Raw genomic sequence first — 57,671 nt, forward strand, 5'->3', positions numbered from 1 at the left:
CATGCTCTACACGCCCATTCCGCTGAAGGCCCAGATCGAGGGCGGCGACGACTTGGAGGAGAACTCCTCGGACGCCGTGATGCCGACGGTCGCCGTTTCGGATTCGGACCGCAAGCGCGAGCGCACCAACTGGACCGCCAACGGCGGCTTCACATGGGAGATCGTCGACAACCTCAACCTGAAGGTCGAGGCCGGCATGGAGGAGTACCGGCAGGAGACCAACTCCTTCTACGGCGTCACGACCTACTATTCGAAGGTCGGCGGTTCGGGTTCGACCGTTCCGGGAACCCCCTCGACCAACTACAACGATGTGACGCGCCGCCGCGTGCGCAACACCAATACGCTGAGCTACGATTTCAAGAAACTGATTTCGAACGACAACCACCACCTCAACGTGCTGCTGGGACAGGAGTACATCATCACCGAGCAGCGGACGTTCAACACATGGGTCGACGGTCTGCCCGATTTCTATACCGCCGAGCAGGCGTGGGCTTTCATGGGCGCGGGCTCCAACGCCAGCTCCTCGAACATGAACTATGCGGCCGACGACATCCTGCTCTCCTATTTCGGACGTGTCAACTACGATTTCAAGGGCAAGTACATGGTTTCGGCCACGATGCGCGGCGACGGTTCGTCGAAGTTCTCCAAAGGTCAGAAATGGGGTTACTTCCCCTCGGCGGCCGCTTCGTGGCGTATCTCCGACGAGTGGGGGCTGAAAGACCTCCGGTGGCTGGACAACCTCAAGCTGCGTTACAGCTTCGGTACGGCGGGCAACAACAACATCCCGACCGGCATGGGCGGCCTGACACAGCTCTACGAGGTCGGCACGGGCGCCAGCTTCATCTACGGCGATCCGATCTACTGGACGCCCAACGGCAACGGCGTTCAGGAAAGCTACATGGCCAATGCCAACCTGACGTGGGAGACCACCTATTCGCATAACTTGGGCCTCGATTTCGGATTCTGGCGCAACCGCCTCTCGGGGTCGGTCGAGGTTTATCAGAACACTACCGAGGATATTCTGATGCGCTATCCGGTTTCGGGTTCGGGCTATGGCTTCCAGTACCGCAACGCCGGTACGATCCGCAACCGCGGTCTGGAGGTCTCGGTTTCGGCCGTGATTCTCGAGAAAGCCAAGTACGGGCTGAACTTCAACGCCAACATCGCCTTCAACCGCAGCCGTATCATGGATCTGGCCGGGTTGGAAACCTATTCGCAGAAGTCGGGTTGGAACAACAATGTAGTCGACTACTATGCCGTACTGGGCGGCGCTATCGGCGATGTCCGCGGTTACACGACGCTGGGACGTTACGAGGTCGAGGATTTCGATCTGGACTACTATGCCGAGACGGGCAAATGGAAGACGCTCGACGGTTCGAACTGCGCCGGCGTGGTCGGCGACATGCGTCCGGGTTCGCTCAAGCTGCTCTGTGACGCCGACGGCACTCCTGTTCAGGGCAAGATCGGCAACGTGCAGCCCCGGTTTACGGGCGGTTTCTCGCTCTCGGGTTATGCCTACGGGTTCGACATCGCCGCCAACTTCACCTATTCCTACGGTAACAAGGTCTTCAACGCCAACAACGTCGAGTTCACCTCCTCGCAGAAATACACGGGCAAGGGCGTGATCCGCAACCTGTCGGACGTGATGGCCCTCGGCAGGCGCTGGACCAACGTCGACTGGACGACGGGCGACGTGATTACCGATCCCGAAGCGCTGGCGGCCGCCAACCGGACGACGACCATGTGGTCGCCCTACATGCCGCAGACGGTCGTGCATAGCTGGCTGCTGGAGGACGCTTCGTTCCTGCGCCTCTCGTCGCTGACGATCGGCTACACGCTGCCCGCGAGCTGGACGCGCAAGATTCGCATCAGCAAGGTGCGTTTCTACGCCACCGGAACCAACCTCTTCTGCTGGACGCCGTACAGCGGCTTCGACCCCGAGGTCGACACGCGCCGCGCGACGCCCATGACCCCCAATGTCGACTATTCGGCCTATCCGAAGAGCCGCTCGTGGGTGTTCGGTGCGAACATCAGCTTCTAACCTCTAACCGACTGAAAAAAACTCAACGATGAAAAAGTTAATCTATATCCTTGCCTGCGCCGGCCTGATGGCCGTTTCGTGCGGCGAAGAGCTGCTGGACACCCGGTCGTCCTCGTCGTCCGATTCGGCGACCATGTTCTCGAACGAGACCTATGCCGAGGCGGCCGTCATGAACATCTACCGCCAGTTCGGTGTGGACAAGTCCTACCGCAACCGCTGGCTGGTCTACTACGGCGCCAACACCGATTCGGAGTGGTACGTTTCGGCGTCGCCCGACAAAGCCACCGATACCAAGACCTTGATTTATACCTACAACGCTACCTATGACGATGCCGGCAGCCAGCTCAACGAAGACGGCGGGCAGTATGCGCTGGCCTACACCGCCATCGAGAACTGCAACCTTGCCGTCGCCGGCCTGCGCAAGTACGGCAATGTCGAGGGCAACGCCGGGATGCGTTACCTGCTGGGCGAATCGCTCGTGCTGCGCGCGTTCTTCTATTTCGACCTGATCAAGGCTTGGGGCGACGTTCCCGCGCGCTTCCAGCCCATCGGCGAAACGGGCGATGTGAACAAGCCCAAGAGCGACCGCGACGAGATCTACAAGCAGATCATCGCCGACCTCGAGGAGGCTGTGAACTATGTCGACTGGCCCAACGAGGGTGCCCGGACGGGCACCGTGACCCGTGTCAACAAAGCCTTCGCCTACGGCCTGCTGGCCCGCGTGTGCCTTTCGGCCGCCGGTTATGCGCAGCGTCCCGACGAGGGGCGGATCGGCACGGGCAACGTGGGCTCGAACCGTCGCAGCAAGCTGGTCGAGGCGGGTCAGGAGTGGGGCGACAATGCCCTCTACACCAAGGCGCTCGATGCCTGCAAGGAGGTGATCGCCAAGGAGAACGCTTCGGTGAAACTGGAGGGCTCCTTCGACGAAATTTGGCGCGACATGATGAAGCGCGAGGTCACGGCCGGAGGCGAGACGCTTTTCGTGATTCCTTTCGCCGACAACCGCGGCCAGTGGATGAACAATTACGCCGTCAAGCACACCACGGCCGACAAATACTGCGGCAAGGCCAATGCCGGCGGCACCATCGGTCCGGTTCCCACGCTCTTCTACGAGTATGACAAGGCCGACCGCCGCCGCGACGTCACCTGCGTTCCCTACCGCTGGAACGGCGGCAAGCAGGAGTTGGAGAACATCCAGAAATGGTATTGCGGCAAGTACCGCTACGAGTGGATGAACGAGGTCGTCTCGGGCAACGACTGCGGCATCAAGCCTATCGTGATGCGCTATGCCGACGTGCTGCTGATGGCCGCCGAGGCCGCCAACGAACTCAACGACCTGCCCTATGCCAAGACGCAACTGCGCAAGGTCCGCTACCGCGCCTTCAAATCCAACGATGCGGTCGACACCTATCTTGACGGCATCGTTTCGAAGGACGATATGTTCTGGGCCATCTACAAGGAGCGCATGCTCGAGTTCAACTGCGAGCAGGTCCGCAAGCAGGACCTCATCCGCTGGGGACTGCTCAAGAAGTCGCTCGACGACGTGAAGGGCAAGATGAAGGCCATGCTCGACCACACGACCTACACCTCGGCCGTTACGGGCGACAGCTATGATTTCTCGACTATCGGTACGAAGGTCTACTACAAGTACGCCGACGACGGCGAGACGCTCCAGCTCCACGGCCTCGACTTCGGCGAGGCCGGCGAACCCGAAGGCACGGGCTGGACGCTCTACACCTCGAAGAAGACCGACGGATCTACCGAGGAGGAGTATATCAAGAGCGGCACGACCTCCACGGCGCGTATCGACATGATCTATCAGTACGATCCCGACGTGCATATGTTCTGGCCGCTTTTCAAGATGTCGCTGACTCCCAACAGCATGCTGGCCAACGATTACGGTTATCCGGTGCGATAGTGACCTGAAAAAGGAAAAAACAAGAAACGTATGAAAACGATTATCAATAAATTCCTGCTGTTCGTGACGCTTTTCGCCGGAGCGGTGTCGCTTCACGGCTGTTCGGACCCCGACGGGATCATCGAGGATATCGCCTACGACCGCGAATTCTCCCCGCTGAACTTTACCTATACGCTGACCAACAACGTGAACGTCGCCTTTTCATGGACGGTCATGACCGGCATCTCCGACTACACGCTGACGCTCTCCTATACCGACGGCGACGGCGGTGTTTACGACGAGGTGGACCTGATCGCCCCGCTCGGCAGCGACGGCACGACGGCCAAGACGATGGAATACGACTTCAAGGAGCTTCCCGGCAACCGCGCATGGAAGGCCGAACTGGTCGCCGTTTCGCAGCGCTCGGGCGTCGCCGATTCGAAACCCGCGGTCTGCATCTTCGCCACGGGCGTCGAGAACCTCTTCCTGAACGACGGCAAGGTCCCCGACGACGATATTACGGCCACTACCGCTCTCCTGCGCTGGGTTGCCGGATCGAACGTCACCGACCTCAGCGTGACGCCCGACGTCGGTAAGATCGGACTCACCGCCGCCCAGATCGCCGCCGGCGAATACGAGCTCACCGGACTGACCACCGGTACGGCCTATACCGTCGAGCTGCTGCGCGACGAGGCCGTGCGCGGAACCGTCACGTTCGTCGCTTCGGACAAGATCGACGTCGACGTGACCGACAAGACTGCGGCTTCGATCACCCTTTCGTGGGGCGCCGACCAGCGGGTTACGAGCCTTGCGCTGAAAGGCGGCGACGACGAGCGCGACATCACGCTGACCGACGCCGAGATCGCCGCGCATACCTATACTTTCGAGGGTCTGAAAGAGCGCACCGAATATTCGATCACGGTCTTCATCGACGGCGTCGAATCGGGCAGTCTGGTCGTCACGACCCTCGGACAGTCCAATTACTGGGATTTCACGACATGGGAAATTGCCTCTTACAGCAACGATGTGCCTGTGACGGTCGATGAACTGACCATCATGCCGCCGAAAGGCAAGGAGGCAGCCATTAAGCTGGATGCCGATTACGGGGTCAATTACCTCGACCGGGGCGGTAAGTCTACTCCGGCGGCTCCTTCGGCCGAGGCTCCGACCAACGGCTATCTGAAATTTTCGGTAGTTGGCGAAGGCGTTCTCGTGATCGACAGCTATGCCAACGGTGCAGGACGTAATTTCTATGCCTATGTCGATGCGCTGGGTAAGAGTTTCGGACCGGTCGAAGCCCCCACGGCAGACAACCGCGGCAAGGTTTACATCCCCTGTCCGGGTATTCCGTCCAATGCTTCCGTCTATGTATGGACCGACAACTCAATCAACCACATCTACAGCATCGGCTGGTACGAGGGTTCGGAGGCTCCGGGGCAGAACGCCACGCCGCTCGCCGCTCCCGTGGTAACGGCCGCTCCCGCCGAGGTGACCAAGGGCGACAATGCCCCCGTGACTTTCTCGTGGGACGCCGTTCCCAACGCCGCGACCTATACCTACCGCCTCGCCCTGACGACGCTCAATGGTGAGACCGAAGAGGTCGTTCGCTTCTCGGAGACCGTTTCCGCGACCCGGATGACCGTTCCGGCCGAGACCGTCGCCAAACTCAAACCGGGTACTTACACGATCTCGGTGACCGCTGCGGCTGCCTCCGACTACCTCTACAAACCGTCGTCCGCCGGCAGCGCCACGCTGACGGTCAACGACACCAAACTGGCGGCTCCCGTCGTGAAGTTCACGCCTGCGAAAGTCACCATCGGCGAACAGACGGAGGTTGTGGCATCGTGGGATGCCGTTGAAGGTGCTGCGTCGTATGATGTCTCTTTCAATAACGGCGCTGCCGAGAGAGTGACCGCGACTTCCTATACGATCGCTGCCGCGACGGTCGCCGCACTTGCCGTGGGTGACTACACGATCTCGGTCGTTGCCAATCCTGCCGATGCCTCGTCGCAGGTTTCCGATCCCGGTACGGCCAAACTGACCGTTGCCGAGGCTACGACGGGCCCCGGTACGGCTTTGTCATGGGGCGCGGATGAATTTGCAGCTATCTGGGCCGGATTCGGCAACAGTACGGGCGACATCAACGCCGCGGCGCTGGATACGATGGTAGCAACGGGCGATCTGACGAAGAATACCGACAGCTTTACCTACAAAGGTCTTTCGTTCCTGCTGGGCGGCGGCAAATTCAAATTCGGCTCGAACAACAACGCTGCCGGGGATAAGGCGCTTCGGTTCCAGTTCGGCGGTACGGGTAGCATGACCAAGGCGAACGTGTCGTTCGCAGTAGACGGACCCGGTACGTTGGTTGTCGAGGCTGTTTCGGGCGGAACGACGGCACGGGCGTTGGCCGTGAACGTTGACGGTACGGAACTGCCGACGCAGGAGGCGCCCGCGAGCGGAGACGGTGCTGTGAAACTGACATTCGATTGCTCGGCTGCTTCTGCGGGATCGAAGATCACGATTTACAGTACGAACAGCGGCATCAACGTTTTCTCGGTCGTCTGGACGCCGCAGGGCGGCTCGGGCGGCGGCGATACGGGGACGGCTTATGTATGGGGGCTGGACGATGTGACTGCTATGTGGGATGGATTCGCTCAAAGTACGGGCGACATCAACGCGGCGGCACTGCCCTCGATGACCGAAACGGCCGACCTGAAGAAAGATGCCGACGGTTTCACTTACAAGGGCCTTTCATTCCTGCTGGGCGGCGGTAAGTTTAAATTCGGCTCGAACAACAATGCCGATGGTGTGAAAACGCTCCGCTTCCAATTCGGCGGTACGGGGTCGGTAACGAAAGCGAATGTGTCGTTTACGGTCGACGCTCCGGGTACGCTGGTCGTGGAGGCCGTTGCGGGCGGTTCCGTTGCCGAAAAGGCCCGTCCGCTGGCTGTGGCTATCGACGGCGCGGAAGTTGCTACGCAGGATACGCCGGATAGCAGCGGGAATGCGCAGAAACTCTCGTTCGATTGCTCGTCGGCCTCCGCCGGATCGAAGATCACGATTTACAGCAAGAACAGCGGTATCAACGTCTTCTCGATTACTTGGACGCCTTTGAACTAAAAGGTGGGGTAATTCAAAAAAAAAGGCGCTCTTTATCGAGCGCCTCTTTTTTGCCGTTTGACCGTTTCGGAACCGGATTTGCAGGGGTGCATTGTGAAAAGTAAATGGATTTTTGTACCTTTGGTGCCGTAACGGCACTTTTAGGATTCGGGCTGTTCGGCTGAACCGGATGCGGTTCGGTCTTGCACTTGTCCGTTCTTATTCGTATCTTTACAAGATATTTCGCTCACAATGGCTGAAAACGAAAAAGACATACTGGAAAATATCGGGGAGCAGGAATACAAGTACGGCTTCACTTCCGACATCGAGACCGAAACCATCGGCAAAGGGCTTTCGGAGGATGTCGTGCGGCTGATCTCCGCCAAGAAGGGCGAGCCGGAGTGGATGACCGAGCGGCGCGTGGCGGCCTACCGCCACTGGCTGACGCTGGAGGCTCCGACATGGGCCCACCTGACGATCCCGCCGATCGACTTTCAGGAGATCATCTACTATGCGGCTCCGAAGCCCAAAAAGCAACTGGGTTCGATGGACGAGGTCGATCCCGAGCTGAAGCGCACGTTCGACAAGCTGGGCATTCCGCTCGAGGAACAGATGGCGCTGGCGGGCGTCGCGGTCGATGCCGTGATGGACTCCGTCTCGGTCAAGACCACCTTCAAGGAGGTGCTGGCCGAGAAAGGGATTATTTTCTGTTCGATCTCCGAGGCGCTGCGCGATTTCCCCGAACTGGTGAAAAAGTACCTCGGGAGCGTCGTGCCCTATACCGACAACTTCTATGCTGCGCTGAACGCCGCGGTCTTTTCCGACGGTTCGTTCTGCTACATTCCCAAAGGTGTGCGCTGCCCGATGGAGCTCTCGACCTATTTCCGCATCAACGCCGCCGGCACGGGGCAGTTCGAACGCACGCTGATCGTGGCCGACGAGGGGGCTTATGTGAGCTACCTCGAGGGGTGCACCGCACCCCAGCGCGACGAGAACCAGTTGCACGCCGCCGTCGTGGAGATCATCGTCGAGCGGGATGCGGAGGTCAAATACTCCACCGTCCAGAACTGGTATCCCGGCGACCGGCAGGGCCGGGGCGGCGTCTATAACTTCGTCACCAAACGCGGCATCTGCCGCGAGAATGCGCGCCTGTCGTGGACGCAGGTCGAGACGGGTTCGGCGATCACATGGAAATACCCGAGCTGCATTCTCGCGGGCGACAACTCCGTCGGGGAGTTCTACTCGGTGGCCATGACCAATAATTTCCAGCAGGCCGACACGGGTACGAAGATGATCCACATTGGCCGCAACACCCGCAGCCGCATCGTTTCGAAAGGCATCTCCGCGGGGCGGAGCGAGAACTCCTACCGGGGGTTGGTCCGCGTGGCGAAGGGGGCCGAGAACGCCCGCAACTACTCGCAGTGCGACTCGTTGCTGATCGGCGACCGGTGCGGGGCGCACACGTTCCCCGTGATCGACGTCCGCAACCGCACGGGCGTGGTGGAGCACGAGGCCACGACCTCGAAGATCTCCGACGACCAGTTGTTCTACTGCAACCAGCGCGGCCTTTCGACCGAGGATGCCGTGGGGCTGATCGTCAACGGCTATGCCCGCGAGGTGTTGTCGAAACTGCCGATGGAATTCGCCGTCGAGGCGCAAAAACTGCTGGCCTTGCAGTTGGAAGGATCGGTCGGATAGCGGAAAGATGAAGGTCGTCGTCATAAACGGAAGTCCCCGCCGCGACGGGTTGGTTTCGCAGATGCTCGGCCATGTGGCCGGCGCACTGCCCGAAGGGTGCGAAGTCGAGACGCTGTTCGTCCGCGACATGCAGGTCCGGCCCTGCACCGGGTGTATGAAATGCCGTTCGCTGGGCCGTTGCGTGCTGCCCGAAGACGATGCGCACCGCACGGCTGAGGCAATTCGCGGGGCCGACGCGCTGATTGTCGGGTCGCCCTGCTATTGGGGCAACATGAGCGGGGCGCTGAAGGTGCTGTTCGACCGGATGGTCTATGCGATGATGGGCGAGCGGGAGAACGGCATGCCGATCCCGCTGCACAAGGGCAAGCGGGCCGTGCTGGTCGCCGCGTGCAATACGGTCTATCCGTTCAGCGTATGGTTTCGCCAGACGACCGGCGTGTTCCGCGCATTGCGCGAGATATTGAAATGGAGCGGTTTCCGGGTCGCCGGGACTTTGGGCCGGAGCGGATGCCGCAAGCGCGGGGTGCTGACGCCCCGAGAGATTGAGAAATGTAAAAAACTGGCAAAAAAGATATGTTAAAGGTAAAAAATTTGCATGCGTCGGTCGACGGCAAGGAGATTCTCCGGGGCATCGACCTCGAGGTCAGGGCCGGCGAGGTGCATGCCATCATGGGCCCCAACGGCTCGGGCAAGTCGACGCTGGCCTCGGTGCTGGCGGGCAATGAGAAATTCACCGTCACCGAAGGTTCGGCCGAGTTTCTGGGCCGCGACCTGCTGTCGATGCCCATCGAGGACCGGGCCCGGCTAGGTCTGTTTCTGGGCTTCCAGTACCCGGTGGAGATTCCGGGCGTCACGATGGCCAACTTCATGAAACTGGCTGTCAACGAACAGCGCAAGTTCCGCGGCGAGGAGCCGCTGACGGCCGCCGAGTTCCTGCGTCTGATGCGCGAGAAGAGCGCCGTGGTGGAGCTCTCGTCGAAACTCACCTCGCGGGCCGTGAACGAAGGGTTCTCGGGCGGCGAGAAGAAGAAGAACGAGATTTTCCAGATGGCGATGCTCGACCCGAAGCTGGCGATCCTCGACGAGACCGATTCGGGTCTCGACATCGACGCCCTGCGGATCGTCGCCACGGGCGTTACGAAACTCCATCGGGCGGATAACGCCACGGTGGTCATCACACACTACCAGCGTCTGCTGGATTACATCGTGCCCGACGTGGTGCATGTGCTCTACAAGGGCCGCATCATCCATTCGGGCGACAAGTCGCTGGCTCTCAAGCTCGAAAAGGAGGGTTACGATTGGCTGATCAACGAATACGACAAGTGATGGAGCCGATTCTCGACATCATCCGCGGACTGCGTGCGGCGGACGGCGAGCTTCTCCGCATCGCCGGGGCCGAGGCCGAACCCTTTGCGGCGGTCGATCCCCGGAAACTCCGCATCGAGGCCGCCGCAGGCGCTTCGGCTCGGATTGTCGTGCTGCACACTGCACCCGACATGTCGGTGCTGGAAGTGGAGCTGGCCGAAGGGGCGCAGTTGGAGCTGACCGAGCTGTTCACGGCCGAGGCGTTCGCCGAGGTTTCGGTGAAGCAGGCCGCCCATAGCCGCTGCCGCCTGACGACGGTGCAGTTGACGAGCGCCAACGCCTCGTACCGCATCGACCTCGACGGCGCGGATGCTGAAAACGAACTGGGCGGGGTGTTCCTCACCACGGGCGGCGAGCACTGCGTGGTGAAACTCCGCACGGCGCACAACGTCGCCGACTGCCGCAGCGACTCCTATATCAAGGGCGTTGCCGGCGGGCAGGCCGTCGGGGAGTTCTCGGGACTGGTCTACGTCGCTCCCGACGCCCAGCGCACCGATGCCCGCCAGCAGAGCCGCAATATTTTGCTCAGCGAGACGGCACGCATCACGACCCAGCCGCAACTGGAAATCTATGCCGACGACGTGAAGTGTTCGCACGGCGCGACGGTGGGGCAGATGGATGCCGATGCGATTTTGTACATGCGTCAGCGGGGTCTGAGCGAAGCGCAGGCCCGGCGGTTGCAGATCGAGGGGTTCGTCGGCGATGTCGTCGGCCGCTGCGGCATCGAGCCGCTGTGCGGGGCGATCATGGAACGGGCCGCGGCGAAAATTGAAACTATGTAAGGATGTTCGACATCGAGAAAATACGGGAGGAGTTCCCGATCCTGCACCGCGAGGTCTATGGCAAATCGTTGGTTTACCTCGACAGCGGTGCTACGGCGCAAAAGCCTCGGCAGGTGATCGATACGGTCGATTACCTCTACCGGGACTTGAACTCCAACATCCACCGCGGCGTGCATTTCCTTTCGGAGCAGGCCACGGAGTTGTACGAGGAGGCCCGCGGGCGTATCGCCGCGTTCGTCGGGGCCGCCGAAAAGGAGGAGATCGTCTTCACGGCGGGCGCCACGGCGTCGCTCAATACGGTGGCTTATGCTTGGGGCGATGCATTCGTCGGGGTTGGGGACAACATCCTCGTCAGCGAGATGGAGCACCACTCCAACATCGTGCCGTGGCAACTATTGGCCGAACGCCGGGGGGCTGAAATCCGCGTGCTTCCGTTCGACGAGACGGGAGCGCTGCGCACGGACTTGCTGCCGGAACTGGTGGACGCGCGGACGCGCGTGGTGGCCGTGACGCAGGCGTCGAATACGCTCGGCACGCGGCCCGACCTGCGGCCCGTCGTCGAAGCGGCGCATGCCGTGGGGGCCGTCGTCGTTGTCGACGGCTGTCAGGGCGTGGTGCACGGCGGGGTCGATGTCCGCAAGATGGACTGCGATTTCTACGCCTTTTCGGGCCACAAGCTCTACGGTCCGACGGGTATCGGCGTGCTGTACGGCAAACGGGAGCTGTTGGAGAAGATGCCGCCGTTCCTCGGGGGCGGCGACATGGTCGACACGGTGACGTTCGCGAAGACCACCTATGCCCCCGTGCCGCTGAAATTCGAGGCCGGAACGGCCAATTTCGTGGGTGCCATCGGGCTGGGCGAGGCGGTGAAGTTCGTGCAGCAGTTCGACGCGGTGGAGATCGAGGCACACGAAGAGTCGCTGCTGCGCCGGGCCACGGAGCGGCTGACGGCCATCGACGGACTGCGGATTTACGGCATGGCGCCCGATAAGTGCGCCATCGTGTCGTTCAACGTCGAGGGGGTGCATCCCTACGACATGGGGATGATCCTCGACAAACTGGGCATCGCGGTCCGCACGGGCCAGCACTGCGCCGAACCCGTGATGGACCACTACGGCACCACGGGCATGTGCCGGGCCTCGTTCGCGCTGTACAATACGCTTGCGGAGGCCGACGCGCTGGCCGCCGGGGTCGAACGGGCCGTGAAGATGTTACGCTAAAATTTAAGATATAGCTACAAAACTACTACCTATGTTCATCGTACTCGAAGGATTGGACGGAGCGGGCAAATCGACCCAAATCCGTATGCTGCGACGACTGTTCTCCGAACGGGGCGTGGAGAGCGAGTATGTGCATTTCCCGCGCTTCGACGCTCCGGTCTACGGCGAGCTGATCGCCCGTTTCCTCCGGGGGGAGTTCGGTGGCGTGAACGAGGTCGATCCCTACCTCGTGGCCCTGCTTTTCGCGGGCGACCGCGCCGCGGCGGGTCCGCAGATCCGGGAGTGGATCGCCGCGGGCAAAGCCGTGATCCTCGACCGTTATGTCTATTCGAACGTAGGCTTCCAGTGTGCGAAACTTCCTGCCGGGGAGCCGCGCGACCGCCTTGCGCAATGGATTCTCGACCTCGAATTCGGTTATAACGACCTGCCGCGTCCCGATATGTCGCTGTTCCTCGACGTGCCTTTCACTTTCACCGAGAGCAAGCTCTCCGAAGTGCGCGAGGGCGACGACCGCACCTATCTGCAGGGCGGTCAGGACATCCACGAGGGCGCCCTCGACCTGCAGCGGCGTGTCCGCGAGGTCTATCTGGCCGCTGCCGCGAAGGATGCTTCGCTGCGCGTGGTCGACTGCAGCGATGCGAACGGGGCGATGGGTTCGCCCGAACATATTTTCGACAAAATCCGGACCGCACTGGCCCCGATACTCGATGAGCGATGAGAAGGTCCCGGGCATTCAAAATTCTGGCAAACGTCTGTCGGCTGATCCTCGCCTGCACGTTCATCCTTTCGGGCTTCTCGAAGGTGATCGACCCGTGGGGCACGGCACTGAAGGTCAACGAGTACCTCTCGATCTACGGTCTGGATTACCTGCAGCCCGCGGCGATGACCTTCTCGATCTGGCTGTGCGGCGCCGAGCTGATGATGGGGTGCATGCTGCTGTTCAAGGTCCGCATCCGCCTGATCTCGATCTTCGCGCTGGTCTCGATGATCTTCTTCACGCTGCTGACGCTGCTCAGCGCCACGCTGATCCCCGTCGAGGACTGCGGATGTTTCGGCGAGGCGCTGAAACTCACCCCTTGGGAGACTTTCGCCAAGAACGTCGCCCTGCTGCCGATGGCCTTCGTGGTGTGGTGGCGCTACCGTCCCGACAAGATATTCGCCTTTAAACCGTTGGAGATCGTGCTTACCTGCACGTTCTTCTTCCTCTCGATGTATCTGGGCTATTACTGCTATATCCACCTGCCGCTGATCGACTTCCTGCCCTATAAGGTCGGGGTCAACATCCACGAGGCGATGCAGGAGCCTGCCGTCGAGCCCGGCGAGTCGGAGACCGTGCTGGTCTACCGCAACCGGAAAACGGGCCGTGAACGCGAGTTTTCTTTGGACGACACCGAGTGGCAGGATGCCGAAAAGTGGGAGTGGGTCGACACCCGCACCACGAGCGAACTGCCTTCGGTGCGGCCGCTGGTGAGCGAATTCGCCCTGCGCGACGCCGAGGGCGATGCCACGGAGGAGGTGCTGACCATGCCGGGACGGGTCTATATGCTCTGCGTCACGGAGTTCGACCGTCTGTCGCGTCCCTGCGCCCGGCGTATGGCCTCTCTGGTGGAGCGTGCCCGGGAGGAGGGTGCGCATGTGGTCTGCCTGACGCCCGACCCGCTGTACGGCGTCACATGGCACGATTTCGGCTCGGGGGAGGTGCGCTGCTACAACATCGACGCCTCGACGATGAAAACCATGCTCCGGGCCTATAACGGTCTCGTGGTGCTGGACGACGGAACCATCACGGCTAAAAGGAATTGTCGCGATATTCGTCCGTAGGGGCGTCCGGCGGGATGTGGTATAAAAGTTGACACGGAGAAATCCGTGTCAACTTTTTTCGTATGCGTATTTTACCTCTTTTGACAATCGTCCTGCTTGCCGGGGCGTGCGGCCGCAGAACCCCGGCTCCCGAGGCGGTGCGTCCCGTGAAGGTCACGACGGCCGCGGGTGCAGGTCTCATCGACAAGGATTTTGCCGGCATGGCTACACCCGACGACGCCGTGAACCTCGCTTTCAAAGTCGCGGGGCAGGTCCTCGACGTTCCCGTCGCGCAGGGACAGAGCGTGAAGAAGGGGGCGCTGCTCGCCGAGCTGGACCCCCGGGACCTCGAATTGCAGGTATCGGCGACGCGCTCGGCTTTCGAGGAGGCCCGCTCGCAGCAGCAGCGCATGCGGCGGTTGCTGGAACACGAAGCCGTGTCGCGGCAGGAGGCCGAGGCCGCCTCGACGCGCTATGCGCAGGCCCGCTCGACCTATGAGAACACCCTCGACCTGCTGAAAGACACGCGCCTCAGGGCCCCGTTCGCCGGGGTCGTCGAGCGCAAATATGTCGACATTTTCGAACGGGTGCAGGCCGGGCAGTCGATCCTCCGGCTGGTCAATCCCGTCACCACCACCGTCCAATTTACACTGCCCGAGACCGGGCTGTCGCTGCTGCGGGACAGTTCGACGCATTTCACCGTCGAGTTCGACAATTATCGGGGCACGGCGATCCCGGCCCGCCTGAAAGAGTATGTCGAGACCTCGTCCGACGCCTCGGGATTCCCCGTGTCGCTGACCCTCGAAAATCCCGACCCGGCGCGTTACCGCATTTCGCCCGGCATGTCGTGCACGATCACCATGCAGAGCACCGACCCGGTTCCCGATGCCGTGTCGCTGCCCGTATCGGCCATCTATGCCCCGGCCGAGGGCGGTACCTATGTATGGATCGTCGGTGCGGGCGACCGCGTCACGCGCCGCGAAGTGAAACCCGGCGAGCTGTTCGGACGCGACCGCGTGGTCATTGACAGCGGCGTTGCCCCGGGCGAGAGGGTCGTTACGGCAGGTGTCTACCAGTTGCGCGAAGGGGAACAGGTTCGGATTTTAAAATGACGCTGCGATGAACCTGCCCGAATATTCCCTGCGAAGTGCCAAAGTAATCTGGTTCTTCCTCTTCGTCCTGCTGGCTGGCGGTGCGCTGGGTTTCTCCACGCTGGGCAAGAAGGAGGACTCGGTCTTCGTCATCAAGACGGCGTCGCTCGTCTGCTCCTATCCGGGAGCCACGCCCCGGGAGGTCGAGGAGCTCGTCACCGAGCCGATCGAACGCGAGGTTCAGTCGATGCGATTGGTCCACAAAATCACCTCCGAATCCTATTACGGGGTCTCGAAAATTCAGGTCGAACTGGACCCCGCCACGCCCGCTGCGGAGATTCCCCAGTTGTGGGACGAACTGCGCCGCAAGGTGCTCAACGTCCAGCCGAAACTCCCCTCCGGGGCGTCGCAGATCACCGTCGCCGACGATTTCGGCGACGTTTACGGCATCTATTACGGCCTCTCCGTCGATGGGGGATTCTCGTGGTCGGAGCTGCGCGACTGGGCCCAGCGGCTGAAAACGGCCCTCGTGACGGTCGACGGCGTGCAGAAGGTGACCCTCTACGGCGAACAGACGCCCGTGGTCAACGTCTATGTCAGCCTCGCGGCGCTGGCCAACTTCGCCATCCGCCCCGAGACCATCGTTTCGACCATCGGCCAGCAGAACTCCATCGTCAACAGCGGTGAGAAGCAGGCCGGAAAACTCCGCATACAGATTCTCGAGGACGGGACCTACAAGACCCTCGGCGACCTCTCGGACCAACTGCTGATCGCCTCCTCGGGCAAGCAGTACCGGCTGGGTGACATCGCCCGTGTCGAACGGGGCTATGCCGAGCCGCCGCAGACGATGATGCGCGTCGACGGCCGCCGTGCCGTAGGCATCGGCATCTCGACCGAGGAGGGCGTCGACGTGGTGAAGGCCGGGGCGAAGATCGACGGCGTGCTGGCCGCACTCACGCGCCAGATGCCCGTGGGCATGGAACTGACGGTGCTCTATCCCGAAAACCGCATCGCCCGCGAGGCCAACTCCACGTTCATCCTCAATCTGGCCGAGTCGGTCGCCATCGTCATCGGGATCATCATGCTCGTCATGGGCTTCCGCGCCGGGGTGCTGATCGGCAGTTCGCTGTTGTTTTCGATCGGCGGCACGCTGCTGCTGATGCAGTTTCTGGGCGAGGGGCTGAACCGCACCTCGCTGGCGGGATTCATCATCGCGATGGGCATGCTCGTCGACAACGCCATCGTCGTCACCGATAATGCACAACAGGCCATGCTGCGGGGCGTGTCGCGCCGAAAGGCCGTCGTCGACGGAGCCAACGCCCCGCGGTGGAGCCTGCTGGGCGCCACGCTGATCGCCATATGTTCGTTCCTGCCGTTGTATCTGGCCCCTTCGTCGGTGGCCGAGATCGTGAAACCGCTGTTCGTCGTGCTGGCCCTTTCGCTGTTGCTGAGCTGGGTGCTGGCCCTGACGCAGACGCCGCTGTTCGGGAACTTCATGCTGCGGGTGAAACCCGTCGGCCGCGATCCCTACGACACGAAATTCTACCACGCCTTCGACCGCTTTCTGGGCGCCTTACTGCACCGGCGGTGGGCGGTCGTGGCCGTCGTCGTCGGGCTGTTCGTCCTTTCGCTCGCGGTCATGGGACTGATGCCCCAGAATTTCTTCCCGTCGCTCGACAAACCCTATTTCCGCGCCGACGTGCTCCTGCCCGAGGGGTACGACATCCGCGACACGGAGCGCAACCTGCTCTCGATGGAGGAGTGGCTCCGCGGACAGCCCGAGGTGAAGACCGTCTCGATGACGCTGGGCTCCACGCCGCCGCGCTACTATCTGGCCAGCAGCAGCGTATCGATGCGTCCCAATTTCGGCAACATCCTCGTCGAGTTGCATGACCGGAAGCAGACCGGGCCTGTCGAGGCGCGGTTCAACGGCTGGGTCACGGCGAATTTCCCCGACGTGTGGCTGCGCTCGTCGCTCTTCAAGCTCTCGCCCGTGCCCGATGCGGCCATCGAGTTCGGGTTTATCGGCGAGAACGCCGACACGCTGCGCCGCCTGACGGCCGCCGCCGAAGAGATCATGTGGCGCACGCCCGGGGCGGTGAACATCCGCAACGGCTGGGGCAACCGCGTACCGATGTGGCAGCCGGTCTATTCGCAGATGAAGGGCCAGCGCATCGGCATCACCCGCAGCCAGATGGCCCGGGGCATCACCATCGCCACGCAGGGATATGCGCTGGGCGAATACCGCGAGGGCGACCAGTTCATGCCGATCCTGCTCAAAGACGAGAATATCGGGACCTACAACCTCACCAACCTGCAGGCACTCCCGATCTTCAACCCTTCGGGCAGGGTCTTCTCGATCGAGCAGGCCACCGACGGCTTCCGCTTCGATTTCCGTCCGGGCGTCATCAAGCGCTTCAACCGCCAGCGGGTGATGAAGGCGCAGTGCGATCCCGCCCGCGGGGTCAACACCATGCAACTGTTCGCCGCGCTGCGCGACTCGATCGACCGCGCCGTGGTACTCCCCGAGGGCTATTCGATGAAGGTCTTCGGCGAGCAGGAGAGCCAGCAGGAGTCCAACGAGGCGCTGGCCAAATACATGCCGCTGACGCTGGTGCTGATCCTGATCGTCCTGCTGCTGCTGTTCCGCAACTACCGCGAACCGGTGGTCATCCTGCTGATGATCCCGCTCATCTTCATCGGCGTGGTGCTCGGACTGGCCGTCACGGGCAAGGTCTTCAACTTCTTCTCGCTGCTGGGACTGCTGGGGCTGGTAGGCATGAACATCAAGAACGCCGTGGTGCTCGTCGAGCAGATCGGCGTGCTGCGGGCCGCCGGCAAGGACCCCTACGAGGCGCTGACGTCGGCCACGCGCAGCCGCATCGTTCCCGTGGCGATGGCTTCGGGAACCACTATCCTCGGTATGCTGCCGCTGCTGTTCGATTCGATGTTCGGGGCCATGGCCGCCACGATCATGGGCGGACTGCTGGTGGCTACGCTGCTGACGGTCTGCGTCCTGCCGGTGGTCTACGCCCTGTTCTATAACATTCGCAAACCATGAAAAACGCAGTTTCGATAATCCTTTTGTGGCTCTCCCTGCCGGCTTTCGGACAGACCTCGCTCGCCGGCTACCGGGAGGCGGTCGCCGATTACAGTTGGCAGTTGAAGATCGCCGCCTCGAAGAGCGATGCCGCGGCCGAAACGATGGGGCAGGCCCGCACGGGCTATCTTCCGCGGCTGGCGATGGACGGCAGTTTCACCAAGACTTTCCACCGTTACGAAGGCATCGAGCCGTGGACCTTCGGAGTCCTGCCGCAGGTGGTCCAGACCGTCTACGGCGGCGGTGCGGTGCGGGCTTCGGCCAAACAGGCCGAACTGGGCTACGACATCGCCCTGTGCGATGAGGAGTTTTCGCGCCTCGACGTGCGCTATGCCGCCGACTACGCCTACTGGAACCTCTCGGCCGTGGAACTCTACGCTGCTTCGATGCGCCAGTACGTTTCGATCATCCGTTCGCTGAAGGAGATCGTCGACCGCCGTTTCGCCGAGGGGTACATCGCCAAGGGCGACGTGCTGATGATCGAGACCCGGCTGAGCGAGGCCGAATATTCGCTCGTGAGCGCCGAACAGAGTTACGAAGTGGCCCTGCACAACTTCAACATCCTGCGGGGGACCGATGCCACGCTCGACGTGCAGTTGGAACAGGGCATCCGCGACTCGCTTCCGATGCCCGTGCGGGTCGTGGCCGCCGAAGCCCTGTCGCGCCGTCCCGACTATGCCGCCGCACGGCTGCGTGCGGAGCAGGCCGACTGGGGCATCCGCTCGGCCCGGGCGCCCTTCAATCCGCAGTTGAGCGTCGGTGTCGGGGGCTCGTGGCAGCCTTTCGTGCCCAACCGGACCGGTGCGACGACGGTCGACGGATCGGTCTTCGTGAAGCTCTCGGTGCCGATCTTCCACTGGGGCGAACGCCGCCGGGCTGTCGGGGCCGCCCGCGCCGCGCAGCAACAGCAGGAGTGGAGCGCCGCACTGCGCCACGACGACATCGTGCGCGAGGAGATGAACGGCTGGACGGCGCTGGTGCAGAGCCGTGCGCAGGTCGACGCCACGGAGGAGAGCCTCCGCATCGCCGGCGAGAACCTCTCGATCAGCACCTACTCTTATGGCGAGGGCCTTGCGACGATCCTCGACGTGTTGCAAGCCCAGCTAAGTTGGATTCAGCTCTACTCCAACGCCATCCGGGCGCATTATAATTACGCAGTGGCGGTTTCCGACTATCAGCGCATCACGGCGCAATAGCCCACTTAAAAAGTGAGTTTCAGGGGGGCTATGGCAAGCCTTTACGCGTCCGATCCGGTTCACGCCGCCGATGCCCGTTTTATGAACGAGGGTCGGGAGCACAGAACCGGATCGAATACGAAAAGACCGTCTATTGCCCCTAAAACAGGCGTTATACGCCTGTGCTCACTACGGCGACCTCGTGCGAGACGGGAGCGATCATGCGCAGCATCCGCACCATGCCGCAATACTTTTCGTGCGTGAGGTCGATGGCGCGGCTTACCTTCGCCTGATCGTCTTCGGAACCGCACTCGACGTTGTAAACGACATGAAACGAGCTATATATGCTCTCCGATTGAACCTCTTCGGCAGATAATTCTCCCGAGTAGCTGATTTCGAAGCGCTTGGGCGTGATACGCTCCTTCTGCATAATCATCAGCGCCGTCTGTGCGGAGCATTGCGCCGCGGCGTAGAGCAGCAGGGCTTTGGGGTTCAGCGATTCGCATCCGGCGCCGTTTTCGGTCCGGAATTTCCCGTCCCCGGCCAACTGTAAAGTTACTTTTTCGATCATAGATTTCGGAATTTTTGTTCAACAATAACCCGGGGGCAAATTCCGTTCCTTTGGTAGTGTGCGGATGGGCAAAAATTCGTATATTTGCCCGTATTTAGTGAAAATATGTGTATGCGAAAATTCCGGATATTGTTGCTGACCCTTGCTTTGGCGGCGTGCACCTTCGGTGCGCAGGCCGCAAAGCCCGAAATAGAGACGCTCATGGAGCGCGCCCGCGACCTGTTCGACTACGGCCGCTGGAGCGACGCCCGGCATGAATTCCTGCGTGCGAAGGCCGTCCTGACTCCTTCGGACCGTCTGCTGGCTCAGGAGACCGAGTTCTATCTGGCCGCCTGTGCCGTGGAACTGGGCAGTGCCGATGCCGAAGGAGCCCTGCGCGAATTCGGGGAACGCTATCCCGAATCGGTCTATGCCAACGACGTGCGCTTCGCCCTCGGGTCGTTCTACTGCTCGGCCGGGAACATGAAGAAGGCCCGCGAGGCGTTCGAACAGACCGATTACAAGGCCCTGAGCGCGCCGCGCCGCGAACAGTACGACATACGCATGGGGTATGTCGAATTCGGGGACGGCAATTACGCGAAAGCCTACACCTATTTCGACCGCATCGGCAGCCGCAGCGAATATGCCGACCATGCCCGTTACTACAAAGCCTACATCGACTATGCCGAGGGGCGTTACGGCCGGGCGAAGCAGGGCTTCGAGACCCTCGCGCGCAGCGACGCCTACCGCGACGTGGTGCCGTACTACCTGCTGCAGATCGAGTTCCGTGAGGGCAACTACCGCTATGTGGTCGAGAACGGCGAGGCGCTGGCCCGCCGGGCTGTTCCCGAGCGCCGTGCCGAACTGGAGCGCGTGATCGCCGAATCGTGGTTCCGGCTGGAGGATTTCAACAAGACGCTGGAGCACCTTGCGGCTTTCCGGAGCGCCGGCGGCGAGATGGACCGCGACGCCGCCTATCTCGAGGGTTTCTCGCTCTACCGCACGGCCCGCTATCCCGAGGCCGCGGAGTGGCTGCGCAAGGCGTGCGGCGCCGAAGACGCCCTGACGCAGAACGCCTCCTACCATCTGGCCGACTGCTATCTGCGCGCCGGGGATAAAGAATCTGCCATGCAGGCCTTTGCGATGGCTTCGGACGAGTCGCTGGATGCCGCGATCGCCGAAGACGCATTGTTCAACTATGCCAAACTGCAATACGAACTGGGCGGCGGAGCCTTCAACGGGGCGATCAACGTGCTGACGCGCTATGTCGGGCGTTATCCCTCGTCGCCGCGCGTGGGGGAGGCCCGGACGCTGCTGATCGCCGCCTACTACAACTCCCGCGACTACGATGCCGCCTACCGCGCCATCAAGGCGATGCCCTCGGGCGATGCCGACATCCGCGCGGCGTTGCAGAAGATCGCTTATTTCCGCGGATTGGAGGCTTACGCGTCCGGCGACCTGAAAGCCGCGCAGCGTTACCTCGCGGAATCCGCGGCGGTGAACGTCAGCCCGAAATATACCGCCCTGACCTCCTTCTGGCAGGGTGAGATCGCCTTTGCGCAGGGCGACTATGCCGTTGCCGCGGCCAAATACAATGCCTACCTGAAGCGTGCGCCCCGCACCGAGCGGGAGTATGCGCTGGCGTGGTACAACCTCGGTTACTGCGCTTTCGACCGCAACGATCTCCGGCAGGCGCAGGAGGCTTTCGGTAAATTCCTCGCCGCGTGGTCGCCGCGCGACAGCTACCGCGCCGACGCGCTGAACCGGCTGGGTGACGCGGCCTATTCCGACCGTCGGTTCGAAGCGGCCGTGGGGGAGTACGACAAGGCCATCGCGCTGGGAACGCCCGAAAAACAATATGCGCAGTACAAGCGGGCCGTTACGCTCGGCATTCTGGGCCATACGGACCGGAAACAGCAGGCCCTGCGGCAGATCGCCGCGGCGGGCGGAGACTATGCCGACGAAGCCTCCTACGAGCTCGGGCGCAGCTACATCGCACAGGAGAAATATGCCGAAGGCGCCGCGCAGCTCGAAAAGTTCGTCGCGGCCTATCCCGCGTCGCCGCGCTGCACGCAGGCCTATTCCGATCTGGGACTGGCCTACCTGAACCTCGGTGACAAGCAGAAGTCGCTGGCCTATTACGACCGCGTGGTCGGGGCGTCGCCCCAGTCGGCCGAGGCCAAGGGCGCGATGCAGTCGATCCGCGAGATTTATGTTTCGGAGGGGGATGTGGACGCCTATTTCGACTATGCCGCCAAAGCGGGCGTGGAGAGCGACCTGACGGCCCTGTCGCGCGACTCGCTGTCGTTCGCCGCGGCGCAGAAACTCTACCTCGGCGGGCAGCGGGATGCCGCCGCCAAGTCGCTGCGCAGCTATGTGGCGAGCTATCCGAAGGGCTATTACCTGACCGACGCGCTCTACTACCTGAGCGACTGCTACCTGCTTGCGGGGGACCGTGAGAACGCCATCGTGACGCTGACCGAGCTGGCCGGGCAGGGAACGAACCAATATACCGTGGCCGTGCTGGAGAAGCTCTCCGAACTGACATTCGCAGACAAGCGCTGGGACGAGGCCGCTTCGGCCTACCGGCGGCTTTACGACGTGACGCCTACCAAGACGGGCCGCGAGGATGCCATGGCGGGCTATGTGCGCGCCACCGTTGCCGGGGGCGACGGGGCGAAGATCGCCGCGATGGCCGCCGACGTCTGCGGACGCGACGATGCGGGCGCCGTGGCGCTGCGCGAGGCGAAATACGCTTGGGCCAAGGAGTTGCGCGCCGAGGGCCGCCGTGCCGAGGCGGTGAAACTCTACAAGGAGCTTTCGCAGGAGGTGCGCACGAAGGAGGGTTCCGAAGCCGCTTATTATGTGATCGAATCGACGTTCGAAAGCGGCGACATGGACAAGACCGAAGCCGCCGTATTCGCCTTCTCGGAGCGTGAGCCGCAGGCTTACTGGCTGGCGCGGGCTTTCCTCCTGCTGGGCGACGTCTATGTCCGCAAGGGGGACACGTTCCAAGCCCGGGCGACGTGGCAGAGCGTCGCCGACGGTTATTCGCCTGCCGACGACGGCATTGTGGAAGAAGCGAAGGCACGAATCGCAAAACTCAACTGACGATGAAGAGAGTCTTTATAGCCGCGCTGTTCGCAGCGGTTCTGCCGCAGTTGGCTGCGGCGCAGGTCGAGAAGCAGGTCGAGGTGACCAAGGCGTATGTTCCGAAGGTGGAGAGCGCCTCGAAACTGGCCGTACAACCCGATATGACCGACACGACGCGCATGCGTCCCGAGATCGACTACACCATCACGCCGCTGTCGCTGCGCACGACGCTTTCGACGCGCCCGATCCGTCCGGCGACGGTGACCTACTGGGAGTTCAACCGTCCGCTGCCGTTCTATGTGAAGGCCGGCGCGGGGTATCCGCTCAACTCGGTGCTGGATTTCTACGCTTCGTCGCAGAATCCTTCGACGGGCTATGTCGTGGGGTATGTCAACCACGAGGGGCAGTATGCCAAGATACGGAACGATTTCGGCGTGAAGAACCCCTCGACGCGGATGTTCAACCGCATCGGGGCCGCCGCGGGCAAATACTTCGGGAAGCATATTCTCGAGGGCGATCTTTATTACGACAACCGGATGTACCACCGTTATGGGGTCTATGCCCCCGCCGGATTCGACCGGGAGTTCGGGGCGGGCGACAGGAACGATTACGGCGATGCGCGTGTCGCCGTGCGTTTCGGGGACGATTTTCAGGACCTCGGCCGCACGAATTTCGAAATCGCGCTGAGCGGCGGGATGTTCTTCGACCACTCCGACTGGCCCGGCTATGATGAGAAAGCCCGCCAGACGTCGCTCGGGGCCCGGGCGAAGATCGCCCGCGGATTCGGCCGCAGCAGTTTTTCGCTCGAAGCGGGCTATCAGCGGCTGGCCGGGCAGAAATCCATTTCGGAAAACACCCAGCAGTTGATCCATGCCGGCCTGCGCTACGGTTTTCAGGGCGGGGTGGTGCGCCTCGATGTCGGGGCCGACTACTACCACGACAAGATCGACGGGGTGGACGCCGAGAATTACATCATTCCCCATGCCCGGCTCGATTTCAACCTCGGGACGCCGGGGCTGCGGCCCTTCTTCGAGGCCGACGGTGCCGTGAAACCGAACGATTTCCGGTCGCTGACGCTCGAGAACCCCTATGTCACGGCTTCGACATGGCTCGGCAAGAGTTCGGTCGATTACAATTTCCGCCTCGGGGTGGGCGGCAGCCTGTGGCGCAGCCGCTTCAACTACCGCCTCTATGCCGGCGTCTCGATCCATGACAACCGGCTTTTCTGGACGGCCCGCTGGAACGATGATCCCGAAAACGTCGGGTTCTTCGGCGCTTTCGTCCCCGTGACGGCGCGCCAGACCGTGACGTCGTTCAACGGCGAGATCGAATACCGGCCCGTGAGCGTGCTGAAATTCGATCTGGGTGTGCACGGCTGTCTCTACAACGACGAAACGGACCTGAAAAACGGCCTGCCCTCGATCGCCGGGAACGTCGGCGTCGCCTACGAGGGACGCAAGATCTCGTTCGGGGTGAAGGCGCTGATGCAGGGCGTCCGCCGCTGGTCGGCCTATGCCTATGATCCGGCCGACAGCCACGGTCTGTTCACGATGCTGCCCGTGGTGGAGAATCCGTTCAAGGCGCCCTTTGCCGTCGACCTGCGGGTGAATTTCGACTGGAAGGTCTCGGGCCGCGTGACGCTCTTCGCCGAGGGGCGCAATCTCATCAACCGTGATCTGTACGAATATCCGTGGTATCCCGAGCTGGGGGCCAACTTCACGGTGGGCATCAAGGCCAATTTTTAGGGGCGCTTTTGTCCGCAAACGCAGGATTTCGTTTTAATGATGATCATTTTCGGCTCGAAGTGATAACCTGACGGAAATTTTTGTTAAATTCGGACAAATTTGATTCATTAATACACACGACTATGAAACACACGATGCCTGAGCTTCCCTACGCATTGGAAGCGCTTGCTCCGAAGATGAGCAAAGAGACGCTCGATTACCATTACGGCAAGCACCTGCAAACCTATGTAGACAACCTGAACAAGCTGATTCCCGGCACGCCCTACGAGGAGATGCCGCTCGACGAAATCGTCCGCAAGGCCGACGGCGGCATTTTCAACAACGCCGCCCAGACTTGGAACCATACCTTCTTCTTCCAGATGCTGACCCCCGCGCAGAAACCCGTGCCCGCGAAGCTGGCCGCGAAGCTCACCGAGGCGTTCGGCTCGGTGGAGGCTTTCAAGGAGCAGTTCACCAAAGCCGCCGTGGGGCTCTTCGGTTCGGGATGGGCATGGCTGGTGATGGACAAGGCCGGCAAACTGTCGATCGTGGCCAAGTCGAACGCCGGCAACCCGATGACCGACGGACTGCGTCCGGTGATGACGGCCGACGTCTGGGAGCATGCCTACTACATCGACTACCGTAACCGCCGGGCCGAGTTCATGGCCGCTTTCTGGGAGCTGATCGACTGGCAGAAGGTTGCCGACCGCTGCATCCCGAAGCGTTACAAGTGTACGGCCTGCGACTATGTCTACGATCCCGCCAAGGGCGACCCCGAGACCGGAATTGCTCCCGGAACGCCGTTCGACGAGATTCCCGACGACTGGACCTGTCCGATCTGCGGACTCTACAAGTCGGAGTTCGAGGCGATCGAGGAGTAAACGAAAAAACCTCCGCAACTTCGGTTGCGGAGGTTTTTTTATGCCCGGCGGGAGCGGGTCAGAAGACGAATTTCTCGAGCTTCAGCTCGCCCAACTGCTGCATGCGCGGCACGAGGGTCGTGAAATGCGACGCCTGCTCGTGGGCGGCGAGGGCCTTGGCGTTGCTCCATGTCTCGCAGATCATCAGGACGTCGCTGCGTGTGGAGCTTTCGAACAGGTCGTATGCCACGCATCCTTCGTCCTTGAGCGAGGCGGCTACCAGCTCCTTGGCCGTGCGCACCAGCTCCTCGCGGTTGCTATCCGTCGTGCGGATAAATACATTGAGTCGTATCATTGCTTTCTTGTTTTTGGTTTTGGCTGTCCTACAAATATAGGAATTTTTTTCGTATCCTGTAACCCGTAACCGAAACTTCATGCACCGTCCGGGCCGTTTTTTTCAGGGAGGGTATTCCGCGGGCGGGAATAATTTCGTATCTTACACCTTCAAACGGATTCATATGGAACTGAACGACAAAAAATTCGCCGTGCTGATCGATGCCGACAACATTTCGCATCGCAAGATAAAGGATATTCTGGACGAGATCGCCAACTACGGCACGCCGACGATAAAACGTATTTACGGGGATTTCACCAATCCGAAATTCGCCGCGTGGAAAGAGGTGCTGCTGGAGAACTCCATTACGCCCATTCAGCAGTATGCCTATACCACGGGCAAGAATGCGACGGATTCGGCGCTGATTATCGACGCGATGGACATTCTGCACAAGGAGGGCGTGGACGGGTTCTGCATCGTGTCGAGCGACAGCGACTACACGCGCCTTGCCAGCCGCATCCGCGAATCGGGCAAGGAGGTGCTGGGATTCGGCGAGAAGAAGACGCCGAAGCCGTTCATCAAGTCGTGTGACAAGTTCATCTACGTCGAGATTCTCGGGCAGACGCCTCCGCCGGAGAAGGCGGTCCCTGCGAAGAAGAAAGCGGGCACGAAAAAGCCTGCCGAAGCCGAGCTTCCGATTGAGCCCGTTGCGGAACCCGCCGGGGAGAAGAAGCAGGTGCAGGACGGGGGACATGCCTCGACGATCATCCGGCCGTTCGACGACGAATTCCGCACGCTGCTGGAAAACACGATCGACGACGCGGCCGACGACAGCGGCTGGGCCTCTTTGGGCGACGTGGGCAGCGTGCTGTCGAAGAAGATGCCCGATTTCGACCCCCGTAACTACGGGTACAAGAAACTCTCGCTCCTGATTCGGGCGCTTTCCGATGCGGTGGACATGAAGACCGAGCAGCAGCGGATATTTGTCCGCAACCGGCTGGGGTAGGGCGTATTAAGGCCGTATCAGAGCGGTCGGAGAGCTTCGCGCGCGGCTTCGTACTCGGCGACGAGGCGGCGGAGGATGTCGCCGGCCGACGGCAGGTCGTCGATAAGCGCGGCGATCTGTCCGATTTCCAGTTCCCCTTCGCTGAGGTCTCCCTCGAAGATTCCCCGTTTGGGCCGTCCGCGGCCGATCAGCGCCGACAGTTCTTCGGCACCGGCGCCGCGGTTCTCAGCCTCTTCGACCGTGCGGCAGAAGTCGTTGCGGACGAGGCGTGTCGGGACGACTTTCTTGAGCGTCAGGATCGTGTCGCCTTCCTGCACTTCCACACACCGTTGTTTGAACGCTTCGCAGGCCGAGCTCTCCTGCGACAGGGCGAAGCGTGTCCCCAGTTGGCATCCCTCGGCGCCCAAGGCGAACGCGGCCAGCATCCCGGCTCCCGTGGCGATGCCTCCCGCGGCGATGAGCGGCAGGTCGACGGCCTGCCGCACCTGCGGGATGAGCGCCATCGTCGTCGTCTCCTCACGGCCGTTGTGTCCTCCGGCCTCGAATCCTTCGGCCACCACGGCATCCACCCCCGCATCGCGGCTCTTGCGTGCGAATTTCGAGCTCGACACCACATGCGCCACGCGGCAGCCCGCGTCGTGCAGGCGTCCGGTCCATGTCGCGGGACTGCCCGCCGAGGTGAAGACCGCCGGAACCCGTTCTTCGACGATGACATCCATCAACTCGGGCGTATAGCGATAGGCCAGCGGCACGTTGACGCCGAACGGCCGGGAGGTGGCCGCCCGGCATTTGCGGATGTGTTCGCGCAGCAGCTCGGGCGTCATCGAGCCGGAGCCGATCAGCCCCAGCCCGCCGGCTTCGCTGACGGCGGCGGCCAGCCGCCAGCCGCTGCACCACACCATCCCGCCCGCAATGACGGGATAGCGGATGCCGAAGAGGGTCGTGATTCTGTTTTCCATCGTTTTCAGGTTTTATCCCCGCTAAGGTACGATTATTTTCCGGGTTTTCATCCGGGCGCGCACCACTTCGACGACGGCGGGCAGGACCGAGACGACGATGATGGCGACGATGAGCAGTTCGAGGTTATGCTGTACGAACGGCAGGTCTCCGAAAAAGTAGCCCGCATAGCAGAATAGCGCCACCCAAGCGGCTCCGCCGACCAGGTTGAACAGCATGAAGCGGGCGTAATGCATCCGGCCCATTCCGGCGACGAACGGTGCGAAGGTACGGACGATGGGCACGAACCGCGCGAGAATGATGGTTTTGCCGCCGTATTTCTCGTAGAACGTTTGTGTCTTGTCTATGTAGCTTTGCTTGAAAATCCGGGAATTCGGATTGCTGAAGAGCCTGCGGCCGAAGAAGTGGCCGATCATGTAGTTGCTGGAGTCGCCGGCCACGGCGGCGGCGAAGAGGATCAGCACGAGGAGGTGTATTTCGAGCGGCACGCCGGGCAGGGCCGAAATGGCCCCTGCGACGAACAGCAGCGAGTCGCCGGGCAGGAACGGGGTGATGACCAGCCCGGTTTCGCAGAAGACGATGAGGAACAGGATGGCGTATGTCCACAGGTGGTAGTCTTGGACGATACGGATGAGGTATTGATCGATATGCAGAATGAAATCCAGCAGAAACTCCATAAGTTATTGTGTGTGTTGAAAGTGATGGAACGGATTAGCCTCCGCCCGGAACGGGGCGGTGGGGACGGACGCGTACGAATGGCCGCGCTAAATGCGCATGCGTTCCAGCATGTAGATATAATAACGGTAGGAATCCCTGAAACGGGTGGGTTTGCAGATGCGGGCCGTGGGGCAGTCCCCGGGAAAGGATCTGCCTGCGATGCCGCACATTCCGGCTGCCGTAAAGGCTGTCGCAGACCGGAAATTCGGGGCGAAGCGAGTCCGGAGCGAAAGGAGCGCGGCCGGGGTGTCGGTCCCGGCGTATTCCGGAAGGGTACGATCGGTCCGGTCTGCGGCGGCGGAGTCTTCCGCCCGGTCGATCACGGCGTCCGTGCAGCAGGCCGCGGAAACGGACGGACGTTCGCTGGCGGCGAATCCGGTCAGCAAAAAGAGTCCCAGCAGCAGGGGGAGCAATCGTGGTATCGTTCGGAATAACATAAACTGCGGGTAAAGATAGAATTTTTTCCGGGAAATCGGAAATCAGTGCGCCGCGATCGTTCCATCCGTGACGGCCGGATATATTCCGGGGCCGGAACAACGGCTTCCGGGGATGTGTCCGCCAAAAAAAGCGGTGCTTCGACCCGCCGGGTCAAAGCACCGTTATAGAAAAAGGGTGAGCTACTTACATCGCACCGCTACGACCACATACCCTTGCTCGATTCCTCGCCTGGGGGATTCTGTAGGAGCTGGTCGTATAAGACTCACCCGGGCACAAAAGTAGGAATTTTTTATATCTTTGCAAAAAAAATCGCGGAATGTCTAAAAAAACTTTGCTCTGGAGCCTTGCGGCTGTGTTCGTTGTCGTGATCGTGGCCGGTGTCGCCGTGCGGCAGCAGTTTTATGGAAATGCCGTGGCCGAAGAGTACGACCTTTATGTGAGCAGCCGTGCCGAATACGGTCAGGCGGTGGATTCGCTGCTGCCCCGTATCCGGCATCAGCGGGCTTTCGGGGCCTATGCCCGCCGGATAGATTTGGGTGCGACGTTCAAACCCGGTCACTATGTGCTGAAGCCCGGCATGAGTGTTATTGAGGTGGCGCGCATGCTCAAACTGGGAATGCAGACGCCCGTGCGGGTGACGATCAACAACGTGCGCATTCCCGCACAACTGGCGCAGAAACTCGCCCGGCAGATCGACGCCGATTCCGCGGCGATCATGCAGGCGCTGACCTCGAAGAAGCTGGCCGCGGAGGTCGGGTTCGACAGCGTGACGCTCTTTTCTATGTTCATTCCCGACAGCTATGAGTTTTACTGGACGGTGACGCCCGAAGAGTTCGTGAAGCGCATGAAGCGCGAATACGACCGGTTCTGGACTCCGGAGCGCGACGCCAAGCGCAAGCGCAGCGGGCTGAGCCGGATGGAGGTGATGACGCTGGCGTCGATCGTCTATGAGGAGACCCGCAAGACCGACGAGATGCCCCGCATCGCCGGGGTTTACGTCAACCGCCTGCGCAAGGGGATTCCCCTGCAGGCCGACCCCACGGTGAAGTATGCCATGCAGGATTTCGCGCTGCGGCGCATCCTCTACAAGCACCTGAAATATCAGTCGCCCTACAATACTTATATAAATAAGGGGCTTCCTCCCTCGCCCATCTGCATGCCCGGGAAGAACGCCATCGACGCCGTGCTCGATTTCGAGAAGCACGACTACATTTTCTTCTGCGCCCGGCCTACGTTCGACGGCTATCACAACTTTGCGCGGACCCTGAGCGAGCACAATGCCAACGCCCGGGCCTACAGCGCCGAGCTGAATCGGCGCAAGATCAAATAAATTTGACATTGCGCTCGCTTATTCGTATCTTTGTCGTCCTATGCTTGCCAAGATTTACGAACAGAACCCTTCGGAGAAGGAGCTGCGCCGGGTGGTGGACCTTTTGGAGCGGGATGAGATCATCATCTATCCCACCGACAGCGTCTATGCCTTCGGCTGTTCGCTGCGCTCGGCCAAGGCCATCGACAAACTGCGCCGCATCAAGGGCAAGGGGAACGGAGAGTTCGCCGTGGTCTTTGAGAACATCGCCCAGATCGCGGAATACTGCCGGGTGGACAACGCCGTGTTCCGGATTCTGAAACGCAATCTTCCCGGACCGTTCACCTTCGTGCTGGCGGCTTCGGCGCGCATTCCGGACAAGGCCCTCGAACGACGCCGCACGATCGGCGTCCGCATTCCGGCCAGCGCCGTGGCGCGTGCGGTGGTCGGGGCGCTGGGGTGTCCGATGATTACGACCTCGGTGAAGGACGACGACGAGGTGGTGGAGTATACGACCGACCCTGAACTGATTCACGAACGCTACGGCAGCGACGTGGCGCTGGTCATCGACGGCGGAATCGGCGACAACGTGCCCACGACGGTCGTGGACCTCACGGGCGATGAGCCCGAGATACTGCGCGAGGGCAAGGGAGAATTGGAATAGATTAAAACAACGATAGCATGGAGAAGAACAATTTCTGGAACGAGGCCGCGAAATGCGGAGCCGTGATCGGTCTGGTGCTCGCCGTGTCGAGCGTATTGGAGAACAGCATATTTTTCACGAGCGGTACGGGGTTCCTCTATCTGATGCTCCTCGAATTTTTCGCCGTCGCGGCGCTGCACTACTACCTGCTGCACCGCTACACGCGCCGTCGTTCGCAGCTCTATACCGCCGACGAGGGTTTCACCTTCGGACAGGGCTACGGGTTCCTGCTGGCCGTGTCGGGCTTTGCGGGCATCATCGTGGGCGTCGTGCAGGCGGTTTACCTGCATCTGATCGTGGGCTATTCGGCCTATATCGACCATTATGTTTCGTGGATGACCGGCCTCTTCGCACAGATGGGCGGCGCTTCCGGCTCGGTCGAGGGAATGTTGTCGCAGATCGTCAACGAATTGCAGAACTCCCCGGCGCCGTCGATCCTGAAGACGCTCTGGGGCGGCGTGTGGAGCAGCCTGCTCTTCGGCGGCATCTTCGGCCTCATCATTGCGGGGGTGATCTCCCGGGCTCCGAAACCGTTCGATACGGAGGTCAACGAGTAGTCGCACAACATGGATAAACTGGATATATCGGTCGTAGTTCCGCTCTACAACGAGGCGGAATCCCTGCCCGAACTGGCGGCGTGGATCGACCGCGTGGCCCGGGAGAACGGGCTTTCGTATGAGTTGATTCTGGTCGACGACGGGTCGTCCGACGGTTCGTGGGAGATTGTCGAGGGGCTCAAGGCGCAGTATCCGGCCATCCGGGGCATCGGCTTCGCCCGCAATTACGGCAAGTCCGCGGCCCTCTACTGCGGATTCGCGGCGGCGGAGGGCGAGGTGGTCATCACGATGGATGCCGACCTGCAGGATTCGCCCGACGAAATCCCCGAGCTGCGCCGCATGATCCTCGAGGAGGGTTACGATCTGGTGTCGGGCTGGAAGAAACGGCGCCACGATCCCGTGGGCAAGCGCTGGCCCAGCAAATTCTTCAACTGGACGGCCCGCAGCGTGTCGGGAATCCGGCTCCACGATTTCAACTGCGGGCTGAAAGCCTACCGCCGCAAGGTCGTGAAGGCCATCGAGGTCTACGGCGAGATGCACCGCTTCATCCCGATTCTGGCCAAGCAGGCCGGATTCCGCCGCATCGGTGAGAAGGTCGTCGACCATCACGCCCGCAAGTACGGGCATTCGAAATTCGGTATGGAACGGATGGTGAAAGGCTATCTCGACCTGATTTCGGTGCTGTTCATGTCGCATTTCGGACGTTCGCCGATGTATTTCTTCGGCAGCCTCGGGACGCTGATGTTCCTCGTGGGCGGCGGAACGACAGTCTGGATCATCGCCGAGAAGCTCTGGAAGCAGTTCCACGACCTGCCTTTGCGCGCCGTGACGGACCAACCGCTGTTTTATCTGGCTATTCTGGCCGTTATTCTCGGTGTCCAGCTCTTTTTGGCGGGGTTTTTGGGGGAACTTATCAACAGAGGCTCCTCCGAACGGAACAAATACCTGATCGACAAAACTTTGTAAATGATGATACAACGAATCCAAACGCTTTATCTGCTGATTATCACGGCTTTGATGGCCGTTACGCTCTTTGCGCCTCTGGCGTGGTTTGCGGGTGACGCCGGCGAGTTCGGGCTCTATGCCTTTGCGCTGAAGACCGCCCAAGGCGAGGCCGTACAGCCTGCGGCTTATATGGGAGCGGTACTGGCGCTGGCCTGTGCGCTGCCGCTGGTCACGATCTTCCTGTTCCGCCGCCGCCTGCTGCAAATCCGCCTCTGCGTGGTCGAAATCGTGCTGTTGCTGGGCTGCGTGGCCATGGAGGGCGTTTACTACTTCCTGAGTTGGCGGGTCTTTTCCGACTTGGCGTTTCATACGCAGGGGTTCCGTCCCGCCATTGCACTGCCGCTGGTCTGCCTGCTGTTCGCATACTTGGCGGCCCGGGCCATTTTCCGCGACGAGTTGCTGGTACGCGCGGCCGACAGAATCCGCTGATCTGTTCAAAATTACTGGACCCGGAGTGTGCCGATAAGCATGTTCCGGGTCTTTTGTCCCCGGTAAATACAGGGCGCTGAGTGGTAAAATCGGTGAAAAAACGGACTGATCTGATTATTAAAAGAATGTTACAAACCTTTGCCGGTACGGAAATAAATTATATCTTTGAGACATAATATTGCTATTATGTAATGAATTGAAATCTATATTGGCTACATACAATTATTTTTTTACTTAATGCTAAACTCTATGAAAGCAGTAAATTTATGGAAAACATTGTTCTGTGCGGCGTTGGCTCTCACGACCTTCAGCGCCTGCTCGGACGATGACAAGGACGACGATGGCGGGATGCCGTCGATCACCGTCAACGGTGAGGCATCGACGACCGTCGCCGTGAAACTCGACGGAGGGACTACCGACGCCATTGAGGTCGTTTCGACCGGCAGTTGGGTGTTGACTTTAGATGATGAAACGGCCACTTGGTGCCATCCCAGCAAGGAGACGGGCAGCAAGGGCAAGACGACGCTGACTTTCACCGTGGACAAGTGGGAGGGTGCCGCAAGCGATGCCGAGCGTTCGGTTACCGCCAAACTGCTTACGAACGGGTCTTTCGAGGGCATTCCTATTCCCAAGACGGCCACGGTTATCGTCAAGCAGAACGGTGATGGTTCGACGGAAGTTGCTACCAATGTAAAAGAAATCCGCGACAAATTGACTTTTCCTGATAAAGCGACCGAAATTACGGAATCAATGATTGTTACGGGTATTGTTGTTTCGGATGTGGCAGGCAATAATATCAATAACAAGTCGTTTATGATTGCCGACAACACAACCGAACCGGGGGCTGGTTTATTCATCCGTTTAAAAGGGGAGAATACCATTGCCAAGATGGGTAATATAATTCAGTTTGAACTCAAAGGCGGTTCGCAGCAATCCTATTTCGGAACGCTTCAGGTGAACTTTACGGATGCAACTGCCGATCCTAAGATTACAGTTCTGGACTCGAATAACAATACTCCTGAGCCTATCACCGTTGAGGATGTTTCCAAATTGGCGGAATATCAGTCGCAGTATGTGCAGGTCTATTCGCAGCCAGCCGCAGACATCATCGGTCAGAAATATTACAGCAATCCTGCCAGCTCCGGCTATGCGAACAAGACGTTTGTTACCCGTACCGGTGAGTCGTTCTCGCTGTCGTTCGGCTCTTTTACCAAAGATTGGGCTGGAGCAGCTGAAATTCCCGGAAAATCGGGCTACATCAAAGGCTGTGTTTCCATTAATTCCAACCTGGGCAATATCTCGCCCCGCAATGCCGACGATTTGAAAGGTATGACAGAGCCGCTCTTCGAAGTGGAGACCACCACTACGAAGATTAGCGAAATCACCGCTGAGGGCAGCTATACCATCGAAAAGGCTACGGTTGTAAGCATTAGTGCAAAGAGTTTTGTTATCGGTGACGGGACGGGTTATATTTGCGTTTACAAGACTACGGCCCAGACGGTTGCTGTCGGTGATTTGGTGACGGTGGCAGGAGCTGTCGCTCCCTATGCGAAAGGTATGGAGGGCAAGACCGCGCTCCAGTTCGACGCTGCTGCCGAGGTGACCAAAGTGACCGGAACCGGTACGATTACCGTTCCTGCGGCGCAGGTAGTCGCCGGTAGCGAAATCGATAACCTCAAACCGTTGAAATACATTACTGTAACCGGTAAACTGACTGAGTCGAAAGGCTTCTATAATATTGATTTCTCGGACTATACGGGTGAACAGACCGGTTCGCTTCTGGATGCTTCCGCATCGTTGGATGCAATTGTCTATAACGGGATGGACGTGAAGGTTACCGGATGGTATGTTTACACCAATACCTCCAAATATTTCAACATCATTGCCGATAAGATCGAGCTTGTATCGACCGATCCCGTTGTGAAGTTTACCTCTACTCCGTCGGCGTTTGCTGCTGAAAATCCCGTTGCTCAGACTGTGGAATATGTTGCCATGAATGTCACGGGCAATCCTACGTTCGAGATTTCCGAGGGCGCTGAATATTTCGAGGTCGGTACGATAACCGCCACTACCGTCGAGGTCAAGGCAAAAGGCAACAACACCACGAACGCCGCTTTCAATGGCAAGTTGGTTGCCAAAGTCGGAGGAGTTGAGAAGGCTTCGGCTGTTTTATCGCAATTTTCCGCAAATGTTACGAACTATATACCTCTTACCGAAGCTCCTGCAGATTGGTCGGGATCTTATGTGGTTGGTTATCCTAACGGTAAGGTTTGTTACATATTGAATGAAAAGTTTGCAGCGGATGCGGAAAAGACAACGTTTACCTATACGAAACTCGAAGCTCCTTTATTCGATGGGACAAATATTGTTTTCAATGCAGATTACCATAAGGTAACTCTTGCCAAGATTGAGGGTACGAATTATTATTCGATGAAGTATGGCGAGGAATATGTAGGCTGGGTTTCCGGTGACAAAAACAACTGTCATTTCACGAAGACACCCCCAACTGTTAGTACTCCTAATTACCAATGGACTCCTGAGTTTACTACTGACACCGACGGAGCAAAGTGGGTAGTATTGACTCTCACAACCAAAGATGGGGACAAATCTCGTGAATTTATGTTTAACTCGAATTCTGGGCAGGAGAGATTCTCGACCTATACTGGTACACAAAAATCTATCATGTTGTATAAACTTCAGTAGTCAAGGAAACTGACTTTTAAAACAAACCACTCTTGGCGGGGATAATACCCCGTCAAGAGTTTGGTTTCTAAACAGGTCTGCGGACCGCGACTTTTTTAGCTATTTTTGCATGCCGAAATTTATCAAACAAACAGGCTTGCCGGCCATTTTACTGTCGGCGATGCTTGTCCTTTTCACGGGATGCGGCGACGATGACGACGGGGGTGTGACCTCCCTTGCCCAGCTCGAAGCAAAGACCGTGAATTGTATAACCACAACGGACAAAATCCTTACCCAAGGTCCGAAGGGGCAGAGCTTTCAGGCCAAGATCGCGCTGGCAGCGGGTGAGGAGTGGTGTTCGTTCGATCCGGCGTCACAGCTCTCGACGGCGGCGGGCGGCAAGGTCGGAGAGGCGCTGTCTCTCTACCTGCAGGAGAACCGCACCGACGAGTACCGTTCGGCGGAGATCACCGTCGACTATTCCGGCGGTTATTCCGTGACCCTGCGGCTGTGGCAGATGCCCGACTCCGCAACTCCGGAGTACGACCGGGCGTGGGGCGAACTGCCCGAATACCGCGAGGACGCCAACTATATTTATAAGACCTACAACACGACGCTTGTCGGCAATAAATATTTCGCAGGAGGATATGTCCGCAACTTTACGGTTTGCTACGACAAAAAAACACGGGTGTCGCAGTGGGTGGCCTATCCGGTCTTTTACGCTCTTTACGAAGCGCCCCAGTTGTCGCGGGTCAATGCTTTCGGTTACGATCCGAACGACCAGTTGCCGGTAATTCCGACGGCCGATCAGCAGAACATCAGCTCGGGTTACGGACAGCGGGGGTACGACCGCGGACACATGCTGCCGCAGGCCACGCGCTACAATAACTATGCGACCAACCGGATGACCTACTACGCGACCAATATGATGCCGCAGAACAGTAATTTCAACCAAGGCGTCTGGGCGACGCTCGAAGGCCGGGTGCGCCAGTGGGGGCCCCTGCCGAGCGGAACGCGTTACGACACGCTTTATGTGGTGACGGGTGCCAGCTTCAAGAAATCGACGACGATCCCCAACGCCAACGGCCCGATCACCGTGCCGTCGCATTGCTGGAAGGTGCTGCTCAAGCAGAAGGGCAATCTGCGTAAGGAGCTCTGGGAACTTACGGTCGATGACGTGAAGACCATCGGCTTCATCTTTACGAACGATGCGGCCGGGGCCGCGACGAGTGCCGCCACGGCGGCCTGCACGGTGAAGGATGTCGAGGCGTTGTCGGGTTTCAGGTTCTTCCAGAACCTCGATCCCGAAGAAGCGGATGCGGTCAAGAACCAGAAAAACGTTTCCGACTGGCCGGGAATATATTGATAAGGACCTTAATTGCACATTGTTATGAAGAAAATCCTTTTGACAGGACTGTTTGCCTCACTCATTGTGGTGGCATGCTTTGCGCAGAAGCCCTATAAAGTGGTCTTCTACAACTTCGAGAACCTGTTCGACACCATCAACGATCCGGGTGTGCTGGACGAGGAGTTCACGCCCGAAGGACCCAAGAAATGGAACACCGCCAAGTACACCAAAAAGCTCGGGAACCTCGAGCGCGTGCTGTTCGACATCGCCGCCGAGGACAAGGATTTCCCCGTCGTGATCGGCGTTTCGGAGATCGAGAACCGCTCGGTGATGGAGGATGTGATCGCCCAGCCGAAACTCACGCACGGCAACTACCGGATCGTGCATTACGACTCGCCCGATGCCCGCGGCGTGGATGTCGGTTTCTACTACCGTCCCGACGTTTTCAAGCTGGAGGGCAGCGAGGCCATTCCGTTCAAGATGCCCGGGATGCCGAACTTCAAGACGCGTGATTTCGTCACGATGTGGGGAACGATCGAGAACGAGCCGTTCTTCTTCCTCGTGAGCCACTGGCCCTCGCGTCTGGGCGGCAAGGAGGCTTCGGACCCCAAGCGTGAGGCTGCGGCCCGGCAGGTGAAGCATATCGTCGACTCGGTGACGGCGGCCAATCCGGCCACGAAAGTGGTTGTGATGGGTGACCTGAACGACGACGCCACGGACGCCAGCGTCGTGGAAGGGCTGAGCGCCAAGGGCAAGATCAAGGACGTCAAGGAGGGCGACATGTTCAACCCGTTCATCGCCCTGCTGAAAGCCGGTTACGGCACGCTGGCATACCGCGATGCGTGGAACCTGTTCGACAACATCGTCGTTTCGGAGAATCTGGCGACGGGCTCCACGGGCGAACTGAAGATCCAGCCCGTCGGCAAGTCGAAGTTCTACGGAGGCATTTTCCGCCGTCCCTACATGATCCAGAAGGAGGGCCAGTACAAGGGATATCCGCTGCGCACGTTCGTCGGCAACGACTTTCAGGGCGGTTTCAGCGACCACTTTCCGGTCTATATCTACATTGCCAAATAAACATTCTAAAATAGTTGTATGAAACTTAAAGTTCTACTTATTCTGATGCTCGCCGCCGTGACCTTCACGTCCTATGCGCAGGACGGAGGCATCCGCGGCAAGGTGGTCTCGCGCAACGGCCGCGTGGCACTGAGCAACGTACAGGTGAAGATCGAAAACCTGGGACTGACGGTCATGACCGACAAGGACGGTAATTTCGTTATCGAAAACCTCCCCAAGGGTGACTATACGCTGTCGTTCGCAACTCCCGAGTTCGAACCGCTCAATCTGGTGGTTCGCGTGGACCAGCAGAACGTGAAAGACCTCAAATCGGTCATCATCGTTCCGACGGGCCCCGCCGGCGGTGTGCTGGACGACGCGATCTTCGCCGAGTTCGACAACGACTCCTCTTCGTCGGACACGCAGGCGCTGCCCTCGTCGCTCTCGTCGTCGAAGGACCTCTTCAACAACATCGCGTCGTACCGCTTCAGCGAGATGCGTTTCAACGTCCGCGGCTACGATTCGCAGTATTCGGACATCTACCTGAACGGCATCCGCTTCAACGATGCCATGACGGGCTACGGTCCTTGGTCGCTGTGGAGCGGTCTGAACGACGCTACGCGTAATCAGGAGAACTACACGGGCCTCGAGGCGTCGGATTTCGGCATCGGCGGTATCGGCGGCATCACCAACGTCAACGCCCGCGCCTCGCAGATGCGCAAGGGCTTCCGCGTGAGCGTGTCGAACGGCAACCAGATGTACCGTTTCCGCGCGATGGTCTCCTACGGTTCGGGACAGTTGGACAACGGTTGGTCGTATGCCTTCTCGGTGGGTACCCGTCAGGGCGGCAACGGCTATGTGGACGGCGTTTATTACAACTCCTATTCCTACTTCGCTTCGGCCGAGAAACTCTTCGGCGACAACCACCGTCTGGGGCTGACCCTGATGGCGTCGCCTTCGGAGCGCGGAGCCCAGCAGGCGTCGACCGACGAAGCTTATCGCCTGTTCGGTAACAACTACTACAACCCCAACGTGGGTTATCAGGCCGGCAAGCTCCGCAACTCGCGCGTGCGCAACACCCACGAGCCGATCGTGATGCTGAACTATTCGTGGGACATGTCGGAGAACACGCGCCTGAACGCTGCCACGGCGCTGCGTTTTGGTAAGAACGGCTATTCGGCCCTGACGTGGAACGGCGGTTCCGATCCCCGCGGCGACTACTACCGCTATATGCCGCTGTCGGACCAGACGCAGATCGTGCCGGGCATTACTACCGACCAGACGATCTATTTCTATTTGCAGGATGCCATCACGGCAGCCGGTGTGTGGGACGGTATGCTCGATTTCGATGATTTCTTCCACAAGAACCAATACATTGATACGGACCCCGTGCTGTCCAAACTGATGGGCAATCAATATCGTTCGAACTATATGATCGAGGAGCGCCACACCGACCAGTTGGACTACAATCTGGCAGTCAACGTGCAGCACAACATCCGCAACAACATGCGCATCGTCGGCGGCGCCAACCTGCGCATCAACCGGACGAATTACTATTCGGAGGTCAAGGATCTGCTGGGCGGCGACTACTGGTATGACATCGACAAGTTCGCCGAGCGCGACATGGCCAGCACGGAGGCTTACCAGAACGATCTGGATTATTACTGGGAGACGGGCCACGCCCGTGTTGCCCGTGTCGGCGACAAGTACGGCTACTACTACCGGGCGCACCTGCTCGAAACCAATGCATGGGCCAACTATACATGGGGCATCGGCGGTTTCTCGCTGGGTCTGGCCGGATCGGTCGGCTATTCGCAGATGTACCGCGAGGGTATGTGGCGCAAGGGCCTGTTCCCCAACAACTCGAAGGGCGACTCGAAGAAGCTCGACTACCTGACCTACGAAGGCAAACTCTCGCTGGGCTACAAATTCTCGGGCGCGCACTCGCTGGAGGCCAACGCAGTCATCCTGCAGCAGGCTCCCAAGTTCGCAACGGCATTCGTATCGCCGCGCACGCGCAATACGACCACTCCGGGGCTGAAGGCCGAGAAGGTATTCGGCGTGGACCTCACCTATAACCTCAACCTGCCTTACGTCAAGGCGCGTCTGTCGGGATACTATACGACGATCAAGGACCAGTCGAAGGTCATCTCGTTCTACGACGATACCCGCAGTTCGTTCACCAACTTCGCCATGAGCGGCATCGACAAGGAGCACTACGGCGTGGAATTGGGCCTTTCGGTTCCGGTATGGCAGGGCCTGTCGGTCGTCGGTGCGGTAAGCTGGGGCGAGTACACCTACACGTCGAACCCCAACTTCGTGCAGACGGTGGACAACATGGACCGGATCGTGCTGAAAGATAAGGTCAACTGGGACGGCTTCCATGTGGAGAGCTCGCCGCAACTGGCCCTCAACATCGGTCTCGACTACCGCGGACCGCGCAACTGGTTCGCAGGCGTGAACTTCAACTACTACGACAACCTCTACCTCTCGATGAACCCGCTGTACCGCACGGCCACGGCCACGGAGTACTACACCAACCAGATCGTCGCCGAGGTTTCAAAGCCCGAACCGGATGTCGAAGTGCTGGCGCAGGCCATTGCGTCGGTGAAGAAGATCCGCAATCAGGAGAAGTTCGGCGGCTATTACACCCTCAGCGCCAATGTGGGCAAGAACTGGTATATCCACCGCAACTACATGCTGGGCTTCAGCCTCGAGGTGAAGAACATCCTCAACGATCAGGACATCCGCACCGGCGGTTACGAGCAGATGCGTATGAGCAAGGTGCGCGGCGAGGGCGGCGACTATATCTACGGCCGCTTCCCCTCGAAGTATTTCTACCTGTTCGGTACGACCTATTACCTGAATGTCTATTTCCGTTTCTAACCGAGAAGAGAATCTATTATGAAAAGTCTTAAAATAGCATTTGCACTCCTTGTCGGCGTTCTGGCCGCAGGATGCTACAACGATTTCGATACCCCGGGCCCGCGGAAGCTCTACACCGACGAAGATATGTCGTTGATGGGGCTGGAGCAGGTCTCGATCAAGACGGTGAAGGGCTGGTTCACGGAGGCTTTCGGCGGCATCTCCGGCACGGGTACCAACAACAACGGCTGGGAGAACACCAAAACGCTGAAATTCGGCGAACTCACGCCCGACGAGATGCAGTTCATCAGCCTCAAGGGGCGCCCCGATGCCTCCAACAAGTATATCAGAGGCAAGGTCATCAGCAGCGACCGTCAGGGCAACATCTACAAGTCGCTCTACATTTACGACGGTACGGCCGCCATCGAGCTCAAGCTCTACAACGGTCTTTACCTCGATTACCTGCTCGACCTGAACACGATGGAGAGCCAGTGGGTCTATGTGCGCCTCGACGGCCTCTATCTGGGCAATTACCGCATGATGCTTTCGATCGGCGGGGCTCCCTCGGACGGCATCAATACGGCCGGCACGCACAAGTACTACGCCAACTCGAACCTCGACAACCCGAGGGTCGCCAAACTGAACGTTTTCCCCGGGGATTATGTGAAGCTGGAGGCTTCGGACATCTTTGAAGTGGACGCTTCGAACTACACTTCGCTGAGCGAGGACCAGTTGGGACGTCTGGTGCGTTTCAAGAACGTCAAGATCCGCTATGCCGGCATTCCGAATCAGGATGGCAATACGAATCCCCCGATGATGAACGGCACGTTCGAGAATCCCTATCCGACATGGATCGTCACCGACTGGGGATCGCCCCGTTACGGCGCATGGTATCGTTGGGCCTATAATGTGAACAACGTGCGCCTCTACGGTTCGGTGCTGATGTGTTACAACGAGAGCGAGACGAATACGGCGAATCCGGGGGTCTACGGGATTCGCACGAGCGGCTATTCGCAGTTCGCCATGAAACCTATTCCCAAGGACGGCGCTGTGGGTAACGTGCTCGGTATCTACGGTGTTTACGGTCAGAGGTGGGATCAGGCTCAGTTCCAGATTTCAGTCAACCGGATCGAGGACCTCGACTTCAAGGCGGAGGACCTGCTGACGGAGGCAGAGATCGAGCGGATGACGCCGGCATCCTCCTACGATCCTCCCGTGAAGAACGGCGGCGACGACTATACCGGCGAATAATTCCGTCGTGGACAGATAAAAACTGCGGCCCCTTTTTCGGGGGCCGCAGTTTTTTGTGCTGTGTCGGTCTGCGCCTCAGCGCTTGTTCCATTTGCAGGAGGTCTGGTAGTAGAAGACGGCCCGGTCGACCTGCGCCGTGTCGGTCTCTTCGGCGGGTTCGAGGTGGTGGGGATTCTCCTCGGTGGGAACCACGCGGTACTGCTCGCAGCGGCGCACGGGCGACAGGATGGTGAACGTGTCGCCCTCGAGGTAGCCCAGATCCTGATAGGTGGCGATGAAGGCCCGGTTGATGTAGCCGGGATCGAAGATGCTGCGGCCGTAGAAATGCGAGTCGTAGTCCATGTTGAGCAGTGACAGCAGGGTGGGCATCAGGTCGATCTGCGAAACGATGCCCCTGACCTCTTGCGGAGCCACGAATCCCGGGGCGAAGATCAGCGCCGGAATGTGGTATTTGTGCAACGGAATTTCGGTGCGGCCCGCGCTCGAGGCGCAGTGGTCGGCGGTGATGAGGAAGATCGTATTGTCGAACCACGGCTGTTTCGACGCTTCGGCCAGAAACTGTCCCAGCGCATAGTCGGTGTAGAGTACGCCGCCGGCCCGTGATTTCGAATCGTTGGGGATGCGTATCTTCCCTGCGGGGTAGGTGAAGGGACGGTGGTTGCTGACGGTCATGACGTGGGCGAAGAACGGCTTGCCGTCGTGCGACTGTTCGTCGAGGGTACGGATCACTTTGCGGTAGGCATCCTCGTCGCAGACACCCCAGATGTTGGCGAAAGTGATCTCGTCGGGCGAGTAGCTCTTCTGGTCGACGATATCGTAGCCGTTGCCCGAGAAGAAGGTCTCCATGTTGTCGAAATAGCTGTTGCCGCCGTAGAAATAGGTCACGTTGTAGCCTTTCTCACGCAGCAGGGCTCCCGTGGAGTGCATTCCGGCGTTGTTCGGGCGTTTGATGATGCTTTGCCCGGGGCAGGGCGGGAGCGACAGCGTCACGGCCTCCAGTCCGCGCACCGTGCGGTTGCCCGTGGCGTAGACGCGGTCGAAGGCCATGCCCAGCCGGTAGAGCGAGTCGAGGACCGGCGTGATCGACTCCGTGTTGCCGAAGCGCTCCATATAGGAGGCGCTCATGCTCTCGATGGTGATAAGTACGATGTTGCGATGAATCTCCGGCCCCTCCCCGGCTTGCACAGCGCGGAGGTTGTCGCCCGTACTGCCGTAAATCCCGTGTACGAAGGCTTCGGCCTCGGCTTCGGGGCGCGTGATGTAGAACTGGGGGTAGTCGAGGGTGTTCTTGACGAAGGCGTCGTAGAATTTGTAGAGCCCGTTGGCTTGCAGTTCGTTGACATAGACGTTCCCGCTGTCCTGAAAGCGGGTGTTGAAGTTCAGCAGGCCGACCGCCGCCAGCAGCGCCGCGATGTAGACCGGGCCGGCGATTGCTTTCCACTGCCATCCCTTGAGCTCCTCGGCACGGACGAGGTCATGGCGGAAGAGATACCATGTGATGAGCAGCGTGACGACGATGATGCCGAGTGTCATCGGAACGACGGGGTAGGACTCCATGATGTTGCCCACCACCTCGTTGGTGTAGACCAGATAATCGACGGCGATGAAGTTGTAGCGGACGCCGAATTCGTTCCAGAAGAAGTATTCGCTGAGGCCGTTGAAGACGATGGCGCCCACATAGATGACGATGAAGAGCGCGAACCACACGGTGGTCCAGAGGTTGCGGAATCCGGGCAGGAAGAGCCTGAGCGCAAAGGTCACGGCCCAGTAGCCCAGAACGTACATGGCGATCCGCGGCGCGACGCTTCCGTATTCGTCGAAGATCGTGTTGAAGAACGCGACATAGCAGAATGCCGCCGCGAGCAGCCCGAGGATGATCCATCCCCACGGCTTGGCGTACTTGGTGCGCGAGACGCTCAGCAGGAAGAGCCACAGGAAGACGAATCCCACGGTCGCGGCGCAGAAGTCGTTCACGGCGCCGAGCAGGAATATTTCACACCATTCGCCGAACGTAAAACTCAGGGAGGTCGTCTGGGCGTTGAAAAGGAGTACGATACGCAGCACGAGACCTACGGCCACCGTCAATAGAGCGAGTTTGAGGTAGAGGCCGGAGACCAGCCGGATGCTTTTTTGCATGATATGTCAGTTGATTGTTATTGCGGACAAAGTTAACTATTTTTGGTTGTTTCGAGTCGTGAAAAAGGCAGCCTTTTCGGGGCTGCCTTCTCGATTTGGTTTGAAAAATTGTTCTATTTTTCCTTTGTTTTCGCCGGGCGCATGACGACCTTCACGAGGTTGCCGTCGGCGAGGAGCTTTTTGGCGAGGGCCTGTACGTCGGCATTGGTCAGGTCGCGGACGGCCTGCTCGTATTCGCCGACATAGTTGAGCCCCGAGCCGTATTTGGCCAGAATGTAGTTCATCCAGCCCTGATTCATCTCGAGGCTGTTCTTCCAGTTCTTGAGCATGAACTCGCGGTTCTTCTCGATATCTTCGGTCTTGGGGCCGTTTTCGGCGATCTCCCGGATCTCCTTCAGCACGATTTCGCACAGCTCGTCGGCCATCTCCTCGTTGGTGTCGAACGAGATGGTCATGTCGTAGGTCTCGCGGGGAATGTACCCCGTCGAACCCTGAACCTGCACACCGTAGGTGCCGCCCTTCTCCTCGCGGATCGAGATCAGGTAGCGCGAATCGAGCGCCTGAGTCAGGAACGTCAGGGCCAGCTTGTCCTTGAGCGTGTAGGGCATCTTGCCCGAGTAGTAGTAGACTACCGACACCTTCGGCTGCTGCATCGGGGCGGTGAACTCCTCGGCGACCTCGCCTTTGACCGGAGCGACCTTGTCGTCGACGTAGTTCAGGGGTTTCTTGGCGACGGGAATCGAACCGATGTACTTCTCCACGAGGGGCTTCAGCGTCTCGGGATCGATGTTGCCCACGAACGTGAAGACGAATCCGTTGGCACCGGGGTAGAGTTTCGAATAGATGGCGGGCAGTTGCTCGAAGTCGAACTTGTCGACGATCTCGTTCGACATCATCTGCCGGCGGGGATTGTCGCCGTAGGTGACGTCGATCACCTTCTCCTGCATCAGGTAGTCGGGGTTCGTCCGGGCATTCTCCAACTGCGCGCGGAGCATCTTGATCAGGTTGTCGTAATCCGAGCGGTCGAAGCGCGGCTGCGTGAAGTTGAGGTAGAGCAGTTGCAACATCGTCTCGATGTCCTTGGGCGAGCAGACGCCGTTCATGGCGCTGTTGTAATTCTGCACCGAGGGCTGCACCGAGGCCGATTTGCCTGAAAGCTGTTTCTTGAGCTCCGTAGCCGGGAACTTGCCGACACCCGACATAGAGTTGATGGCGGGCATCATCTCGCCCATGTAGAACTCTGCGTCGGAGAGCACCGACAGACCTCCTTTGGCGACGACGCTCATGCGCACCTCGTCGGCCTTGAGATCGGTGTGTTTTACGACCACTTTCGTGCCGTTGGCCAGCGTCCATTCCGTCGTGCCGAGCAGTTTGTCCTCGGCCGTCGTCTTCACGGGCGAACCCTTGAGGACGGTGCCTTCGGGGATCAGCGGCTCCTTGATCACATTGTCCTCGTAAGCCGTAACCTCGCCTGCGGCCACCTTGTTGCGGATGGCGAGCAGCTCTTCGGCGGTCGGCGTCACGAGGCCCTCCTTCTCGGGGGCGTTGACGAGGATGACCTGATTGGTCGGGGTGATGGTCTGGGCGGCGAAAGCGTTGACGGCATCGACATTGAGCATCTTGATCAGCATGCTGTCGAGCTGCCATTCGGTCTCGGCGTCGGGCATCGGGGAGTTCTTCTGGTAATTGTCCAGATAAGTGTTTACGAACTCGCGGTTGCGGCGGTCGTTGCGGTTGGCGTAGGTGCGTTCGGCCTGACGCATCAGGTTCTCCTGTGCGCGTTCGAACTCACCCTGCGTAAAGCCGTAACGGCGGACCTTCTCCATCTCGGTGTAGAGCGTCTCGAAGCCGCGGGCCAGCTTGCCGTTCTGCGTCGCCGCAACGAATACCGTGGCGTTGAGCGTCGGGATGACCCCGATCACGTCGCCCGTGCCCATGCCGGCGCCGAGGAACGGCGCGTCGGGCTGCATGGCGATCTCCTGCAGGCGGGCGTTCTCCATGGTCGTCATATAGGCCTCGATCACGTTGTTGGCCTCGGCGACGATCGTGTTGCCCAGTTGCTCGGGGAGTGCCGGACGCTTGATGAAGAGCTGGACCTTCGTGCCCTGCATTTCGGGGTCGGTGAAGATGCTCACGATCGGCTCCTCGTTGTCGGGGACCACGATGGTCTCCTTTTGCGAAGCATCGGCGGCGGGTGCCGGGATGTCGGCCATCAGCGTCTTGATCTTGTTCTCCACGGCGTCCACGTCGATGTCGCCCACGACGACAACGGCCTGATAGTCGGGACGGTACCACTGGGCGTAGAAATCCTCCAGTTCCTTATGCTGGAAACTCTTCAGTCCGTCGAGGTAGCCGATCAGGTTGCGGTGCTCGTATTTGGTGCCTTTGCCCAGCGCCTGCAACATTTTCATCGTCGAGCGCCACGACGCGCCGTCGCGGGTGCGGAGCTCCTCCATGATCACGCCGCGCTCCGAATCGATCTCCTCGGGTTCCAAGGCGATGAAGTGCGACCAGTCGTGCAGGATCAGCAGCGCCGAGTCGATGATCCCCTCGCGTGAGGTCGGAACGTCCGAAATGTTGTAGACCGTGTGGTCCCAACTCGTGCCGGCATTGAGGTTGGCGCCGAATTTCACGCCTACGGTCTCCAGATACTCCGTGAGCTGCTTGCCCGGGAGGTTCTTGGTACCGTTGAAGGCCATGTGTTCGAGGAAGTGGGCGAGGCCCTGCTGCGAGTCGTTCTCCTGAATGGCTCCGACATCGTGCAGGATGTAGAAATCGGCCTGTCCCTTCGGCTTTTCGTTGTGACGGATGTAATAGGTCATCCCGTTTTCCAGCTTCCCGGTGCGGAGTTCGGGGTCCGTGGGGATCGGCTGGTTCATCTGTGCCATGGCGCCGGCGGCGGCAAATGCCGCAACGGCCAGCATCATCAGTTTTTTCATGGGTGTTATTTTAAAGGTTTTCATTCTTTGATCTCTTCCGGACGGTATTCGATGATATCCCCCGGCTGGCAGTCGAGTTCGCGGCAGATCGCCTCGAGCGTCGAAAAACGGATGGCCTTGGCCTTCCCGTTCTTGAGAATCGAGAGGTTGGCGGGCGTGATGTCGACCCGTTCGGCCAGTTCGCCGAGCGACATCTTACGTTTGGCCATCATTACGTCTATGTTGATGATTATCGCCATAAATTCCTCCCCCTCGTGTTGTGTGTTCGTATTTGCATGTCGTTCCCTTATATTAAATGGTGTATTTCTGCTCTTCGCTCAGGTTCTGGCCGATGGCGAAGACCTCGGCGGCGAAAAGGATCAGAATACCCATGATGATCATGGCGTAGGAGATGTGAAATCCCGTGTTCACGGTGTAACCGCTTCCTGCCAGCAACTCGGCGGCGCGGCTGTTCATGGCCCAGTTCACGGTGTCGCTGATGAGCTCGGCGAGGATGGTCAGCAGACCGATGGTGCGCAGATACCAGACATTCCGCTTGTCGAGCGTACGCTCCTCGCGGATCGAACGGCGCAGCGAGTGGATGATGACGAACATCAGCACGATGATGCCCAGATAGAGCAGCGGCACGAGCATCACCAGTGCATAGAGCCATGCGCTGCCGCCCACCGAGCGGAACGCCAGCCCCAGCACCGAACTGCCGGGGGCGTCCTGCTCGACGACCATGCCCAGCCGTTTGACGCTCGCGCTGATCTTCATGCCGGGGGCCGCCTCGACCTCGACGGTGTTTTCGGGCTGCCCGGTGATCTGGATGTCGCTCAGCATGTAGATCATGCGGGGAATCCCCGATTTCCACTTCTCGGCGATGTCGTTACCCATCTCGACGCCTTCGGCCGCACCCCGCGTGAAATTGGGCAGGATGCCGTGTGCGATGCTTGCCACGAGCACGATGAAGAACGTGATGTAGATGACCAGCAGGCGCTGCAGGAGCGATTTTTTATTTTGCATCTCTCTTTCGTTTGGTTTTTACAGATGCAAATATACCATTTATTTCCGAAAAACAAATAATATTTATCGTTTTTCGATAAAGTATTTCTTTGGACCTAAAAAAGGACGACACCGAGTGCCGTCCTTGCAGATATACCCGGGGACCGGGGAAATTACGCCACGTTGTCCTTCAGCTGCTTCCAGTACGAAGCGCTGATGGCCATGCCGATCGACATGACGATCACTACCAGCGCGAACATCACGACGAACGTGATGAAGCCGACGTTGATCATGCCGCAGATCGAGAAGAAAATCAGCATGACGATGGAGGCGGCGATGCCGAATACGAGCGCCACGGCGAACATCGTCCATTTGCTGCCGTAGGTGGCGTCGTTCGATGCGCGGAGCGCCTCGATGGGGTTCTTGCCCTTCTCGATCAGGAAGTAGTAGGCCAGCGACCATGCGAGCGAAAGCACGATGCCGGGAATGAACATGAAGAGGAAGGCGATGTAGGTCGGAATGACCATCAGGCCCATGGTGATGAGGAATTCACCCATGTAACGGCGGTACTTGCTGTCGAAGATGCCCAGCGGGTTGATCACCTCGCCTTTGGCCAGCTGCGTCGGCAGCAGGGTGATGGCGATAAAGGTTCCGATGTTGATGTAGGGAATCCAGATCGTGACCAAAAACAGGGCGACGGCTGCGATGACCGAAGGTGCGTTCTTCACGCCGATGGTGATGGCGTCTTTAAAGGTTTCCGCGAAATCAAGTTTTTTCATTTCCATTTAAACAAATTTTTAAGGATTAGCGTCGCCGGCAAAAGTAGGAAAAATTTTGTATATTTGCCTGCATAATCAATAAAATACAGGCGAATGGCAGAAAAAACACGCTATAATTACCGAGTCGAACCTCAGGATGTGGATTTCACGCTGCGGGCGACGATCCCCTCGCTGGGGGGTGCGATCCTCAATACCGCGGGTATCGACGCCCACGGCAAAGGCTTTGGCGTCGATGCGCTGAATGCCGACAACCACTCGTGGGTGATTTCGCGCATGGCCGTGGAGTTCGATTACCAGCCCGTGCAGTACACCGATTATGCGGTTGCGACGTGGATCAGCGACTACGGGCGTGTGCTTTCGACGCGTAATTTTACGCTGACCGACGTGGCTTCGGGACGCGAATTCGGCCGCGCCGTGACGCAGTGGGCGATGATCGACCTGCAAAGCCGTTCGGCGATAGATCTTTCGTGGGTGGGCGACGCCCATGCCGATGCCATCGTCGACGCCGCACCCCCGACGGACAAGCCGCGCAAGATCCGCGAGGTGAACCCCACGGAGCGCGTCGAACACCGCGTCGTGTACAGCGACATCGACTTCAACCGCCATGTCAACACCATGCGCTATATCGAGATGATGCTCGACATGCTTCCCGTCGAGACGCTGACCCGGGAGGCTCCCGTGCGGCTGGACATTCACTTTCTGAAGGAGTGCCGTTTCGGGCAGACGCTGACGGTGGGGTGTGAGCAGAGAGAACACTCGGCGCTGTTCGAGATTTCGGCCGACGGCGGACCGGCGGCCGTGCGTGCCTCTATCGAATGGAAATAGGTCCGGGCGGCGTGTTGCGCCGACGGCTTGTGGAACGGGTTTTGCAGTTATCGCGGCAAAACCTTTTTCATTATGGAAAGCGCGACTAAAACACAGACACAGAACAAGTATCAGGTGAGCATCGACCTGCTGAACGATGCCGTGGGCAAGGAGATCGCAACCTCGCTGCAATACATGTATTTCCACACCCATTTTGAGGACGACCGCTATCAGTACCTCTCGAAGATCATGCGCGAGATCTCGATCGCCGAGATGCGCCATATCGAGGAGTTCTCCGACCGCATTCTGTTCCTGCAGGGCGACGTGGACATGAACGCCTCGTTCCGGACCAAGCAGGTCACCGACGCCAAGGAGATGCTGCGCATGGCCATGCAACTGGAACAGAGTACGATCGACAGCTACAATGAGGCTTCGCGCGTCGCCGCCGAGCACAAGGACGCCGTGACGCACAAGATGTTTCAGGACATCATCGCCGAGGAGGAGCAGCACCTCGACACGTTCCGCACCGAGCTGCAGAACCTGATCGATTACGGTGAGGAGTATCTGGCCTTGCAGTCGGCCGCCGGCAGCAAGCACACATCGAAGAGTTTCGGGCACCCGGGCGGCGGCGAATAGGCGTTTGCGCGGCGAAAAGCCGTTCTGATGCAAAAAACGGAATCCTTTTGCCGGGGTCCCGTTTTTTTCGGTTATATTTGTACTTGAATCATTCGCAGGGACCTGCTGAAGCCCCGGTTTGCCGAAGGCATATAAGTCCCTCCCGAGGGAGGGATTTAGGGTGGGGGCAGATTTGCATATACGGCCGAAGGCCGTGGGTATCAGGTTGCCGGGGCGAATGAACGGTGTATAATAGCCGGAATATTCTGATAAGATGAAACTTACGATTTTAGGACCTGCGCACCCCTACCGGGGCGGCTTGGCGTCGATCATGGAGATCATGGCCCGCACGTTCCAGCGGCGGGGCAACGAGGTCGACATCAAAACCTTTACGCTGCAATATCCCTCGCTGCTGTTCCCCGGCGAGAGTCAGACGGTCGATACGCCGCCGCCTGCGGACCTGCGCATCTGCCGGTGCGTCAACACGATGAATCCCCTGAACTGGGTGCGCATCGGCCGCCGCATCCGGCGCGAACGTCCCGATTTCGTGCTGATGAAATACTGGACGCCTTTCATGGCGCCCTGCTTCGGCACCATCGCCCGGCTGGCCCGCGGCAACGGCCACACGAAGGTGCTGTGCCAGATCGACAACGTCGAACCCCACGAACACCACCTGACCGACAAACTCTTCAACCGCTATTACCTGCGTTCGGTGGACGGTTTCGTCTATATGTCCGAACAGGTCCGCAGCGAGCTTTGCGCCTATACCGATGCCCCGGCGTTGTTCTCGCCGCACCCGCTGTTCGAGAATTTCGGCGAGCGGGTCGCGCGTTCCGAGGCGTGCGTGCGGCTGGGACTGGACCCTGCGAACCGCTATGTGCTCTTTTTCGGGCTGATCCGCGACTACAAGGGGCTGGATTTGCTGCTCGATGCGTGGACGCGGCTCAAACGGGCCGGGCAGACCGAAGGCCGCCGGCTGATCGTGGCGGGGGAGTTCTACACGGCGAAGGAACCCTATCTGAAACAGATCGCCGACAACGGCCTGCAGGACGAGGTTTTGCTCCACGACCGCTTCATCCCCGACGACGAGGTGAAATATTACTTCTCGGCGGCCGATTTCGTCGTTCAGCCCTATAAAACGGCCACGCAGAGCGGCGTGACGCAGATCGCCTACCAGTTCTGCGTGCCGATGGTCGTCACGAAGGTCGGGGGACTGGCCGAGATCGTGCCCGACGGCCGGGTGGGGTATGTCTGCGAGCCCACGACGGCGGGGGTCGCCGATGCGATCGAACGGATGTATGAGGGCGACACGTTGCAGCGCTTTCGGGAAAACTGCGTCGAAGAGCGCCGCCGCTTCTCGTGGGAGGAGATGTGCAACCGCATCACGGAGCTCTACCGGGTGGTCACCCCGGAGCCGTAAAGAGGTGGGATCGGGCCGCAAAGAGTCGCTTTTTCACCGTTTTGTTGGTTATTCGGGCGAAATGGCCTATCTTTGCCGAACCTAACTCTTACTTTTTATATTGTGGCGTCACAATCGATCAATCTGAAAGCCAGATTGCTGAATCCCCGTGTGGTATTGGCTGTGTGGTTGCTCTGCACGGTTTGGATTTGCATTACGCAGTCGCTGGCCGGGCCTCAGAACTACAACAACTTTCTGGTTTTCCGCGGGGCTTTCGACCATCTGTTCGCCTCGCTTCCCCTTTACGAACCCTATCCGCTCGAGTACGGGGACATCTATCATTACGGCCCTGTCTTTGCCTTCATCATCGCACCGTTCGCCGTGCTGCCGCCGTGGCTGGGCATGTCGCTGTGGTGCATGAGCCTTTCGCTGTTGCTCTATTGGGCCGTCCGGCAACTGCCGATCCCCGTGGTGCTGGCGAGTCTCGTGCTGTGGCTGACGCTCAACGACTTTTACGGCGCCGCCTTCAAACAGCAGTTCAACATCGCCGTCGCGGCGCTGGTCGTCGGTGCATTGGCCATGATCGAGAAACGCCGCGAAGGATGGGCCGCGCTGTTCATCGTCATCGGCACGTTCGTCAAGATTTACGGCATCGTCGGGCTGGCCTTTTTCTTTTTCGTGCGGCGCAAGGGACGTTTCATCGGCTGCATGGCGCTGTGGACTGTTGTGGTCCTGCTGCTGCCGCTGTTGTTCGTCAGCCCCGAATATCTTTGGTCGCAGTATCAGGCGTGGGCCGTCGATATTGCGCAGAAGAACGGCGAGAATATGTTCTGCGCCTATACGAACATCTCGCTGGTGGGCTGTGTGCGCAAGATCAGCGGTTCGGCGTCCTATTCCGACCTGCTGATCATCGTGCCCGCCATGGTGCTGTTCCTCCTTTCCTACCTGCGTATCGGGCAGTACAAACACCTCAGCTACCGCCTGACGATGCTGGCTTCGCTCCTGCTGTTCATCGTGTTGTTCAGCAGCGGCAGCGAACACAGCGGCTATGTGATCGCTGCGCTCGGCATGGGTATCTGGTGGGTTAATTTCCCCCCCCCTCACGAGGATGGCTCGAATGGACACTGCTCCTACTGGCCCTTTTCGCCAGTTTCTCCTATAATTTACTCCCGACTAAATTCTACCGTGGCGTTTTCGTAGCCTACGCGCTGCGCTCGCTGCCGTATTTCGCCATCTGGCTCCATTGCATCCGGAGGCTGTGGTATGAGGATTTCGCCGTCACGGATGTCCTCCTCGGCTACAAGACCCTGCCCGGTGCGGAGGTGCCTGTGGAGGAGCCCCGGCCGGCCGAACCGGGCGACGGGCTCGACATCGTCTGCCCGTGCTACAATCCGGATTCGGAGTTCGTGCCCGCATTGGCCCGGTCATTCGCGGAGCTCTGCGCGCGCTATCCGGACAAACGGCTGCATCTGATCGTCGTCAACGACGGCTCGCCGCGCAATTTCGGGGACGAGGAGCGGGCGGCTCTCCGGCAGGCCGTTCCGGACGTCGAGATCGTCGACATTCCCCACGGCGGCAAAGGCGCGGCCATCCGTGCCGGCATCGCACGTTCCCGGGCGCCCTATACCGTCTATACGGACATCGACATGCCCTACACGGCGGAGTCGATGTGCGGGGTGATCGACCGTGTGTTCGCCGGAGCCGACGTGGTGATCGCCGTACGCAATGCGAGCTACCATTCGCAGCTTTCGCTTCTGCGCAAGGCGATGTCCTACGGGTCGAAACTGCTCAACCGCATCTTCCTCAACATTCGCCACACCGACACGCAGGGCGGCCTCAAAGGTCTTTCGCCCCGCGCCCGGGCGGTCATGCTGCGCACGCGTATCTCCGATTTCCTGTTCGACACCGAATTCGTCGTCCTCGCCGCGCGCGACAAGCGTATGCGCATCGAGGAGGTCGAGACCTCGCTCCGCGACGGGGTCGTCATGTCGACGATGTCCCCGCGGGTGCTGTTCCGTGAATTGAAAAACTTTTTCCGCATCGCTGTCCGCCTATGAACGTGACACTTGGTTTCGACGTCGAGGAGTTCGATTTCCCGCTCGAAAGGGGCCGTGAAATCGATCTCGGCACCCAGCTTTCGGTCAGCGCCGAAGGGCTGGAATTTCTGCTGGAACTGCTCTCCCGGCTGGATCTGCGGGCCACGTTCTATACGACGGCCAATTTCGCCCTGAACCGCACGGACCTCGTCCGCCGCATCGTCGCCGGAGGGCACGAGGTGGCCTCGCACGACTACTGCCACGGGCTGACCGCCGGGGCCGATCCTGCCGGCAGCCGTCGGGTGCTGGAAGAGCTGACCGGACAGCGCATCGTCGGCTACCGCGCCCCGCGGCTGGCCGTCGCTTCGTCCGCAGCGCTTCGGGACGCCGGGTATGCCTATAACTCGTCGGTCAATCCGACGTGGATTCCGACGCGCTATAACAACCTCCGGGCTCCGCGTTCCGTGTCGCAGGAGGAGGGGCTCACGATCTATCCGGTTTCGGTCTCCGCGCCTTTCCGGGTGCCGCTGTTCTGGATTTCGCTGCACGTCATGCCGCTGCCGATCTATAAACGGCTGTGCCGCAGCGCTCTGCGCCGCGACGGGCATCTCAACCTCTATTTCCATCCGTGGGAGTTTTCCGCAAGGCTGGGCGATCCGGCTTTCGGGGTTCCGGGCTATCTTACGCACTGCTCGGGGGAGAAATTGCAGCGGAAATTCACCCGACTGCTGGAGTGGCTGAAAGCCCGCGGCTGCCGGTTTTCGACCACCCGCGAATACCTCGGCTGCGATGAATAGGGTAGCGGTGTTGCTTCGGGCGCTCTACGAGAGTTCGTTCGTGCGCTTCGCCGCGGTCGGAGGCGTCGCCACGGCGGTCAATTATGCGACCTATGTCGTGCTGGTGCGGAGCTTCGACGACCTCCATCCGGCCGTGGCCTATCTCTGTGCCTTCTGCGTCAGCATCGTCTGCAACTTTCTGCTGTCGAGCTATTTTACGTTCCGCGTGCGGCCTTCCGCGCGTCGTGCCGTGCGCTTTCTGGCGGCCCACCTCATCAACCTCGTGAACGAACTGGTGCTGCTCGAAATCTGGCTGTGGGCGGGCGTTCCGAAGCTCTATGCACCGCTGTGCGTCTTTCTGGTGGCCTTTCCCATCAATTTCCTGATGGTCCGCTTCGCCCTCCGCGGGCATCGGAAATCCTGAGAAAAAACGGACCCTGCCGCGCATCGCACAGCAGGGTCTCCTTCTTCATTTATTCGGGGTGTAGCTTGGGCTACTTCTTGATATTGGGCAGTTCCAGCCCGAGTCCCTGTTTCTTATCCACGACTTTGAGGATAAAGCCGAGGATAAATGCTGCTATACCCAGACATGCGAGCATGATCAGCGGATTGGTGTAGTTGTATTGTGTGGCGGCTTCCGCCTGACTCATCGTACCGTTCTCGACCGCCTGCACGATTGCGGGGTTCGACGCATCGAGTATCTTGCCGATCAGCAGCGGGAAGAGCCACAGACCGATGTTCTGAATCCAGAAAATGAGCGCATAGGCCGAACCGATCACCTTGTTGTCCACCAGTTTGGGGACCGAGGGCCACAGCGATGCGGGAACCAGCGAGAACGACGCACCCAGCACCAGAATGGTAATATAGGCGACGAATACTCCGCCCACGCCGCTGCCCTTGAACATCGGCAGGATGAACGCGAACGTCAGGTGGCAGGCGATCAGCAGGATCGAGCCGACCATCAGCATCGAGGCGGCCTTGCCTTTCGTGTCGACGAATTTGCCGAGGATCGGGGTGATGCCCACGGCCAGCAGCGGGAATACGGCAAAGATCGTTTCGGCCGACTGGCGCATGTATCCCATGTAGCAGAACGCGACAAGGAAAACGACCGCTACGGCCTGCAATCCGAATCTCATGCTGTTTTTCTTGCTGAAATTACTTGCGAAAGCTGTTGCGGCCACCACCAGCATGATGCAATATTGCAGCATGGTCACGGTATTCGATGCCCAGAACGAACCGGCTTCCGGTTGTACGAAGGTCAGGTTGCATTGCAGCATGTTGACCGCATATTTCTGGAACGGAAAGATCGCCGAGTAGTAGAGCACGCACAGCAGGGCGACGAGCCAGAAGCCGCTGCTCGACAGGATTTTGCCGATATCGCGTATTTTGAACGGTTCGTCGCTCTCTTCGGCTTCGCCGGTCTGGGCGTCGAGTTTGCGGTCCATGAAGAAATAGACGATGAACATGATCAGGGCGATCATGAGCAGTATCACGCCGAAAGCCACCGAGCGCGACACGTCGATCTGTCCGCCCAGACGTGCGAACATCGGCGAGAAGATCATGCAGGTTGCAACGCCCAGACGCGCCAGAGCCATCTCTGAGCCCATTGCCAATGCCATTTCACGGCCTTTGAACCATTTGACGATACCGCGTGAAACGGTGATTCCGGCCATTTCGACGCCGCAGCCGAAGATCATGAAGCCCACCGAGGCGAATTTGGCCGACGCGGGCATGCCTTTATAGAAAGGCGAGATGCCCAGTTCGTCGAAGACCGGGATGTAGTTCAGGTGGTCGTTGAACCAAGCCGCGAGGGCGGTTTCCTGAAAACCTTTCGTCACGGCGTACCAGTTGATCGACGCTCCGACGAGCATTACGACACCCGACAGTACGGCCGTGAACCGCACGCCCATCTTGTCGAGGATGATTCCCGCGAAGATCAGGAAGAAGATGAATACGTTCAGGAACGTTTCCGAACCCTGCATCGTTCCGAAAGCGGTGGAGTTCCATCCCAGTTCCGATTGCATCAGGTCCTTGATCGGCGAGAGTATATCCATGAAGATATACGAGCAGAACATGGCGAATGCGAGGAACAGCAATGCCGTCCAGCGTACAGCGGCTGAATCCCGCAGTGTGAGTTGTAGCTTTTCTACCATTATTTGTTTGTTTGAGTTAGTTCTCCAGTTGTGCGTAGCGTTTCAGCACCTCGTAGGCTTCGAGGATGCCCAGTTCGCCGGCTTTCGAAATATCGAGACAGCCTTTGCGGGTGTCCTTCATGAATATCTGGATGATACCGCGGTTGTAGTACGCCTCGGCGAATGCCGGGTTCAGCTCGATGGCCTTCGAATAGTCCTCGTAAGCCTCCGGCAGACTGCCCGAGAGGGCCAGCAGGTTGGCGCGGTTGTAGTAGGCGTAGGCGAAATCGGGGAAGAGCTTGACGGCCTTGTTCAGGTCGGCCACGGCCTCGTCGTAGCTGTATGTGCGTTTCGAGTTGTTGTTCAGCCGGTTGGCGGGGTCCGAGTCGATCGTGATCCGCTGGTACGAGTTGTCGATCGACGAGATGAAGTCGATCATCTCGGCACGCGTCGTCGAACGGTTCAGGTAGAGGAACGGGTTCGACGGATTGAGCTCGATGGCCGATGAATAAGTATTCACCGAGTTGGTGTACTGCTTGATGAGCGACTGCGTGACGCCGCGCTCGAAGAGCACCGTCCACGAGGGGTTGCTCGCATTGAGCTCCTGCACATACTGCTTGTCGAGCATCACGAGCGAGTCGGCCGGGATGTTGCTTTCGCGGCACGAGAGGGTGAGGTACTCGTTGTCGACGCGCTTGCGGAAGTCCTCCACGCGCTGCAAATGGTAGCGTGTGACGGTCGGCGCGGTGTCGGCACGCATCAGCGTGAACTTGAACAGCGGCAGCAGGCGCATCTCCTCGCGGCCGCCGTTGTGGCCCGTGATGCGGTCGAAGCTGCCGCCCGCGAACTTGCTGTCGAACGACAGCAGGCGGTCGAAACGCTGCGTGGTGTCGGCGTAGATCGAATAGGTGCTGTCGCT

Annotated in this window: 46 protein-coding genes and 1 other RNA gene (2 of these 47 running past the window's edge); 34 read left to right on the forward strand and 13 right to left on the reverse strand. The window is 59.6% G+C overall.

What is annotated here, in order from left to right; translation table 11 throughout:
* From BN5935_RS10030 to BN5935_RS10090, 13 genes are all read left to right on the forward strand, one after another.
* A protein-coding gene (locus tag BN5935_RS10030) for a SusC/RagA family TonB-linked outer membrane protein (protein WP_064975989.1) crosses the window boundary here: on the forward strand, positions 1-2,041 show its 3' portion. It extends 1,196 nt beyond the left edge of the window; 2,041 of the gene's 3,237 nt are visible here — the last part of the coding sequence; its start codon lies beyond the left edge, outside the window; the stop codon is at positions 2,039-2,041.
* A gap of 28 nt (positions 2,042-2,069) precedes the next feature.
* Positions 2,070-3,959: a RagB/SusD family nutrient uptake outer membrane protein gene (locus tag BN5935_RS10035; protein WP_064975990.1), complete on the forward strand. Its 1,890-nt coding sequence runs from the start codon at positions 2,070-2,072 to the stop codon at positions 3,957-3,959.
* 30 nt (positions 3,960-3,989) lie between these two features.
* Positions 3,990-7,058, forward strand: coding sequence for a fibronectin type III domain-containing protein (locus BN5935_RS10040; protein WP_235821073.1), 3,069 nt, complete (start codon positions 3,990-3,992; stop codon positions 7,056-7,058).
* Positions 7,059-7,289: 231 nt separating this feature from the next.
* On the forward strand, positions 7,290-8,735 hold the full coding sequence (gene sufB / locus BN5935_RS10045; protein ID WP_064975991.1) for a Fe-S cluster assembly protein SufB: 1,446 nt from the start codon (positions 7,290-7,292) through the stop codon (positions 8,733-8,735).
* A gap of 7 nt (positions 8,736-8,742) precedes the next feature.
* Positions 8,743-9,315, forward strand: a complete 573-nt coding sequence (locus BN5935_RS10050; RefSeq protein ID WP_064975992.1) for a flavodoxin family protein — start codon at positions 8,743-8,745, stop codon at positions 9,313-9,315.
* On the forward strand, positions 9,309-10,061 hold the full coding sequence (gene sufC, locus BN5935_RS10055; RefSeq protein WP_064975993.1) for a Fe-S cluster assembly ATPase SufC: 753 nt from the start codon (positions 9,309-9,311) through the stop codon (positions 10,059-10,061). The genes BN5935_RS10050 and sufC overlap by 7 nt, the downstream gene beginning before the upstream one ends.
* Positions 10,061-10,882, forward strand: coding sequence for a SufD family Fe-S cluster assembly protein (locus BN5935_RS10060; protein ID WP_064975994.1), 822 nt, complete (start codon positions 10,061-10,063; stop codon positions 10,880-10,882). The genes sufC and BN5935_RS10060 overlap by 1 nt, the downstream gene beginning before the upstream one ends.
* Before the next feature lie 2 nt (positions 10,883-10,884).
* On the forward strand, positions 10,885-12,102 hold the full coding sequence (locus BN5935_RS10065; protein ID WP_064975995.1) for a SufS family cysteine desulfurase: 1,218 nt from the start codon (positions 10,885-10,887) through the stop codon (positions 12,100-12,102).
* 31 nt (positions 12,103-12,133) lie between these two features.
* Positions 12,134-12,820 (forward strand): dTMP kinase, encoded by a 687-nt coding sequence (locus tag BN5935_RS10070; RefSeq protein WP_064975996.1) that lies wholly within the window; start codon positions 12,134-12,136, stop codon positions 12,818-12,820.
* Positions 12,817-13,923 carry a BT_3928 family protein gene (locus BN5935_RS10075; protein ID WP_064975997.1) on the forward strand — a complete coding sequence of 369 codons (1,107 nt, stop codon included), beginning with the start codon at positions 12,817-12,819 and terminating at the stop codon, positions 13,921-13,923. Before BN5935_RS10070 ends, BN5935_RS10075 begins: the two co-directional genes overlap by 4 nt.
* 62 nt (positions 13,924-13,985) lie before the next feature.
* Positions 13,986-15,014 carry an efflux RND transporter periplasmic adaptor subunit gene (locus BN5935_RS10080; RefSeq protein WP_064975998.1) on the forward strand — a complete coding sequence of 343 codons (1,029 nt, stop codon included), beginning with the start codon at positions 13,986-13,988 and terminating at the stop codon, positions 15,012-15,014.
* Positions 15,015-15,021: 7 nt separating this feature from the next.
* Positions 15,022-18,054 (forward strand): efflux RND transporter permease subunit, encoded by a 3,033-nt coding sequence (locus BN5935_RS10085; protein ID WP_064975999.1) that lies wholly within the window; start codon positions 15,022-15,024, stop codon positions 18,052-18,054.
* Complete coding sequence (locus BN5935_RS10090) at positions 18,051-19,289, forward strand: TolC family protein (RefSeq protein WP_064976000.1); 1,239 nt, start codon at positions 18,051-18,053, stop codon at positions 19,287-19,289. The genes BN5935_RS10085 and BN5935_RS10090 overlap by 4 nt, the downstream gene beginning before the upstream one ends.
* 151 nt (positions 19,290-19,440) lie before the next feature.
* Here BN5935_RS10090 and BN5935_RS10095 read toward each other — a convergent pair whose 3' ends face one another.
* On the reverse strand, positions 19,441-19,839 hold the full coding sequence (locus tag BN5935_RS10095; protein WP_064976001.1) for an OsmC family protein: 399 nt from the start codon (positions 19,837-19,839) through the stop codon (positions 19,441-19,443).
* A 111-nt stretch (positions 19,840-19,950) separates the two neighbouring features.
* On the opposite strand from BN5935_RS10095, the gene BN5935_RS10100 reads away from it, so the two are divergent.
* The 3 genes from BN5935_RS10100 (at position 19,951) to BN5935_RS10110 (ending at position 25,516) form a co-directional block, all read left to right on the forward strand.
* A complete protein-coding gene (locus BN5935_RS10100; RefSeq protein ID WP_064976002.1) occupies positions 19,951-22,929 on the forward strand; it encodes a tetratricopeptide repeat protein in 2,979 nt (992 codons plus the stop codon).
* Positions 22,930-22,931: 2 nt separating this feature from the next.
* Positions 22,932-24,656: a TonB-dependent receptor gene (locus BN5935_RS10105; RefSeq protein ID WP_064976003.1), complete on the forward strand. Its 1,725-nt coding sequence runs from the start codon at positions 22,932-22,934 to the stop codon at positions 24,654-24,656.
* Positions 24,657-24,778: 122 nt separating this feature from the next.
* Positions 24,779-25,516, forward strand: coding sequence for a Fe-Mn family superoxide dismutase (locus BN5935_RS10110; RefSeq protein ID WP_064976004.1), 738 nt, complete (start codon positions 24,779-24,781; stop codon positions 25,514-25,516).
* A 58-nt stretch (positions 25,517-25,574) separates the two neighbouring features.
* Here the strand turns inward: BN5935_RS10110 and BN5935_RS10115 are convergent, their stop codons facing one another.
* Positions 25,575-25,850 (reverse strand): putative quinol monooxygenase, encoded by a 276-nt coding sequence (locus BN5935_RS10115; RefSeq protein ID WP_010258636.1) that lies wholly within the window; start codon positions 25,848-25,850, stop codon positions 25,575-25,577.
* Between the two features lie 163 nt (positions 25,851-26,013).
* Between BN5935_RS10115 and BN5935_RS10120 the strand changes: the two genes are divergently transcribed.
* Entirely contained in the window at positions 26,014-26,835 is an 822-nt protein-coding gene (locus BN5935_RS10120; protein WP_064976920.1) for an NYN domain-containing protein, read from the forward strand.
* 17 nt (positions 26,836-26,852) lie between these two features.
* Here the strand turns inward: BN5935_RS10120 and BN5935_RS10125 are convergent, their stop codons facing one another.
* The 4 genes from BN5935_RS10125 to ffs all read right to left on the reverse strand — a co-directional run bounded on the left by BN5935_RS10125 (position 26,853) and on the right by ffs (position 29,215).
* Positions 26,853-27,794 carry an NAD(P)H-dependent flavin oxidoreductase gene (locus BN5935_RS10125; RefSeq protein ID WP_064976005.1) on the reverse strand — a complete coding sequence of 314 codons (942 nt, stop codon included), beginning with the start codon at positions 27,792-27,794 and terminating at the stop codon, positions 26,853-26,855.
* Between the two features lie 21 nt (positions 27,795-27,815).
* A complete protein-coding gene (locus BN5935_RS10130; protein ID WP_064976006.1) occupies positions 27,816-28,469 on the reverse strand; it encodes a DedA family protein in 654 nt (217 codons plus the stop codon).
* A gap of 87 nt (positions 28,470-28,556) precedes the next feature.
* Positions 28,557-28,946 (reverse strand): hypothetical protein, encoded by a 390-nt coding sequence (locus BN5935_RS10135; protein WP_147625805.1) that lies wholly within the window; start codon positions 28,944-28,946, stop codon positions 28,557-28,559.
* Positions 28,947-29,117: 171 nt separating this feature from the next.
* An RNA gene (gene ffs / locus BN5935_RS10140) (signal recognition particle sRNA small type) lies at positions 29,118-29,215 on the reverse strand.
* Positions 29,216-29,263: 48 nt separating this feature from the next.
* Between ffs and mltG the strand changes: the two genes are divergently transcribed.
* The 10 genes from mltG to BN5935_RS10190 all read left to right on the forward strand — a co-directional run bounded on the left by mltG (position 29,264) and on the right by BN5935_RS10190 (position 42,152).
* Positions 29,264-30,277: an endolytic transglycosylase MltG gene (gene mltG / locus BN5935_RS10145; protein WP_064976008.1), complete on the forward strand. Its 1,014-nt coding sequence runs from the start codon at positions 29,264-29,266 to the stop codon at positions 30,275-30,277.
* A gap of 40 nt (positions 30,278-30,317) precedes the next feature.
* A complete protein-coding gene (locus BN5935_RS10150) occupies positions 30,318-30,920 on the forward strand; it encodes an L-threonylcarbamoyladenylate synthase (RefSeq protein WP_064976009.1) in 603 nt (200 codons plus the stop codon).
* 17 nt (positions 30,921-30,937) lie between these two features.
* The gene (locus BN5935_RS10155) at positions 30,938-31,516 is read left to right on the forward strand and encodes a DUF4199 domain-containing protein (RefSeq protein WP_064976010.1); all 579 of its coding nucleotides are present in this window, start codon (positions 30,938-30,940) and stop codon (positions 31,514-31,516) included.
* Between the two features lie 9 nt (positions 31,517-31,525).
* Positions 31,526-32,482, forward strand: coding sequence for a glycosyltransferase family 2 protein (locus BN5935_RS10160; RefSeq protein WP_064976011.1), 957 nt, complete (start codon positions 31,526-31,528; stop codon positions 32,480-32,482).
* Entirely contained in the window at positions 32,483-32,950 is a 468-nt protein-coding gene (locus BN5935_RS10165; RefSeq protein WP_064976012.1) for a DUF4293 domain-containing protein, read from the forward strand.
* A 249-nt stretch (positions 32,951-33,199) separates the two neighbouring features.
* The gene (locus BN5935_RS10170; RefSeq protein ID WP_147625806.1) at positions 33,200-35,653 is read left to right on the forward strand and encodes a DUF5689 domain-containing protein; all 2,454 of its coding nucleotides are present in this window, start codon (positions 33,200-33,202) and stop codon (positions 35,651-35,653) included.
* A 136-nt stretch (positions 35,654-35,789) separates the two neighbouring features.
* The gene (locus BN5935_RS10175) at positions 35,790-36,998 is read left to right on the forward strand and encodes a DNA/RNA non-specific endonuclease (protein WP_235821075.1); all 1,209 of its coding nucleotides are present in this window, start codon (positions 35,790-35,792) and stop codon (positions 36,996-36,998) included.
* A gap of 24 nt (positions 36,999-37,022) precedes the next feature.
* Complete coding sequence (locus BN5935_RS10180; RefSeq protein ID WP_064976015.1) at positions 37,023-38,057, forward strand: endonuclease/exonuclease/phosphatase family protein; 1,035 nt, start codon at positions 37,023-37,025, stop codon at positions 38,055-38,057.
* Between the two features lie 18 nt (positions 38,058-38,075).
* Positions 38,076-40,922, forward strand: a complete 2,847-nt coding sequence (locus BN5935_RS10185) for a carboxypeptidase-like regulatory domain-containing protein (protein ID WP_064976016.1) — start codon at positions 38,076-38,078, stop codon at positions 40,920-40,922.
* Positions 40,923-40,940: 18 nt separating this feature from the next.
* Positions 40,941-42,152 (forward strand): DUF5689 domain-containing protein, encoded by a 1,212-nt coding sequence (locus BN5935_RS10190; RefSeq protein ID WP_064976017.1) that lies wholly within the window; start codon positions 40,941-40,943, stop codon positions 42,150-42,152.
* Between the two features lie 75 nt (positions 42,153-42,227).
* Here the strand turns inward: BN5935_RS10190 and BN5935_RS10195 are convergent, their stop codons facing one another.
* The 5 genes from BN5935_RS10195 to BN5935_RS10215 form a co-directional block, all read right to left on the reverse strand.
* Complete coding sequence (locus BN5935_RS10195) at positions 42,228-44,288, reverse strand: LTA synthase family protein (protein WP_064976018.1); 2,061 nt, start codon at positions 44,286-44,288, stop codon at positions 42,228-42,230.
* A gap of 113 nt (positions 44,289-44,401) precedes the next feature.
* A complete protein-coding gene (locus BN5935_RS10200; RefSeq protein ID WP_064976921.1) occupies positions 44,402-47,212 on the reverse strand; it encodes a M16 family metallopeptidase in 2,811 nt (936 codons plus the stop codon).
* A gap of 35 nt (positions 47,213-47,247) precedes the next feature.
* The gene (locus BN5935_RS10205; RefSeq protein ID WP_064976019.1) at positions 47,248-47,466 is read right to left on the reverse strand and encodes a helix-turn-helix domain-containing protein; all 219 of its coding nucleotides are present in this window, start codon (positions 47,464-47,466) and stop codon (positions 47,248-47,250) included.
* Positions 47,467-47,518: 52 nt separating this feature from the next.
* Positions 47,519-48,232 carry a DUF2975 domain-containing protein gene (locus tag BN5935_RS10210; protein WP_064976020.1) on the reverse strand — a complete coding sequence of 238 codons (714 nt, stop codon included), beginning with the start codon at positions 48,230-48,232 and terminating at the stop codon, positions 47,519-47,521.
* A gap of 152 nt (positions 48,233-48,384) precedes the next feature.
* Entirely contained in the window at positions 48,385-48,996 is a 612-nt protein-coding gene (locus BN5935_RS10215; RefSeq protein ID WP_064976021.1) for a hypothetical protein, read from the reverse strand.
* A gap of 87 nt (positions 48,997-49,083) precedes the next feature.
* Between BN5935_RS10215 and BN5935_RS10220 the strand changes: the two genes are divergently transcribed.
* The 7 genes from BN5935_RS10220 (at position 49,084) to BN5935_RS10250 (ending at position 55,044) form a co-directional block, all read left to right on the forward strand.
* On the forward strand, positions 49,084-49,815 hold the full coding sequence (locus BN5935_RS10220; protein ID WP_064976022.1) for an acyl-[acyl-carrier-protein] thioesterase: 732 nt from the start codon (positions 49,084-49,086) through the stop codon (positions 49,813-49,815).
* A 72-nt stretch (positions 49,816-49,887) separates the two neighbouring features.
* The gene (locus BN5935_RS10225; RefSeq protein ID WP_064976023.1) at positions 49,888-50,430 is read left to right on the forward strand and encodes a ferritin-like domain-containing protein; all 543 of its coding nucleotides are present in this window, start codon (positions 49,888-49,890) and stop codon (positions 50,428-50,430) included.
* A gap of 253 nt (positions 50,431-50,683) precedes the next feature.
* The gene (locus BN5935_RS10230; RefSeq protein WP_064976024.1) at positions 50,684-51,829 is read left to right on the forward strand and encodes a glycosyltransferase; all 1,146 of its coding nucleotides are present in this window, start codon (positions 50,684-50,686) and stop codon (positions 51,827-51,829) included.
* Between the two features lie 102 nt (positions 51,830-51,931).
* A complete protein-coding gene (locus BN5935_RS15545; RefSeq protein ID WP_235821077.1) occupies positions 51,932-53,008 on the forward strand; it encodes a glycosyltransferase family 87 protein in 1,077 nt (358 codons plus the stop codon).
* Positions 53,009-53,130: 122 nt separating this feature from the next.
* The gene (locus tag BN5935_RS15550; protein WP_235821078.1) at positions 53,131-53,865 is read left to right on the forward strand and encodes a glycosyltransferase family 2 protein; all 735 of its coding nucleotides are present in this window, start codon (positions 53,131-53,133) and stop codon (positions 53,863-53,865) included.
* Entirely contained in the window at positions 53,862-54,641 is a 780-nt protein-coding gene (locus tag BN5935_RS10245; RefSeq protein WP_064976027.1) for a polysaccharide deacetylase family protein, read from the forward strand. The genes BN5935_RS15550 and BN5935_RS10245 overlap by 4 nt, the downstream gene beginning before the upstream one ends.
* Positions 54,634-55,044, forward strand: a complete 411-nt coding sequence (locus BN5935_RS10250) for a GtrA family protein (protein WP_064976028.1) — start codon at positions 54,634-54,636, stop codon at positions 55,042-55,044. The genes BN5935_RS10245 and BN5935_RS10250 overlap by 8 nt, the downstream gene beginning before the upstream one ends.
* Before the next feature lie 70 nt (positions 55,045-55,114).
* On the opposite strand, the gene BN5935_RS10255 is transcribed toward BN5935_RS10250, so the two are convergent.
* Together BN5935_RS10255 and BN5935_RS10260 are read right to left on the reverse strand one after the other, a co-directional pair.
* Positions 55,115-56,773, reverse strand: coding sequence for an MFS transporter (locus BN5935_RS10255; protein WP_064976029.1), 1,659 nt, complete (start codon positions 56,771-56,773; stop codon positions 55,115-55,117).
* 16 nt (positions 56,774-56,789) lie between these two features.
* Positions 56,790-57,671: the final stretch of a tetratricopeptide repeat protein gene (locus tag BN5935_RS10260; protein WP_064976030.1), read on the reverse strand. The gene runs 1,107 nt beyond the window's last position; 882 of the gene's 1,989 nt are visible here — the last part of the coding sequence; its start codon lies beyond the right edge, outside the window — the gene reads right to left on this strand; it ends in the stop codon at positions 56,790-56,792.

Origin of the sequence: Alistipes provencensis (assembly GCF_900083545.1) — a bacterium.
Classification (GTDB): domain Bacteria; phylum Bacteroidota; class Bacteroidia; order Bacteroidales; family Rikenellaceae; genus Alistipes; species Alistipes provencensis.

Excerpts from the sequence above, each read along its gene's own strand:
- BN5935_RS10060 (WP_064975994.1), top strand. The coding sequence starts at position 10,061 with ATGGAGCCGATTCTCGACATCATCCGCGGACTGCGTGCGGCGGACGGC.
- BN5935_RS10195 (WP_064976018.1), bottom strand. The coding sequence starts at position 44,288 with ATGCAAAAAAGCATCCGGCTGGTCTCCGGCCTCTACCTCAAACTCGCT.
- BN5935_RS10245 (WP_064976027.1), top strand. The coding sequence starts at position 53,862 with ATGAACGTGACACTTGGTTTCGACGTCGAGGAGTTCGATTTCCCGCTC.
- BN5935_RS10135 (WP_147625805.1), bottom strand. The coding sequence starts at position 28,946 with ATGTTATTCCGAACGATACCACGATTGCTCCCCCTGCTGCTGGGACTC.
- BN5935_RS10205 (WP_064976019.1), bottom strand. The coding sequence starts at position 47,466 with ATGGCGATAATCATCAACATAGACGTAATGATGGCCAAACGTAAGATG.
- BN5935_RS10225 (WP_064976023.1), top strand. The coding sequence starts at position 49,888 with ATGGAAAGCGCGACTAAAACACAGACACAGAACAAGTATCAGGTGAGC.
- BN5935_RS10120 (WP_064976920.1), top strand. The coding sequence starts at position 26,014 with ATGGAACTGAACGACAAAAAATTCGCCGTGCTGATCGATGCCGACAAC.
- mltG (WP_064976008.1), top strand. The coding sequence starts at position 29,264 with ATGTCTAAAAAAACTTTGCTCTGGAGCCTTGCGGCTGTGTTCGTTGTC.
- BN5935_RS10125 (WP_064976005.1), bottom strand. The coding sequence starts at position 27,794 with ATGGAAAACAGAATCACGACCCTCTTCGGCATCCGCTATCCCGTCATT.
- BN5935_RS10230 (WP_064976024.1), top strand. The coding sequence starts at position 50,684 with ATGAAACTTACGATTTTAGGACCTGCGCACCCCTACCGGGGCGGCTTG.
- BN5935_RS10155 (WP_064976010.1), top strand. The coding sequence starts at position 30,938 with ATGGAGAAGAACAATTTCTGGAACGAGGCCGCGAAATGCGGAGCCGTG.
- BN5935_RS10255 (WP_064976029.1), bottom strand. The coding sequence starts at position 56,773 with ATGGTAGAAAAGCTACAACTCACACTGCGGGATTCAGCCGCTGTACGC.
- BN5935_RS10130 (WP_064976006.1), bottom strand. The coding sequence starts at position 28,469 with ATGGAGTTTCTGCTGGATTTCATTCTGCATATCGATCAATACCTCATC.
- BN5935_RS10250 (WP_064976028.1), top strand. The coding sequence starts at position 54,634 with ATGAATAGGGTAGCGGTGTTGCTTCGGGCGCTCTACGAGAGTTCGTTC.
- BN5935_RS10075 (WP_064975997.1), top strand. The coding sequence starts at position 12,817 with ATGAGAAGGTCCCGGGCATTCAAAATTCTGGCAAACGTCTGTCGGCTG.
- BN5935_RS10035 (WP_064975990.1), top strand. The coding sequence starts at position 2,070 with ATGAAAAAGTTAATCTATATCCTTGCCTGCGCCGGCCTGATGGCCGTT.
- BN5935_RS10160 (WP_064976011.1), top strand. The coding sequence starts at position 31,526 with ATGGATAAACTGGATATATCGGTCGTAGTTCCGCTCTACAACGAGGCG.
- BN5935_RS10210 (WP_064976020.1), bottom strand. The coding sequence starts at position 48,232 with ATGCAAAATAAAAAATCGCTCCTGCAGCGCCTGCTGGTCATCTACATC.
- BN5935_RS10090 (WP_064976000.1), top strand. The coding sequence starts at position 18,051 with ATGAAAAACGCAGTTTCGATAATCCTTTTGTGGCTCTCCCTGCCGGCT.
- BN5935_RS10165 (WP_064976012.1), top strand. The coding sequence starts at position 32,483 with ATGATGATACAACGAATCCAAACGCTTTATCTGCTGATTATCACGGCT.
- BN5935_RS10215 (WP_064976021.1), bottom strand. The coding sequence starts at position 48,996 with ATGGAAATGAAAAAACTTGATTTCGCGGAAACCTTTAAAGACGCCATC.
- BN5935_RS10085 (WP_064975999.1), top strand. The coding sequence starts at position 15,022 with ATGAACCTGCCCGAATATTCCCTGCGAAGTGCCAAAGTAATCTGGTTC.
- BN5935_RS10095 (WP_064976001.1), bottom strand. The coding sequence starts at position 19,839 with ATGATCGAAAAAGTAACTTTACAGTTGGCCGGGGACGGGAAATTCCGG.
- sufB (WP_064975991.1), top strand. The coding sequence starts at position 7,290 with ATGGCTGAAAACGAAAAAGACATACTGGAAAATATCGGGGAGCAGGAA.
- BN5935_RS10110 (WP_064976004.1), top strand. The coding sequence starts at position 24,779 with ATGAAACACACGATGCCTGAGCTTCCCTACGCATTGGAAGCGCTTGCT.
- BN5935_RS10070 (WP_064975996.1), top strand. The coding sequence starts at position 12,134 with ATGTTCATCGTACTCGAAGGATTGGACGGAGCGGGCAAATCGACCCAA.
- BN5935_RS10200 (WP_064976921.1), bottom strand. The coding sequence starts at position 47,212 with ATGCTGGCCGTTGCGGCATTTGCCGCCGCCGGCGCCATGGCACAGATG.
- BN5935_RS10105 (WP_064976003.1), top strand. The coding sequence starts at position 22,932 with ATGAAGAGAGTCTTTATAGCCGCGCTGTTCGCAGCGGTTCTGCCGCAG.
- BN5935_RS10190 (WP_064976017.1), top strand. The coding sequence starts at position 40,941 with ATGAAAAGTCTTAAAATAGCATTTGCACTCCTTGTCGGCGTTCTGGCC.
- BN5935_RS10220 (WP_064976022.1), top strand. The coding sequence starts at position 49,084 with ATGGCAGAAAAAACACGCTATAATTACCGAGTCGAACCTCAGGATGTG.
- BN5935_RS10185 (WP_064976016.1), top strand. The coding sequence starts at position 38,076 with ATGAAACTTAAAGTTCTACTTATTCTGATGCTCGCCGCCGTGACCTTC.
- BN5935_RS10180 (WP_064976015.1), top strand. The coding sequence starts at position 37,023 with ATGAAGAAAATCCTTTTGACAGGACTGTTTGCCTCACTCATTGTGGTG.
- sufC (WP_064975993.1), top strand. The coding sequence starts at position 9,309 with ATGTTAAAGGTAAAAAATTTGCATGCGTCGGTCGACGGCAAGGAGATT.
- BN5935_RS10170 (WP_147625806.1), top strand. The coding sequence starts at position 33,200 with ATGAAAGCAGTAAATTTATGGAAAACATTGTTCTGTGCGGCGTTGGCT.
- BN5935_RS10150 (WP_064976009.1), top strand. The coding sequence starts at position 30,318 with ATGCTTGCCAAGATTTACGAACAGAACCCTTCGGAGAAGGAGCTGCGC.
- BN5935_RS10040 (WP_235821073.1), top strand. The coding sequence starts at position 3,990 with ATGAAAACGATTATCAATAAATTCCTGCTGTTCGTGACGCTTTTCGCC.
- BN5935_RS10050 (WP_064975992.1), top strand. The coding sequence starts at position 8,743 with ATGAAGGTCGTCGTCATAAACGGAAGTCCCCGCCGCGACGGGTTGGTT.
- BN5935_RS10080 (WP_064975998.1), top strand. The coding sequence starts at position 13,986 with ATGCGTATTTTACCTCTTTTGACAATCGTCCTGCTTGCCGGGGCGTGC.
- BN5935_RS10100 (WP_064976002.1), top strand. The coding sequence starts at position 19,951 with ATGCGAAAATTCCGGATATTGTTGCTGACCCTTGCTTTGGCGGCGTGC.
- BN5935_RS10065 (WP_064975995.1), top strand. The coding sequence starts at position 10,885 with ATGTTCGACATCGAGAAAATACGGGAGGAGTTCCCGATCCTGCACCGC.
- BN5935_RS10115 (WP_010258636.1), bottom strand. The coding sequence starts at position 25,850 with ATGATACGACTCAATGTATTTATCCGCACGACGGATAGCAACCGCGAG.